50 protein-coding genes, 3 tRNA genes and 1 pseudogene (2 of these 54 only partly in view) are annotated in these 57671 nt (G+C 67.7%); 35 read left to right on the forward strand and 19 right to left on the reverse strand.

Features of this window, described 5'->3' with window-relative positions; genetic code table 11:
- On the reverse strand, positions 1 to 1122 hold the 5' portion of the coding sequence (locus A5781_RS05865) for an alkyl/aryl-sulfatase (RefSeq protein ID WP_369817684.1). Its footprint begins 753 nt before the window's first position; 1122 of the gene's 1875 nt are visible here — the first part of the coding sequence; its start codon is at positions 1120 to 1122; the stop codon falls past the left edge of the window.
- Positions 1123 to 1298: 176 nt separating this feature from the next.
- On the opposite strand from A5781_RS05865, the gene A5781_RS05870 reads away from it, so the two are divergent.
- Positions 1299 to 1775 carry a lipoprotein LpqH gene (locus A5781_RS05870; RefSeq protein WP_066954962.1) on the forward strand — a complete coding sequence of 159 codons (477 nt, stop codon included), beginning with the start codon at positions 1299 to 1301 and terminating at the stop codon, positions 1773 to 1775.
- Here the strand turns inward: A5781_RS05870 and A5781_RS05875 are convergent.
- The 6 genes from A5781_RS05875 to A5781_RS05895 all read right to left on the reverse strand — a co-directional run bounded on the left by A5781_RS05875 (position 1768) and on the right by A5781_RS05895 (position 6019).
- On the reverse strand, positions 1768 to 3285 hold the full coding sequence (locus tag A5781_RS05875; protein ID WP_067202723.1) for a cell wall metabolism sensor histidine kinase WalK: 1518 nt from the start codon (positions 3283 to 3285) through the stop codon (positions 1768 to 1770). The two genes, A5781_RS05870 and A5781_RS05875, sit on opposite strands and share 8 nt — an antisense overlap.
- Positions 3263 to 3967 carry a response regulator transcription factor gene (locus A5781_RS05880; RefSeq protein ID WP_066954966.1) on the reverse strand — a complete coding sequence of 235 codons (705 nt, stop codon included), beginning with the start codon at positions 3965 to 3967 and terminating at the stop codon, positions 3263 to 3265. Before A5781_RS05880 ends, A5781_RS05875 begins: the two co-directional genes overlap by 23 nt.
- Before the next feature lie 152 nt (positions 3968 to 4119).
- Positions 4120 to 4275 carry a DUF6131 family protein gene (locus tag A5781_RS25810; RefSeq protein WP_090419013.1) on the reverse strand — a complete coding sequence of 52 codons (156 nt, stop codon included), beginning with the start codon at positions 4273 to 4275 and terminating at the stop codon, positions 4120 to 4122.
- A gap of 10 nt (positions 4276 to 4285) precedes the next feature.
- Positions 4286 to 4534, reverse strand: coding sequence for a hypothetical protein (locus A5781_RS05885; protein WP_067202572.1), 249 nt, complete (start codon positions 4532 to 4534; stop codon positions 4286 to 4288).
- A 103-nt stretch (positions 4535 to 4637) separates the two neighbouring features.
- The gene (locus tag A5781_RS05890) at positions 4638 to 5048 is read right to left on the reverse strand and encodes an MmcQ/YjbR family DNA-binding protein (protein ID WP_067202574.1); all 411 of its coding nucleotides are present in this window, start codon (positions 5046 to 5048) and stop codon (positions 4638 to 4640) included.
- 29 nt (positions 5049 to 5077) lie between these two features.
- Complete coding sequence (locus tag A5781_RS05895; RefSeq protein WP_067202577.1) at positions 5078 to 6019, reverse strand: class I SAM-dependent methyltransferase; 942 nt, start codon at positions 6017 to 6019, stop codon at positions 5078 to 5080.
- Positions 6020 to 6227: 208 nt separating this feature from the next.
- Between A5781_RS05895 and A5781_RS05900 the strand changes: the two genes are divergently transcribed.
- Both A5781_RS05900 and A5781_RS05905 read left to right on the forward strand, forming a co-directional pair.
- On the forward strand, positions 6228 to 7226 hold the full coding sequence (locus A5781_RS05900) for a phosphotransferase family protein (protein WP_082939226.1): 999 nt from the start codon (positions 6228 to 6230) through the stop codon (positions 7224 to 7226).
- 19 nt (positions 7227 to 7245) lie between these two features.
- Positions 7246 to 7743 carry a hypothetical protein gene (locus tag A5781_RS05905; RefSeq protein WP_067202582.1) on the forward strand — a complete coding sequence of 166 codons (498 nt, stop codon included), beginning with the start codon at positions 7246 to 7248 and terminating at the stop codon, positions 7741 to 7743.
- A 13-nt stretch (positions 7744 to 7756) separates the two neighbouring features.
- On the opposite strand, the gene A5781_RS05910 is transcribed toward A5781_RS05905, so the two are convergent.
- Positions 7757 to 8407 (reverse strand): DUF1345 domain-containing protein, encoded by a 651-nt coding sequence (locus A5781_RS05910; RefSeq protein ID WP_067202586.1) that lies wholly within the window; start codon positions 8405 to 8407, stop codon positions 7757 to 7759.
- A 329-nt stretch (positions 8408 to 8736) separates the two neighbouring features.
- On the opposite strand from A5781_RS05910, the gene A5781_RS05915 reads away from it, so the two are divergent.
- Positions 8737 to 10056 (forward strand): serpin family protein, encoded by a 1320-nt coding sequence (locus tag A5781_RS05915; RefSeq protein WP_197503722.1) that lies wholly within the window; start codon positions 8737 to 8739, stop codon positions 10054 to 10056.
- A 59-nt stretch (positions 10057 to 10115) separates the two neighbouring features.
- Here A5781_RS05915 and A5781_RS05920 read toward each other — a convergent pair.
- Together A5781_RS05920 and A5781_RS05925 are read right to left on the reverse strand one after the other, a co-directional pair.
- Positions 10116 to 10188 (reverse strand) — tRNA-Arg (locus A5781_RS05920).
- A 43-nt stretch (positions 10189 to 10231) separates the two neighbouring features.
- Positions 10232 to 10320, reverse strand: a tRNA-Ser gene (locus A5781_RS05925).
- 84 nt (positions 10321 to 10404) lie between these two features.
- On the opposite strand from A5781_RS05925, the gene hisC reads away from it, so the two are divergent.
- Both hisC and A5781_RS05935 read left to right on the forward strand, forming a co-directional pair.
- Positions 10405 to 11472, forward strand: coding sequence for a histidinol-phosphate transaminase (gene hisC / locus A5781_RS05930; RefSeq protein WP_067202592.1), 1068 nt, complete (start codon positions 10405 to 10407; stop codon positions 11470 to 11472).
- 11 nt (positions 11473 to 11483) lie between these two features.
- Positions 11484 to 11945: a DUF4334 domain-containing protein gene (locus A5781_RS05935; protein WP_067202595.1), complete on the forward strand. Its 462-nt coding sequence runs from the start codon at positions 11484 to 11486 to the stop codon at positions 11943 to 11945.
- A gap of 56 nt (positions 11946 to 12001) precedes the next feature.
- On the opposite strand, the gene A5781_RS05940 is transcribed toward A5781_RS05935, so the two are convergent.
- Positions 12002 to 12586, reverse strand: coding sequence for a TIGR03086 family metal-binding protein (locus A5781_RS05940; RefSeq protein ID WP_197503723.1), 585 nt, complete (start codon positions 12584 to 12586; stop codon positions 12002 to 12004).
- A 23-nt stretch (positions 12587 to 12609) separates the two neighbouring features.
- On the opposite strand from A5781_RS05940, the gene A5781_RS05945 reads away from it, so the two are divergent.
- From A5781_RS05945 to A5781_RS05960, 4 genes and pseudogenes are all read left to right on the forward strand, one after another.
- Entirely contained in the window at positions 12610 to 13434 is an 825-nt protein-coding gene (locus A5781_RS05945; protein WP_067202601.1) for a crotonase/enoyl-CoA hydratase family protein, read from the forward strand.
- Between the two features lie 25 nt (positions 13435 to 13459).
- Positions 13460 to 14695, forward strand: a complete 1236-nt coding sequence (gene lipE, locus A5781_RS05950; RefSeq protein ID WP_067202605.1) for a lipase LipE — start codon at positions 13460 to 13462, stop codon at positions 14693 to 14695.
- A gap of 29 nt (positions 14696 to 14724) precedes the next feature.
- Positions 14725 to 14916, forward strand: coding sequence for a hypothetical protein (locus A5781_RS05955; RefSeq protein WP_067202608.1), 192 nt, complete (start codon positions 14725 to 14727; stop codon positions 14914 to 14916).
- Positions 14917 to 14972: 56 nt separating this feature from the next.
- Positions 14973 to 15095 (forward strand): annotated as a pseudogene (locus tag A5781_RS05960) (hypothetical protein); the annotation flags it as partial.
- Between the two features lie 6 nt (positions 15096 to 15101).
- Here A5781_RS05960 and A5781_RS05965 read toward each other — a convergent pair.
- Positions 15102 to 15188 (reverse strand) — tRNA-Ser (locus tag A5781_RS05965).
- A 37-nt stretch (positions 15189 to 15225) separates the two neighbouring features.
- Here A5781_RS05965 and A5781_RS05970 point away from each other — a divergent pair.
- On the forward strand, positions 15226 to 16194 hold the full coding sequence (locus tag A5781_RS05970; RefSeq protein WP_067202726.1) for an NAD(P)H-quinone oxidoreductase: 969 nt from the start codon (positions 15226 to 15228) through the stop codon (positions 16192 to 16194).
- A gap of 14 nt (positions 16195 to 16208) precedes the next feature.
- Here the strand turns inward: A5781_RS05970 and A5781_RS05975 are convergent, their stop codons facing one another.
- Positions 16209 to 17405, reverse strand: a complete 1197-nt coding sequence (locus A5781_RS05975; protein ID WP_067202614.1) for a cysteine desulfurase-like protein — start codon at positions 17403 to 17405, stop codon at positions 16209 to 16211.
- A gap of 126 nt (positions 17406 to 17531) precedes the next feature.
- Between A5781_RS05975 and A5781_RS05980 the strand changes: the two genes are divergently transcribed.
- Genes A5781_RS05980 through A5781_RS06000 form a run of 5 tightly spaced genes read left to right on the forward strand, consistent with a single transcriptional unit; the run spans position 17532 to position 22617 of the window.
- Positions 17532 to 19505 carry a DUF6541 family protein gene (locus tag A5781_RS05980; protein ID WP_067202617.1) on the forward strand — a complete coding sequence of 658 codons (1974 nt, stop codon included), beginning with the start codon at positions 17532 to 17534 and terminating at the stop codon, positions 19503 to 19505.
- A 21-nt stretch (positions 19506 to 19526) separates the two neighbouring features.
- Positions 19527 to 20033 (forward strand): bacterial proteasome activator family protein, encoded by a 507-nt coding sequence (locus A5781_RS05985; RefSeq protein WP_067202620.1) that lies wholly within the window; start codon positions 19527 to 19529, stop codon positions 20031 to 20033.
- Positions 20034 to 20043: 10 nt separating this feature from the next.
- Complete coding sequence (locus A5781_RS05990; protein WP_067202623.1) at positions 20044 to 20883, forward strand: ABC transporter ATP-binding protein; 840 nt, start codon at positions 20044 to 20046, stop codon at positions 20881 to 20883.
- Positions 20876 to 21790, forward strand: a complete 915-nt coding sequence (locus A5781_RS05995; protein ID WP_067202625.1) for a glycosyltransferase — start codon at positions 20876 to 20878, stop codon at positions 21788 to 21790. The genes A5781_RS05990 and A5781_RS05995 overlap by 8 nt, the downstream gene beginning before the upstream one ends.
- Positions 21787 to 22617, forward strand: coding sequence for an ABC transporter permease (locus tag A5781_RS06000; protein WP_067202629.1), 831 nt, complete (start codon positions 21787 to 21789; stop codon positions 22615 to 22617). Before A5781_RS05995 ends, A5781_RS06000 begins: the two co-directional genes overlap by 4 nt.
- Positions 22618 to 22679: 62 nt before the next feature.
- Here the strand turns inward: A5781_RS06000 and A5781_RS06005 are convergent, their stop codons facing one another.
- Entirely contained in the window at positions 22680 to 23045 is a 366-nt protein-coding gene (locus tag A5781_RS06005) for a DUF732 domain-containing protein (RefSeq protein WP_067202632.1), read from the reverse strand.
- Positions 23046 to 23134: 89 nt separating this feature from the next.
- On the opposite strand from A5781_RS06005, the gene A5781_RS06010 reads away from it, so the two are divergent.
- The 9 genes from A5781_RS06010 to A5781_RS06050 all read left to right on the forward strand — a co-directional run bounded on the left by A5781_RS06010 (position 23135) and on the right by A5781_RS06050 (position 33528).
- A complete protein-coding gene (locus tag A5781_RS06010) occupies positions 23135 to 23656 on the forward strand; it encodes a 6-carboxytetrahydropterin synthase (RefSeq protein WP_082939222.1) in 522 nt (173 codons plus the stop codon).
- A 43-nt stretch (positions 23657 to 23699) separates the two neighbouring features.
- Entirely contained in the window at positions 23700 to 23915 is a 216-nt protein-coding gene (locus tag A5781_RS06015) for a hypothetical protein (protein ID WP_082939227.1), read from the forward strand.
- A gap of 59 nt (positions 23916 to 23974) precedes the next feature.
- Positions 23975 to 25114 carry a flotillin family protein gene (locus tag A5781_RS06020; protein ID WP_067202638.1) on the forward strand — a complete coding sequence of 380 codons (1140 nt, stop codon included), beginning with the start codon at positions 23975 to 23977 and terminating at the stop codon, positions 25112 to 25114.
- A 96-nt stretch (positions 25115 to 25210) separates the two neighbouring features.
- Positions 25211 to 25690, forward strand: a complete 480-nt coding sequence (locus A5781_RS06025) for a GreA/GreB family elongation factor (RefSeq protein ID WP_066953603.1) — start codon at positions 25211 to 25213, stop codon at positions 25688 to 25690.
- A gap of 52 nt (positions 25691 to 25742) precedes the next feature.
- Entirely contained in the window at positions 25743 to 26171 is a 429-nt protein-coding gene (locus tag A5781_RS06030; protein ID WP_067202641.1) for a GtrA family protein, read from the forward strand.
- A gap of 32 nt (positions 26172 to 26203) precedes the next feature.
- On the forward strand, positions 26204 to 27595 hold the full coding sequence (locus A5781_RS06035; RefSeq protein ID WP_067202643.1) for an FAD-binding oxidoreductase: 1392 nt from the start codon (positions 26204 to 26206) through the stop codon (positions 27593 to 27595).
- Positions 27596 to 27605: 10 nt separating this feature from the next.
- The gene (locus A5781_RS06040; RefSeq protein WP_067202646.1) at positions 27606 to 28370 is read left to right on the forward strand and encodes a decaprenylphospho-beta-D-erythro-pentofuranosid-2-ulose 2-reductase; all 765 of its coding nucleotides are present in this window, start codon (positions 27606 to 27608) and stop codon (positions 28368 to 28370) included.
- A gap of 2 nt (positions 28371 to 28372) precedes the next feature.
- Complete coding sequence (locus A5781_RS06045) at positions 28373 to 30253, forward strand: galactan 5-O-arabinofuranosyltransferase (RefSeq protein ID WP_067202649.1); 1881 nt, start codon at positions 28373 to 28375, stop codon at positions 30251 to 30253.
- Positions 30250 to 33528, forward strand: coding sequence for an arabinosyltransferase domain-containing protein (locus A5781_RS06050; protein ID WP_067202651.1), 3279 nt, complete (start codon positions 30250 to 30252; stop codon positions 33526 to 33528). Before A5781_RS06045 ends, A5781_RS06050 begins: the two co-directional genes overlap by 4 nt.
- 2 nt (positions 33529 to 33530) lie before the next feature.
- Here the strand turns inward: A5781_RS06050 and A5781_RS06055 are convergent, their stop codons facing one another.
- The gene (locus A5781_RS06055; RefSeq protein ID WP_156624432.1) at positions 33531 to 34457 is read right to left on the reverse strand and encodes a hypothetical protein; all 927 of its coding nucleotides are present in this window, start codon (positions 34455 to 34457) and stop codon (positions 33531 to 33533) included.
- A gap of 212 nt (positions 34458 to 34669) precedes the next feature.
- On the reverse strand, positions 34670 to 35437 hold the full coding sequence (locus A5781_RS24845) for an SH3 domain-containing protein (RefSeq protein WP_082939223.1): 768 nt from the start codon (positions 35435 to 35437) through the stop codon (positions 34670 to 34672).
- Positions 35438 to 35810: 373 nt separating this feature from the next.
- Between A5781_RS24845 and A5781_RS06060 the strand changes: the two genes are divergently transcribed.
- From A5781_RS06060 to A5781_RS06105, 10 genes are all read left to right on the forward strand, one after another.
- Positions 35811 to 38414: a LuxR C-terminal-related transcriptional regulator gene (locus A5781_RS06060; protein ID WP_067202732.1), complete on the forward strand. Its 2604-nt coding sequence runs from the start codon at positions 35811 to 35813 to the stop codon at positions 38412 to 38414.
- 87 nt (positions 38415 to 38501) lie between these two features.
- Positions 38502 to 38828: a helix-turn-helix transcriptional regulator gene (locus tag A5781_RS06065; RefSeq protein WP_067202657.1), complete on the forward strand. Its 327-nt coding sequence runs from the start codon at positions 38502 to 38504 to the stop codon at positions 38826 to 38828.
- Entirely contained in the window at positions 38825 to 39310 is a 486-nt protein-coding gene (locus A5781_RS06070; protein WP_067202661.1) for an SRPBCC family protein, read from the forward strand. The genes A5781_RS06065 and A5781_RS06070 overlap by 4 nt, the downstream gene beginning before the upstream one ends.
- On the forward strand, positions 39307 to 39930 hold the full coding sequence (locus A5781_RS06075; protein ID WP_067202664.1) for a maleylpyruvate isomerase family mycothiol-dependent enzyme: 624 nt from the start codon (positions 39307 to 39309) through the stop codon (positions 39928 to 39930). Before A5781_RS06070 ends, A5781_RS06075 begins: the two co-directional genes overlap by 4 nt.
- A 67-nt stretch (positions 39931 to 39997) precedes the next feature.
- Positions 39998 to 43324, forward strand: coding sequence for an arabinosyltransferase domain-containing protein (locus A5781_RS06080; protein WP_067202667.1), 3327 nt, complete (start codon positions 39998 to 40000; stop codon positions 43322 to 43324).
- The gene (locus A5781_RS06085; protein ID WP_067202670.1) at positions 43321 to 46518 is read left to right on the forward strand and encodes an arabinosyltransferase domain-containing protein; all 3198 of its coding nucleotides are present in this window, start codon (positions 43321 to 43323) and stop codon (positions 46516 to 46518) included. Before A5781_RS06080 ends, A5781_RS06085 begins: the two co-directional genes overlap by 4 nt.
- Positions 46519 to 46675: 157 nt before the next feature.
- The gene (locus A5781_RS06090) at positions 46676 to 47182 is read left to right on the forward strand and encodes a hypothetical protein (RefSeq protein ID WP_067202673.1); all 507 of its coding nucleotides are present in this window, start codon (positions 46676 to 46678) and stop codon (positions 47180 to 47182) included.
- 108 nt (positions 47183 to 47290) lie between these two features.
- A complete protein-coding gene (locus A5781_RS06095; RefSeq protein WP_067202675.1) occupies positions 47291 to 47758 on the forward strand; it encodes a hypothetical protein in 468 nt (155 codons plus the stop codon).
- On the forward strand, positions 47755 to 48201 hold the full coding sequence (locus A5781_RS06100; RefSeq protein ID WP_067202679.1) for an FHA domain-containing protein: 447 nt from the start codon (positions 47755 to 47757) through the stop codon (positions 48199 to 48201). The genes A5781_RS06095 and A5781_RS06100 overlap by 4 nt, the downstream gene beginning before the upstream one ends.
- 10 nt (positions 48202 to 48211) lie before the next feature.
- Positions 48212 to 49984, forward strand: coding sequence for an acyl-CoA dehydrogenase family protein (locus tag A5781_RS06105; RefSeq protein WP_067202683.1), 1773 nt, complete (start codon positions 48212 to 48214; stop codon positions 49982 to 49984).
- 38 nt (positions 49985 to 50022) lie between these two features.
- Here the strand turns inward: A5781_RS06105 and A5781_RS06110 are convergent, their stop codons facing one another.
- The 3 genes in view from A5781_RS06110 to fadD32 are tightly spaced (at most 13 nt apart) and all read right to left on the reverse strand, a layout consistent with a single transcriptional unit that may run on beyond the window.
- The gene (locus tag A5781_RS06110) at positions 50023 to 51594 is read right to left on the reverse strand and encodes an acyl-CoA carboxylase subunit beta (RefSeq protein WP_067202686.1); all 1572 of its coding nucleotides are present in this window, start codon (positions 51592 to 51594) and stop codon (positions 50023 to 50025) included.
- Entirely contained in the window at positions 51594 to 56999 is a 5406-nt protein-coding gene (pks13, locus tag A5781_RS06115; RefSeq protein ID WP_067202690.1) for a polyketide synthase Pks13, read from the reverse strand. The genes A5781_RS06110 and pks13 overlap by 1 nt, the downstream gene beginning before the upstream one ends.
- Positions 57000 to 57012: 13 nt before the next feature.
- A protein-coding gene (gene fadD32 / locus A5781_RS06120; protein WP_067202694.1) for a long-chain-fatty-acid--AMP ligase FadD32 crosses the window boundary here: on the reverse strand, positions 57013 to 57671 show its end. 1240 nt of this gene lie beyond the right edge of the window; the window shows 659 of its 1899 coding nt (coding positions 1241-1899); its start codon lies off the right edge, out of view; the stop codon is at positions 57013 to 57015.

Genomic DNA, 57671 nt, shown 5'->3' on the forward strand with positions numbered 1-57671 from the left:
CTCGAGCGCCGGCGGCATCTGGAACATCTCCGCGATCTCGACCCCGGTGTAGCCCCGGTTGAGCAGTCGCAGCGTCTGGTCGTGCAAGTAGGCATACAAGTCGCGCTGCAGCGACAGGAATTCGACGATGCTCTCCCGTCCCCAGGTGGGCCAATGATGGGAGGCGAACACCACGTCGGCGCGGTCGGCGAACGCGTCGATCGCCTCGGTGAGGTAGCCGGACCAGGCGTGCGGGTCGCGCACCAGGGCACCACGCAGGGTCAGCAGGTTGTGCAGGTTGTGGGTGGCGTTCTCGGCCATGCACAGCGCGCGGTATCGCGGAAAGTAGAAATGCATTTCGGCGGGCGCCTCGGTGCCGGGCGCCATCTGGAACTCGATCTCCACGCCGTCGATGGTGTGCTTCTCGCCGGTCTCGCGGATAACGACGGTGGGGACGATGATCGCCACCTCACCGGTGGACGGCGCCTGACCCAGCCCGCAGCCCACCTGGTCCCGGGGCCCGCGGGGCAGCAGCGTGCCGTACATGTAGGTCGCCCGGCGCGTCATGGCCGGCCCGGCGTAGACGTTTTCCTGGACCGCATGCTCGACGAAGCCTTCCGGGGCGAGCACGGCCACCGCGCCGGAATCCACATCCGCCTGTGCGGTGACGCCCAGCACGCCGCCGAAGTGGTCGACATGGCTGTGGGTGTAGATGACCGCGACCACGGGACGGTCGCCGCCCCGGTGTGCGCGATACAGCGCCAGTGCCGCCGCCGCGACTTCCGTGGACACCAGCGGGTCGATGACGATGATGCCGGTGTCGGTCTCGACGAACGTGACGTTGGAAATGTCGAAGCCACGGACCTGGTAGATGCCCGGAACCACTTCGTAGAGGCCCTGTTTGGCGGCGAGAGTGGACTGCCGCCACAGGCTCGGGTGCACCGACGGCGGGGCGGGACCACCGAGGAAGGAGTAGGCGTCGTTGTCCCAGACCACGCGCCCGTCGGCCGCCTTGATCACGCACGGGGACAGGGCGGCGATGAATCCGCGATCGGCGTTGTGAAAGTCCGCGTCGTCATCGAATGGCAACGCGTCCGCGCGATGCGCCGCCTCGATGACCGCGGTGGGGGGTGTGCGCTCCACGCCAATACATTGCCACCACCGCACCATTCCGGGAGGCGTTGCGCGCATCTTGTCAGGTGGCCGACGAAGACGGAAACAATTAATCGGAACCCTAGGTGTTCGGCTCAGTTAACCCGCATACTGCCCCAGACGGCCCTCAATGCCGAGGGTCGCTACTTTCGGGCAAAGGAGAACATGTGAAGCGTGGACTGATGGTCGCGGTGGCCGGAGCGGCAGTTCTGGCCGCCGGTATTTCCGGCTGTTCCAGCAATAAGTCGAGTTCGGGCGGTTCGGGCACCAGCTCCGCGGTGAACACCTCGGCGGGCGCTGCCAGCGGAACCAAGGTCCTCATCGACGGCAAGGACCAGAACGTGAGCGGCTCCGTCGTGTGCACCACGGCCGGCGGCAACACCAACATCGCGATCGGTGGCGCAGCGACCGGGATCGCCGCCGTGCTCACCGACGCCAACCCGCCCCAGGTGAAGTCGGTCGGGCTGGGCAACGTCAACGGTGTGACGCTGGGCTACACCTCCGGGACCGGCCAGGGCAACGCCTCCGCCGAGAAGAACGGCAACAGCTACAAGATCACCGGGACGGCCACCGGGGTCGACATGGCCAACCCGATGCAACCGGTGAACAAGCCGTTCGAAATCGATGTCAATTGCTCTAGCTAGCTGAGGACGCGGGCGGTTGCCACCCGTTGAGTGGCAACCGCACCGTGAACTCGGTATGGCCGGGCGAGCTGTCCACGGTGATCGTTCCGTTGTGGGCCTTGACGACCGCGGAGACGATCGCCAGACCCAGCCCGGTGCTGCCGCCCTTGCGGGAGCGCGAGGTATCACCGCGGGCGAACCGCTCGAACACTTCCGACTGAAGCGCCGCCGGGATGCCGGGGCCGTTGTCGATGACCTGCAGCACGGTGTTCGCCGGCTCGGTGCTCAACCGGGTGGTCACGACCGTGCCCGCGCCGGTGTGCAGGCGGGCGTTGGCGAGCAGGTTGGCCAGCACCTGGTGTAGCCGGGCCGCATCACCGGTGATGATCACGGGTTCCTCGGGCAGGTCGAGCTCCCACTGATGGTCCGGCCCGGCGACATGCGCGTCGTTGACCGCGTCGACCGCCACCCGCGACAGATCGACCGGCTCGCGTTCCAGCGGCCGGCCGGAGTCCAGCCGGGCAAGCAGCAGCAGGTCCTCGACCAGGCGCGTCATTCGTTCGGTCTCGGAGGCCACGCGGCTCATCGCGTGCTCCACCGCCTCCCGGTCGTCACCCATGCGCTGGGTGAGCTCGGTGTATCCGCGGATCGCGGCCAGCGGCGTGCGCAGCTCGTGACTGGCGTCGGCGACGAACTGGCGGACGCGGGTCTCGCTGGCCTGCCGGGCCGACAGCGCGGCCGCGATGTGGTCGAGCATCCGGTTGAGGGCCGACCCGAGTTGGCCGACCTCGGTCGAGGGGTTGGCGTCGGATTCGCGCACCCGCAGCGGGAGCTCGACCTCACCGCGGTCCAGCGGCAGGTCGGCCACCCTGCTCGCGGTCTGCGCGACGCGGCGCAGCGGCGCGAGCGCCCGCCGGATGATGACGACCCCGGCTATCGTCGCGGCCGCCAGCGCAATCACGGTGACGATGCCGAAGATGATCAGCATCCGGATCAGGGTGGCGTCGACGTTGGCCATCGAGAGCCCGGTGACGATGGTGTCGTCCCCGTTTCGGCTCGGGGCGGCGACCACTCGATAGCGGCCGAGCCCATCCAGGTTCACCGTGACCGGCGCGCGGCTGTCGGCGATCCGCTCCAATTGGTCCTGGGCGGCCGGGGTCAGGGCGGCCCGGGTGCCGCTGCTGGTCAGGTAGCCGGCGCCGACCGTTTTGCCGTGGTTGATCACCGCGGCCACCATGCCCGCCGGCTGCCCCGGGGCGTCCAGGAATCGGGGGCCGGGGCCCGGCCGCGGGTAGTAGGAGTGCTCGCGCCGCCATCCCGGACGGTTCGGTTCGGGGTACATCAGCGCCGAACGGAACGACGTGCCGGCAAGTTGGCCGTCGAGCTGCTTCACCAGATGGTGGTTCAGCGCCAGCTCGGTCACCGCGGTGATGCCGACGCACACGATGGCCAGCACGACGATCTGCCCGACAAGCAACCGCAGCCGCAGGGACCAGGCCCGCCCCGGGTTAGCGAGCCGGCTTGAGGACATAACCCGCGCCACGCAGCGTGTGGATCATGGGGTCGCGGCCGTTGTCGATCTTCTTGCGCAGATAGGAGATGTAGAGCTCGACGATGTTGGACCTGCCGCCGAAGTCGTAGCTCCACACCCGGTCGAGGATCTGGGCCTTGCTCAGCACGCGCTTGGAGTTGCGCATCATGAATCGAAGCAACTCGAACTCGGTGGAGGTCAAGGCAATTGGCTCGCCCGCACGGGTGACCTCGTGACTGTCCTCGTCGAGCACCAGATCGCCGACCACCAGCTGCGCACCGCTGTCCACCGTCGTCACTCCGGTGCGTCGCAGCAGCGCCCGCAGCCGCAGCACCACCTCTTCGATGCTGAACGGTTTGGTGACGTAGTCGTCGCCGCCCGCGGTCAACCCGGCGATGCGGTCTTCCACGGCGTCCTTGGCCGTCAACAGGAGCACGGGCAGCTGCGGGGTCTCTTCGCGCAGCTTGTGCAAGACATCGAGCCCGCTCATATCGGGCAGCATCACATCGAGGACGACCACGTCGGGGCGTTGGGCGCGGGCGGCGGCGATGGCCGATGCCCCGTCGCTCGCGGTCGCGATGTTCCAGCCCTCGTACCGCAGCGCCATCGACACCATTTCGGCGAGCACCGACTCGTCGTCCACGACCAACACGTTGATCGGGTTCCCATCGGCGCGACACATGACGACCCGCTCGACGGAGGATCGGGGCTGGGTCACAAGGTCCAGTATGCGCACCGCGCTGAGCCGCCGCTATGGCCTACCTTTGCGCGCCCTGTGAATGGGATCGCGCGACTGCCAGGCAGTCGCGCGATTCCGTTTTCCCGGCGAAGTGGCTAATACCAGTAGCGCCGGCCGGCGACTGGGCGGCCGATCGAGCCCATAATCCACAGCACGGCGCCGATGACGAGCACGACGACGCCGATTTCCCACAGCAATGGGACGCTGAATACAAACCCGAGAATAAGTAGGACTACGCCTAGGACGATCATGACGACTCCTTTAGGTGAGGGGCACTAGGACATCAGGCATTGAACTGGGCTGCGGAACATGGCAGTCCTTGACTTTCGGGTTGACGCCCCCGTAATTCAAAGGCCCCGCGATGACGGTCAACGCGATGTTTCCCGCCGTGACACAACTGGTTGAGTCACCTTTGAAGTAATCGCGTTGCCATGCCGCAAACACCCCGATGAGCAGCCATACCAGGGCAATGGTGCCGATGATTCCGCTGCCACGCATGGTGACCTCCAATGTGGTCGAGAAAAATTTCTCGTGGACGATAGTTACCCATTCGACTTGTGTCTAAACATTGGCGATGGGTGAATTCGGCAGTGTGCCAGCGAAGCCCGGGGGGCTAAGCGCGGTCGGCGAGCCACGCCGTCGCCCGCCTCTTCGACGCCCGCGAAAGCCATGCGTCCTGGATCAGCTCGGTAAGTTCCGTCCTGCCGATTTCGGGCAGCCGGGCGGCCCGCACAAGTACCGATGGATGTCCGGCAAAGTGGTCGGTGGTGAAGAACGGCGAATCGGGATCCTGGGTCAGCGCCAGCTTGTCGCTCTCCGACTCCACCCAGAGCATGATCACGTCGGCATAGCGCTCGCCGGTGTCCGGATCGGTCGCGTCGGGCTGCGGCGTGCGAAAGAACACGAACGACTTACCGCCCACCTGATAGATGGCGTTGCCCTTCGGACCTTCGAGGCGCTGAACGTGCGGCATCGACGCGGCGATCTCGTGTACGTCGCTCACTCGCGCGGGTCGATCAGCCACACCGGCGAGGGTAGCGGCGGCCCGGCGCCCTAGCCGCGCCGCTGCGCGGACACGTACAGCGTGGGCGGCATCGTGTGTTCCGCGTCCTGCGGAACGTTGCGACCGTAACGAGCCATCAACTCCGAAAACGTCGCCGTGGCGACGTCCCATCCCCGGTCCCGCAGCCAACCGTCCACGGGGGTGCGCTCTTCGGGATACCAGAGGTCGTCGTAGTCGGTGATCTCGGAGTCGACCAGCTTGGCGGCCGCGGCTCGCATGCGCTGCATGTCCTCGCGCTGGCGCCGGACGAGCTCCGGATCGGTGAATCCCGCGCCCGGCACGTTGGAAGCCAGCCAGCTGCCGTCCGCGCTGAGCGAATGGATGCGCTCGAACAACAGGTCCTGGGCTTGCGCGGGCAGGTAACGGACCAGACCCTCGGCCGACCAGGCGGCGGGCTTGGTCGCGTCAAATCCTGCCTCCCGCAACGCCTTCGGCCAATCCTGCCGCAGATCGATCGGCACGTTCACCAGTCGTGCCTTCGGCTGGGCGCCGTGCTCGCGCAGCGTGTTGGATTTGAAGTCCAGCACCTTGGGCTGATCCAGCTCGTAGACGACCGTGCCGTCGGGCCATGGCAGCCGCCAGGTGCGCGCGTCCAACCCGGCGGCCAAAATCACCACTTGCCGGACGCCGGAGTCGGCCGCTTTTAGGAAGAACTCGTCGAAAAACGCTGTCCGCGTGGCCATGAAGTCGATCATCAGCTGGATGCGCGTGCTCACCTCGGGCTCCAGCTCCACCGCCTTGGCCAGCATTGCGGGATCGGCGTAGATGCTCCACATGCCTTCGCCGGCCGCGTCGACGAACACGCGCGCGAACGGGTCGTTGATGAGCGGGTCGGTGCTCTCGGTCTCGGCGGCCCGCGCCGCCGCGACACCCAGTGCGGTGGCACCCACGCTTTGGGTGATGTCCCAGGAATCGTTGTCGGTACGCGGCATCGCCAGTTCCCTTCACACGCGAGTCAGTTAGTTCCGCACACTATTGTTCCAGCCTCCGCCGCCCGGGGCCGCTTCCCGGCGGTGGCCTACGCTTTTTCCCAGACGGCCCACAGGGTTGCAGAGGAGCGCTGGCATGACGGAAGTGTTTGGCCCCGATCGGCAAGGGCCGCACGTGGATGCCGTGAACCTGGACGCCGTCGCGGCGTGGATGTCCGAGCAGGGACTCGGCGAAGGCCCACTGGAGGACGTCTCCCCCGTCACCGGCGGCACCCAGAACATCATGCTGCGGTTCAGCCGGACCGGCCGCCCTTATGTACTGCGGCGTGGGCCGCGGCACCTGCGTCCGCGGAGCAACAGCGTCATCCTGCGGGAGACGAAAGTCCTTGCCGCCCTGGCTGATTCCGACGTACCGCACCCGCACCTGATCGCGGCCTGCGAAGATCCCGCCGTCCTGGGCGACGCCGTCTTCTACCTGATGGACCCGATCGACGGGTTCAACGCCGGCGAGGGACTGCCGCCGCTGCATGCGGGCGATGCCGGCGTGCGGCACGGCATGGGCCTCTCGATGGCCGATGCGCTGGCCAAGCTGGGTGCGGTCGACCACGTCGCGGTGGGGCTCGCCGACTTCGGCAAGCCGGAAGGCTTCCTCGAACGCCAGGTGCCGCGCTGGCTGTCGGAGCTGGACTCCTACAGCGACTACGACGGCTACCCGGGACCGGACATCCCGGGCATCGAGGAAGTGTCGGCCTGGCTGGAACGCCATCGGCCCGCGACGTGGACGCCCGGCATCATGCACGGCGACTACCACGCCGCCAACGTGATGTTCTCCCGAACCGGGCCGGACGTGGTTGCCATCGTCGACTGGGAAATGTGCACGATCGGGGACCCGCTGCTGGACCTGGGCTGGCTGCTGGCCACTTGGCGCCAGCCCGACGGTTCCAGCGTGTTCAGCCACGCCCTGGGCGGTCAGGACGGTCTGGCCGGAACCGACGAACTCTTGAAACGCTACGCGGCCAACACCACCCGCGACTTGTCGCATATCACCTGGTACACGGTGCTGGCCTGCTTCAAGCTGGGCATCGTGATCGAGGGGACACTCGCCCGGGCCTGCGCCGGCAAGGCCGAAAAGGAGGTGGGCGACCAGCTGCACGCGGCCACGGTGCACCTGTTCGAGCGCGCGCTGGGCCTGATCGAGGACCAGCGCTGATCCACTAACATCTCCGTTCGTGCCGCCTTATCCCGAGGAACCCGACTACTACTCCGAGCCCACCCGGGCCGCGCGGTATGGCGGCGGGTATTACGACGAGCAGGCGCCCCAGCCCGAGCCGCCGACTCCGTGGTACCGCCGCCCGGCGGCGCTGGTCGCGGCCGGCGCGATCGGGGTGATCGTGCTTGCGCTCGTGGCCTACGCGGTGATCAAGCTGGTGGCCGGCTCCCCCGCGCACAGCCCGGCAGCGACGACTACGACCACCGCGCCGACCACAACCGTGACCACCACCACGACCACGGAGGCGCCCCGGCACCATGGTGGTGGCGGAGGCGGCGGCGTCCCGACCGAGACCGTCACCGAGACGGCCCCGCCACCGAGCTCCGACACCCCCACCACAACGGAACCGCCGAGCACCGTTACGGTCTCGCCGAGCACCGACACCAGCACCGTCACGCAAACCGTGACCGTGCCGCCCCGTCGCGGACCGTTCGGGGGCCCCTTCGGCGGACACTAGCGACCAGGGGCCGTCATAGTTTGGCGCTCAACCCGGCGACCATGTTGATGGTGACCGCCAGGATTACCGCGCCAAAAAGGTACGACAGCAGCGCATGGCGCAAAACGGTTGCGCGCAGCCGAGATGCGTTGATCTCCGTGTCGGAGACCTGAAAGGTCATACCGACGGTGAACGCCACATATGCGAAGTCCAGGTAGCGCGGCGGATGTGGGTCGTGGAAATCGATGCCTCCGACCTCGTCGGAGTAGTAGAGGCGTGCATAGTGCGCGGTGAAAAGCGTATGCACGGCAAACCATGACGCGACCACGGCCAGAATGCCGACACCCGCCGCAGCGACGGCTTCACCGCCCGAATGTGTGCCTGCCGCCACGACGTATCCGACCCCGCCGAGGCTGCCCACGCTCGCTGAGACGATGACCACGTCGGCGAGCAACCGGGTGGCGTCCTCGCGTGTCGCATGCCGGGCGGTGCGTTCTGCATCCATCGGGGCGATGATCAGCCAGCTCCACCCGACATACAGCGCCGCGGCGACAACCCAGCCGAGCAGAGCGAACCTCCAACCGAGTGCACCAGCGATGACGCCTGCCACCGCCGTTCCGGATATCAAGGCAACGAAAAGCCGCACCGCGACGGTGTCACGGAGAAAACGCACGTAGGAAGTCACAGGTCGACTTAAGCAGATCGCGCCGATCCGACCGCTCGGAAGAGGTCACGAGGAGTGCGCCCGAGGGGATTCGGCCCCCTACCCTTCTGTTGTAATCGCTTATTGCCCAACGCATTCACTGTCTATAGTCATCGGTTACATCACTTTCCGACCTGCACCAAAGCCGGTACCCGACCCGCGGTGTGTCTCCCGTCGTACGCGGCGATCTTCATGCCTTTTCGATGAAAAAGTGAATGGGTGAACGAATCACTCAAACGAGATGCGGATGGAGTCTTCATCCTGAACGATTTACCCGATATCCGCGTCTCGCGGCGTTCATACTGGCCGCCGTGAGGCACCTAACCCGTTCATTCCGCGTCGGATTCCACGGCGTAATTGCAGCTGCCGTTGTTTTCGCAACTGCTGTCGGCTGCGCAGGCGACCGCAATCGTGCCGGATCCACACCAGGACCGGCACCCGCGCCCGTCACACGGTCGAACCTTCCGTACGACAAAACGCCAGACGTTGCCCCGGCGCAGGAGCAGAATTTTGTCAACGCCACCAACGGGTTCGGGCTGGATCTGTTCCGGCGCATGTCGGCGGCCAGTGAAGCCAACCTGGTCTTCTCCCCGCTGAGCCTCAGTGTCGCGTTGTCGATGGCCTATGCCGGCGCGACCGGTGACACCGGGGCCGAAATGAAAGCCGTTTTGCGCGACCCGTTCGGCAATGACACCTACTACCGCGCCATGAATCGACTGCTGCTCGATCTGCGCTCACGCAGCCGCGCCGCCATCTCCGCCGACGATCCGAGGAGTATCGAGCTGGCGATGGCCGACGCGGTCTGGCTGCAGCGTGGCATGTCTGTTCGCGCGCCGTTCCTTGACATCCTCGCTACCCAATACGATGCGGGCGTGCGCCTGGCCGACTTCAAGGGCAACCCCGACGGCGAGCGAGTCACCCTCAACAACTTCGCCAGCGACGCAACCAAAGGGCAGATCAAAGACCTGATTCCGCCGGGCGTGATAGACGAGTCGACGCGTGCCGTGTTGCTGAACGCGGCCTATCTCAAGGCGAGCTGGGACAGGCCATTTCCGAAAGAACTCACGGCCGACGGCAGCTTCCGCGTCACTCCCCAATCAACGGTCACCGTGCCGATGATGCACAAGGCGAGTTCCCTGCGCCACGCGGCCGGGTCGAATTTTCAGGCTGTGGAACTCCCATACGTCGGCGGCGACCTAAAGATGCTGGTCGTTGTGCCGGCCGAGGGACAGCTCCGGGCGGTCCGCAACAGCATGGACGACGCTTGGTTCCGCAACTTGGCCTTTGTGCAGGGGCCAGTCAGCCTCAGTTTGCCCAAGTTTCGTATCAGTTGGGGACCCGAGGAATTCAAGGAGACCTTGGCAGCGATGGGGATGCCGCGAGCATTCGACCAGAATCGCGCGGACTTCTCCCACATCACCACTGACGAGATTTTGTACATCCCACACGTGTTGCAGAAGGCCTTCGTCGGGATCGACGAGTTCGGTACGGAAGCCGCAGCCGTTTCGACGGTGATCGGTGGGGGGTTTGGTGAAGTCGAGGAGGTGACGGTCGATCACCCGTTCCTTTTCGCCATTGTCGACAAGACCGGCGCCGTGGTTTTCGCGGGGCAGGTGTTGGATCCGCGTTGAAGGCTGGCGCTATGACGCGGTGGCCGTGCAAGAGGGTGTTTGCGCGAGGTTTTCAAAAGCGCGCCCGAAGGGATTCGAACCCCTAACCTTCTGATCCGTAGTCAGATGCTCTATCCGTTGAGCTACGGGCGCCCGTGTTCGGTTGTCTTGCGTCGTGTTCCTCGAAAAGACCTAGCGGAGGCGAGAGGATTTGAACCTCCGGTCCCCTTTGAGGGGGACAACTCATTAGCAGTGAGCCCCATTCGGCCGCTCTGGCACGCCTCCCTTGGACTGTTTGAGGGTACCCGACCCCTTTCCGGTCTCGCGGAACCGGCCATAGCGTACACATCCGCGACATAAACTGTCGAAGTGACCGCTCGCCTGCGTCCCGAACTGGCCGGACTGCCAGTCTATGTGCCCGGCAAGAACGTACCGGGCTCGATCAAGCTGGCCAGCAACGAGACCGTGTACGGCCCCCTGCCCAGCGTGCGGGCGGCGATCGAGCGCGCCGTTGCCGTCGTCAACCGCTATCCGGACAACGCCAGCGTGGACCTCAAGGCGGCGTTGGCCATGCACCTTGGCTCCAACGTTGCACCGGAGCACATCGCGGTCGGCAGCGGTTCGGTCACTTTGTGTCAGCAGCTGGTGCAGATCACCGCATCCGCCGGCGACGAGGTAGTGATGGGCTGGCGCAGCTTCGAGTGCTACCTGCCCATCGTCCAGGTTTCCGGCGCGACCGCGGTCAAAGTGCCGTTGACCGACTACACGCATGACCTCGGCGCCATGCTCGCCGCGATCACCGACCGCACCCGGCTGATCTTCGTCTGCAACCCGAACAATCCGACGTCCACGGTGGTCGATCCGGACGCCTTGGCCCGGTTCATCGAGGCCGTCCCGCCGCACATCCTGATCGCCATCGACGAGGCCTACGTCGAATACATCCGCGACGGCATGCTGCCCAACAGCTTGGAGCTCGCGCTATCCCGCAGCAACGTCGTTGTGCTGCGGACCTTTTCGAAGGCGTACGGCCTGGCGGGCTTGCGAGTCGGTTATGCGATCGGCCACCCCGACCTCATCACCGCGCTGGACAAGGTGGTCATGCCGTTCGCCGTGACGAACGTCGCGCAGGCGGCCGCCATCGCGTCGCTGGAGGCATCCCACGAACTGGCGGCCCGCACCGACGCTCTGGTGGCCGAGCGCACCCGGGTCGGCGTCGGGTTACGCGACGCCGGGTTCACCCTGCCGCCCTCACAGGCCAACTTCGTCTGGCTGCCGCTGGGTGCACACACCGCGGACTTCACCGAGCAGGCCGCCGACGCGCGGCTGATCGTGCGACCGTTCGCCGGCGAGGGGGTGCGAATCACCATCGGTGCGGTGGAGGAGAATGACGCTCTGTTGCACTTCGCTCGCGAGTGGATTTCCCGCACCGAAACGTAAGGAGTGGTCCGTTGGACTTGGCGCGCAAACTGTTCACCGAGTTCAAGGAACGCGGCGGCGACATTCCCGACAGCGAGCTCGACGACTTCTGGGCCAGCCTCGAACCGGCGACGATCGAGGGGATGCTCGGCGAGTGGAAGGGCGGCGAGTTCCGCACCGGCCACAGGATGAACGGCCAGCTGGAGAAGGCGGGCTGGTTCGGCAAGACCTTCTCCTCCGCCCGCGACGTGCAGCCGCTGGTCTGCCTCGACGCCGACGGCAACAAGTTCTCGAACAAGGAGATGGGCAAGGGCGAGGCCAGCCTCTGGCTTGAAGAGTTCCGCGGGGAGGTCACCGCGACGATGGTCTACGACGGCCAGCCCGTACACGACCATTTCAAGAAGATCGACGACGACGCCGTGATGGGCATCATGAACGGCAAGGGCGTCCGGGATAGCGGCCGGTACTACTACTTCTACCTCGAACGGGTCTAGCGCTCAGCGCTCGAGTGTTTGCGGCTTGACGCACACTCGGCCCGCAAAGCGAGCGGTCAGCGGGCCGGGTTGCGGCCGGTGAACGCGACCAATTGCTCGAGCGCGCCGGCATCCTCGGGCACGTCCACCGGATCGTCGAACCCGGCACCGCCCCGCAGCTCCGGCCTGATGACCTTGCGGGCCAGCCCCAACACGAACTCGGACAGCGGTTCGGGCGCGTTGGTCTCGTGTCCAACGGCGGCGGCGTAATCCCAAGCGTGGACCAGGAATTCGATCGACAGGACGGCGCACGCACTCTTGGCGGGCATCTCGCCCTTGCCGAACGGCACGGACCCGTCCAGGCCGTGGCGGTGCCAGGCGTCCAGCGCGGGCCGGGCGGCGGCGACCACCTGGCGTTCCACCGAATCGCCTTGGTCGCGCTCCGGGATCTCCGCGCCGACCATGCCGCCCAGCGCCGTGATCGAGTTCAGCAGGTGATCGGTCAGCTGCGCGACGTCGAACTCCGCACACGGGGTCTGCCGCGACAGATCGTCGGCCGCGATGGTGTGCAGCACCCGCTGCAACACCCCGAGCGTGTCCTCGGCACTGTGCAGTTCGTCGGTGGGCGGCGAATGAGGGCCGGGCCGCAAATCAGGAGCCATATTTGCCACGCTACGGTCTCGATATGGCGCAAGCATACGAATCCGTCACGGTGGAAACGAAAGATCACGTCGCCCAGGTGACGCTGATCGGGCCGGGCAAGGGCAACGCGATGGGCCCCGCGTTCTGGTCGGAGATGCCGGAGCTGTTCGCGGCGCTGGACGCCGACCCCGAGGTGCGGGCCATCGTCATCACCGGTTCGGGCAGGAACTTCAGCTACGGCCTGGACGTGCCCGCGATGGGTGGATCTTTCACCCCGCTGCTGTCCGGTGACGCGCTGGCCGGCCCCCGCGCGGTGTTCCACCGCGAGGTCAAACGCATGCAGGGCGCCATCACCGCCGTCGCGGATTGCCGGACCCCGACCATCGCCGCGGTGCACGGCTGGTGCATCGGCGGGGGCGTCGACCTCATCTCCGCGGTCGACATCCGCTACGCCAGCGCCGACGCCAAGTTCTCGGTGCGCGAGGTCAAGCTCGCCATCGTCGCCGACGTCGGCAGCCTGGCCCGCCTGCCATACATCCTGAACGACGGCCACCTGCGGGAACTGGCGCTGACCGGGAAAGACATCGACGCGGCCCGGGCCGAGAAGATCGGCCTGGTCAACGACGTGTACGACGACGCCGACGCCACACTGGCCGCCGCACACGCCACCGCGGCCGAGCTCGCCGCCAACCCGCCGCTGGCCGTGCACGGCATCAAGGACGTCCTCGACCAGCAGCGCATCGCCGCGGTCTCGGAGAGCCTGCGCTACGTCGCCGCCTGGAACGCCGCCTTCCTGCCCTCGAAGGACCTGACCGAGGGCATCGCGGCGACATTCGAGAAGCGCCCTCCGCGGTTCACCGGGGAGTGATCCGGCGCCACGTACCCTCGCTGAGGTGACACCAGACGGCAGAATCCGCGTCCCGGCCGACCTGCACGCCGTGACGACGATCGGCGACGAAGACCACTCGGAAATCGACAGCGCCGCCGTCGAGCGGATCTGGGGGGCCGCCCGGCACTGGTATCAGGGCGGCTTCCACCCCGCCATCCAGCTGTGCATCCGCCAGCACGGGCGCGTGGTGCTCAACCGCGCGATCGGCCACGGCTGGGGCAACGCGCCGAGCGACCCGCCCGACGCCGAGAAGATCCCCGTCACTCCGGACACGCCGTTCTGCGTCTACTCCGCGGCCAAGGGAATGGCGGCGACCGTGGTGCACATGCTCGTCGAGCGTGGCGTCTTCTCACTCGATGACCGCGTCTGCGACTACATCCCCACCTTCACCAGTCACGGCAAGCACCGGATCACCATCCGGCACGTCATGACCCACAGCGCCGGACTTCCGTTCCCGACCGGGCCCAAGCCGGACGTCAAACGCGCGGACGACCACGAGTACGCGCAGCAAAAGCTGGGCGAGCTGCGCCCCCTCTACCGGCCGGGGCTGGTGCACATCTACCACGCGCTGACCTGGGGCCCGCTCGTGCGCGAGATCGTTTATGCGGCCACCGGCAAGGAGATTCGCGAGATCCTCGCCACGGAGATCCTCGACCCGCTCGCCTTCCGGTGGACCAACTTCGGTGTCGCCAAGGAGGACCTGCCCCTGGTCGCGCCGAGCCACGCGACCGGCCGCCCGTTGCCGCCGGTCGTCGCGCAGATCTTCCGCAAGGCGATCGGCGGGACCGTGCACGAGATGATCCCGATCACCAACACCCCGATGTTTCTCAACACGATCATCCCGTCGTCCAACACGGTGTCGACCGCACACGAGATGTCGCGGTTCGCCGAAATCTGGCGTCGCGGTGGAAATCTCGACGGCGTGCGGGTGATGAGCCCGGAGACGATGTACGGCGCGATCAAGGAATGCCGGCGATTGCGACCGGATTTCGCGGTCGGGCTGCAACCTGCGCGGTGGGGCACCGGTTTCATCCTCGGAACGAACCGGTGGGGGCCGTTCGGGCTCAACTCGCCACACGCGTTCGGCAATCTCGGCCTGGTCAACATCGCGATCTGGGCCGACCCGGCGCGCGGCCTGGCCGCCGGCGTGGTCAGCAGCGGCAAGCCCGGGCGCGACCCGGAAGCCAAGCGCTACACCGCCCTGATGGACACGATCACCGCCGAGATCCCCACCGGTTGAGGGCGCCCGGCGCTGGGAACACTGCCGCCATGGCTACCTACCGAGTGCTCAACCCCAAGGGCGACGTCGTCGCGACGAAGGACATCGAAAGCGCCGATAAGGCGCACGCGTGGTTCGCCGATGAGGCGGTCGAAGGCAACGAATTGGGCTGGCGCATGGAAGTCGAAGCCGAGGGCGAATGGCGCTTCTTCGACGACAGCGAAGGCGATCGCAGCTACTAGTGTTTGCGGCCCGCGTCGTCGGGCAACCAAGGACCTCTGAACGCTTCCGCAAGCTGCTGCCGCTGTTCGCGATTGCGGTCGGGGCGTCGCTGGTGCGCACCGACGAGCGGATCGCCCCGGCCGACGGTGTGGGTGCGCTGCTTCGCTACGCGCCGACGCTGCACCAGCCCGCCGGCTGAGACCTGCGGTGGCGGAGGGATTTGAACCCCCGGACGGTGTTAGCCGTCTCTCGCTTTCAAGGCGAGTGCATTAGGCCGCTCTGCCACGCCACCACGAGTAAGGGTAACGGGGGTCGGTAGCGTGGCCACCATGCGCGCCATCGTCGCCGAATCCCCCGATCAGCTGTCCTGGCAAGACGTCCCGGACGTTTCACCCGGGACCGGCGAGGTGCTGATCAAGGTCACCGCGGCGGGCGTGAACCGCGCCGACCTGCTGCAGGCCGCCGGCAAATACCCACCGCCGCCCGGCGCCAGCGACATCATCGGCATGGAGGTGTCGGGCGTCGTCGCCGAAACCGGCGAGGGCGTCACGGATTGGCCAGTGGGACAAGAGGTTTGCGCGCTGCTGGCCGGCGGCGGATACGCCGAGTACGTTGCCGTTCCCGCCGGTCAGGTGATGCCGATTCCCTCTCGTGTCGGCCTCGTCGACGCGGCCGGACTGCCGGAAGTGGCCTGCACGGTGTGGTCCAACCTGGTGCTGACCGCCCACCTCGGCAAGGGGCAGCTGCTGCTGGTGCACGGGGGCGCCAGCGGGATCGGAAGCCACGCGATCCAGGTTGCGCGGGCGCTGGGCGCCCGGGTGGCCGTCACGGCCGGGTCGGCGGAGAAGCTGGAATTCTGCCGCGAGCTGGGCGCCGAGCTCACCATCAACTACCGCGACGAGGACTTCGTCGAGCGACTCCAGCAAAGCGGCGGCGCCGACGTGATCCTGGACATCATGGGCGCCGCCTACCTGGATCGCAATATCGACGCCCTGGCGACGGACGGACAGCTGGTCATCATCGGCATGCAGGGCGGCATCAAGGGCGAGCTCAACATCGCCAAGCTGCTCGGCAAGCGCGCGCGGGTCATCGGCACCACGCTGCGCGCCCGACCGGTGACCGGCCCGAACAGCAAGACGGAGATCGTGCAGGCGGTGATCGGCTCCGTATGGCCGATGATCGCCGAGGGCCGCGTCCGGCCTATCATCGGCGCCCGCATGCCCATCCAGCAGGCCGGGGAGGCACACCAACAGCTGACGTCGAGCAAGGTGACCGGGAAGATCGTGCTGACGATCTAGCGGCCCCGAAAAGCTCAGCCCAGGGACGCCAGCGCGCGGACCAACTGGTCCACCTCGGCCGTCGTCGAATAATGCGCCAGCCCGACGGTCACCGCGCCGCCGATGTCGTTGACGCCCAGCACGTCGAGCGCGCGGGAATTCTCGTTGGTGACGGCCAGGATCCCGTTGTCCGCCAGCCGCTGCACCACCCGCTCGGCGGGCACGCCGTTCAAGGCGAAGCTGACCACGGGGATCCGCACCTCCGGACGGCCGATCACCATGACCAACGGCAACGACCGCAACGACACCATCAGGTAATCGAAGATCCGGTTCAGGTAGAGGCTGGCCGATTGCATCGACACCGACAGGCGTTCGCGGCGGCTACCGCGGGCGGACTCGTCGAGTGCGGCCAGGTACTCGATGCTGGCGACCACCCCGGCGAGCAGACCGAACTGGTGCGCGCCGATTTCCAGGCGCGCCGCACCGGTCGCCTTGGGGTCCGTCGAGATGGAGCTGAACGAATTGAGCAGCGCCGGATCGCGGAACACCACCGCGCCGATCGGTGGACCGCCCCACGCCAGGGCGTTCACCGCCACCACGTCGGCGTCGCTCTCCTTCACGTCGAGCAACCGGTACGGCGCCGCCGCGGAATGGTCGACCACGACCAGCCCGCCCACGTCGTGCACCAGCTTGGTCATGGCTCGCAGGTCGGTGACCGTGCCCAGCGTCCCGGACGCGGACGCGACGGCCACCAGCCTGGTCGACTTCCCGATCAGACCCTCCCACTGCCAGGTCGGCAGCTCGCCGGTCTCGATGTCGATCTCGGCCCACTTCACCTTGGCGCCGTAGCGGTGCGCCGCCCGCAGCCAGGGGGCGATGTTGGCCTCGTCGTCGAGGCGGCTGACGACCACCTCGTAGCCCAGCCCGGCGCGCGACGAGGACGCCTCGGCCAGCGCCGACAACAGGATGGCGCGGTCGGCGCCGAGCACCACGCCCGCGGGGTCGACGTTGAACAGGTCGGCCACCGCCGCCCGCGCCGCCTCCAGGATGGCGGCGCTGCGCTGCGCGGACGGGTGAGCGCCCGCCGTGGTGGCGCTGGACCTTCGGAAGGCCGTCGAAACGGTGGTCGCGACGGAATCCGGGATGAGCATCCCGGCCGGCGCGTCGAAGTGCACCCACCCGTCACCCAGCGACGGATGCAGTCCGCGCACCCGGGCGACGTCGTAAGCCATGCCAGCCACCTTAGAGCTTGCGCATTTCCACGAAACTGTGACGTAGCGGGTGCCCGAACGCTCAAGCCGTTCCAGCCGGCCGGTGGCTTCGGAGAGGCGGGACACCCGGCCAGCCATAATAGTCCAGTGAGCCTCTGGTTCGGAACGCTGATCGCATTGTTTTTGCTGATAGCGCCCGGGGCGATCATCGCGCGAATCAGCCAGCTGAGTTGGCCTGTCGCTGTCGCGGTGGGCCCGGCGCTGACCTACGGTGCGATCGCGCTGGCGATCATCCCGTTCGGTGCGGTCGGAATCCCGTGGAACGGCTGGACCGCGCTGGCGACGCTGGTCGTGGTGTGTCTGGTGATGACGGTCCTGCAGCTGCTGGTCGGCCGCTACCGCGACACCGAGGCCGAAGCCCGCGGGATCGGCCGTTGGCCGGCGGTGACGGTGGCGGCCGGGGTGCTGCTCGGGTCGCTGCTCATCATGTGGGCGGCGTACCGCGGTTTGGCCGCCCATTGGCAGACCATCCCCAGCACCTGGGACGCGGTCTGGCACGCAAACGAGGTGCGGTTCATCCTCGACACCGGGCAGGCGTCGTCGACGCACATGGGCGAGCTGCGCAACGTCGAAACGCACCAGACGCTGTACTACCCGTCGGTGTTCCACGCGTGGGTGGCGGTGTTCTGCCAACTCACCGGGGCCGCGCCCACCACCGGCTACACGCTGAGCTCGGTGGCGGCCTCGGTGTGGCTGTTCCCGACCAGCGCGGCGATGCTGGCCTGGCGGCTGCTGCGCGGCACCTGGTGTGAGTGGCGCACCGCCGCCGCGGCCGCGACCACCGCCGCGCTGTCGGCGTCGTTCACCGCCCTCCCCTACGTCGAGTTCGGCGTCGCCGCGATGCCCAACCTGGCGGCCTACGGGGTCATCGTTCCGACGTTCGTGCTGATCGCCTCGACGCTGCGGCACCGCGACCGCATCCCGATGGCGGTGCTGGCCTTCGTGGGGGTGATGTCGGTCCACCTGACCGGAGGGTTCATCGTCGTGCTGTTCATGGTGGCCTGGTGGTTGCTGGACGTGCTGTGGCGTCCGGTGCGCGGCCGGGTCGCCGATGTCGTGACGCTCGCCGGCGTGACGACGGCCACCGGGCTGATCCTGTTGCCACAGTTCATCAGCGTGCGGCAGCAGGAAGACATCATCGCCGGGCACTCGTTCCTGACCCACCTCAGCAAGAAGCGGGGCCTGTTCGACGCCGTATTCCAGCACACGCGCCATCTCAACGACTTCCCGTACCAGTACGGGCTCATATCGCTGGCGATCCTCGGCGGGATCATCTTCGCCTACAAGAGGATCTGGTGGCCGCTGGCGGTCTGGCTGCTGTTGGCGGTGGTGGACGTCGACGCGGGAACACCGCTGGGCGGCCCGCTCGGCGCGGTAGCCGGTGCGTTCGGAGAGTTCTTCTACAAGGACCCGCGCCGGATCTCGGCGGCCATCACTCTGCTGCTGCAACCTATGGCCGGCGTCGCATTGTTCGTGATCGTCGCGGGAGTGGTCGCCGGGGCCAAGCGCGTCGCCGACCGGTCCAAGCCGTTACCCGCGCCGGTCTGGACCGCGGCCACGGCCGTCCTGCTGCTGGCGACGACGGTATTCACCGCCCGCCACTACTTCTATCGACACCTGGTCCTGTTCGGCGACAAGTACGACTCGGTGATGATCGACCAACGCGACCTGATGGCGATGGCCTACCTGGCCACGCTTCCGGGCGCGCACACCACCGTGATCGGCAACGCCAACACCGACGGCACCGCGTGGATGTACGCCGTCGCCGACCTGCACCCGCTGTGGACCCACTACGACTACCCCCAGCAAATGGGACCCGGACCCAACCGGTACATCTTCTGGGCCGGCGCCCGCAAGGGAGAGTCCGATCCGCGGGTGGTCGAGGCGATTAAAGCGCTCAATATCCGGTACATCTACACCAGCACGCCGACGGTCCGGGGCTTCGCCGTGCCCGACGGACTAGTGTCACTGGATAAATCGAAGTCGTGGGCGCTGATCTACGACAATGGTGGAGCCCGAATCTACGAATGGCGCGGAAACGGCGCGGCGCCGCACTCTTAGTCCGCAAAGGATGGTGATGGATTGACTACCCGCAACGACGACGATGGCATCGAGATCATCGGCGGCGGCGACCCGCGGATCACGGCGGTAACGGAGGACGACTCCGACGAGCGCTCCCTGACCGATCTGGTTGAGCAGCCCGCCAAGGTGATGCGCATCGGGACGATGATCAAGCAACTGCTCGAGGAGGTGCGCGCCGCCCCGCTCGACGAGGCCAGCCGCAACCGCCTGCGCGAAATCCACGCGACGAGCATCCGCGAACTGGAAGAGGGCCTGGCGCCGGAACTCCGCGAAGAGCTCGATCGCCTCACCCTGCCGTTCAACGAGGACGCGGCGCCCTCCGACGCGGAATTGCGCATCGCCCAGGCCCAGTTGGTCGGCTGGCTGGAGGGGCTGTTCCACGGCATCCAGACGGCACTGTTCGCCCAGCAGATGGCCGCCCGCGCGCAGCTGGAGAACATGCGCCAAGGCGCGCTGCCCCCCGGCGTCGGCAAGCCGGGCGCGTCCGGGCACGGCCAGTACCTGTAAGCGAAACACGGTGGCAGGTCCTCACATCGAGACGCACAACGCGTGGGTGGAATTCCCCATTTTCGACGCGAAGTCGCGCTCCCTGAAGAAAGCCTTCCTGGGCAAGGCGGGCGGCACGATCGGCCGCAACAGCTCCAACGTGGTGGTCGTCGAGGCGTTGCGCGACATCACCATGTCGCTCGAGTTGGGCGATCGAGTCGGCCTGGTCGGTCACAACGGGGCCGGGAAATCGACTCTGCTGCGCCTGCTTTCGGGTATCTACGAACCCACCAGGGGGTGGGCGAAGGTCACCGGCCGGGTCGCACCGGTCTTCGATCTGGGTGTCGGCATGGACCCGGAGATCTCCGGTTACGAGAACATCATCATCCGCGGGCTGTTCCTCGGGCAGACCCGCAAGCAGATGCTGGCCAAGGTGGACGAGATCGCCGAGTTCACCGAGCTCGGTGACTACCTGTCGATGCCGCTGCGCACCTACTCGACGGGCATGCGGGTACGGCTCGCGATGGGCGTCGTCACCAGCATCGACCCGGAGATACTGCTGCTCGACGAAGGCATCGGCGCGGTGGACGCCGACTTCCTGAAGAAGGCGCAGTCGCGGCTGCAGGGCCTCGTGGAGCGGTCCGGAATCCTGGTGTTCGCCAGCCATTCCAACGAATTCCTGGCCCGGTTGTGCAAGACCGCGATGTGGATCGACCACGGAGTCATTCGCCAGGCGGGCGACATCGAAGACGTGGTGCGCGCCTACGAGGGCGCGGACGCGGCCCGCCACGTGCGCGAAGTACTGGAGGAGACCCGCCTGCAGGGCCGTACCGACGAACCGCTGGCGCAGAGCGCATCCGGGGATGAGTGAATCCATCATCGCCGTCGTGGTCACGCACCGGCGCGCCGACGAACTCGCCAAATCGCTGGACGTGCTCAGCGCGCAGACCCGGCCGCCGGATCAGCTGATCGTCGTCGACAACGACGGCGGCACGGACGCCCGGATCCGCGAACTGGTTGACGCCCAACCGATCTCGACGACCTACCTGCCCTCCCGCCGAAATCTCGGCGGTGCGGGCGGTTTCGCGCTCGGCATGCTGCACGCGCTGGCGCAGGGCGCCGACTGGGTGTGGCTGGCCGACGACGACGGTCGCCCGCAGGACTCCCGGGTGCTGGCCACGCTCCTGGCCTGCGCCGAGAAGCACGGCCTGGCCGAAGTATCGCCGATGGTGTGCAACTCCGAAGACCCGGAACGGCTGGCGTTCCCGTTGCGCCGTGGCCTGGTATGGCGCAGGCGCACAAGCGAATTGCGCACCGAAACGGGACAGGACCTGTTGCCCGGGATCGCGTCGCTGTTCAACGGCGCGCTGTTCCGGGCGTCCACCCTGGATGCGGTCGGCGTCCCGGACATGCGGCTGTTCATCCGCGGCGACGAGGTGGAGTTGCACCGCAGGCTGGTTCGGTCCGGCCTGCCATTCGGCACCTGCCTGGACGCGATCTACTTGCATCCGTGCGGATCCGACGAGTTCCGCCCCATTCTGGGCGGCCGCATGCACACGCAGTATCCCGACAATCCGACGAAGCGGTTCTACACCTACCGCAACCGCGGCTACCTGCTGTCACAGCCGGGCCTGCGCAAGCTGCTGGTCCAGGAGTGGGTTCGGTTCGGCTGGTACTTCCTGATCACCCGCCGCGACCCCAAGGGGCTGGCCGAGTGGATTCGGTTGCGCCGCTTGGGGCGTCGGGAGCAGTTCGGCAAGCCGGGAGGCTCCACTTGACATTCATCGACGCCGCCGCCCAGTCGCGGACCTTCACCCGCGCCCGGGGCGATCTGGTCGCCGGCTTCCGTCGGCACGAGTTGTGGCTGCACCTGGGCTGGCAGGACATCAAGCAGCGCTACCGCCGCTCGGTGCTGGGGCCGTTCTGGATCACCATCGCGACCGGCACCACCGCCGTCGCCATGGGTGGCCTGTACTCCAAGCTGTTTCACCTCGAGCTCTCCGTGCACCTGCCGTACGTCACGCTCGGGCTGATCATCTGGAACCTCATCAACGCGGCCATCCTCGAGGGCGCCGACGTCTTCGTCGCCAACGAGGGGCTGATCAAGCAGTTGCCGACGCCCCTGTCGGTGCATGTTTATCGGCTGGTGTGGCGGCAGATGATCTTGTTCGCGCACAACATCGTCATCTACGCCGTCATCGCGGTCATCTATCCCAAGGCGTGGTCGTGGGCGGATCTGTCGGTGATCCCGGCGCTGGGTCTGATCGTCCTCAATTGCATATGGGTGTCACTGTGTTTCGGCATCCTGGCGACCCGCTACCGTGACATCGGCCCCCTGCTGTTCTCCGTCGTGCAGTTGCTGTTCTTCATGACGCCGATCATCTGGAACGACGACACGTTGCGGCAGCAGGGCGCGGGGCGCTGGTCGAAGATCGTCGAGCTCAATCCGCTGCTGCACTATCTCGACATCGTTCGCGCCCCGCTGCTGGGCGCCCATCAGGAGCTGCGGCACTGGGCCGTGGTCGGGGTGCTGACGGTCGCCGGCTGGGTTTTGGCGGCGTTCGCGATGCGGCAGTACCGCGCCCGGGTGCCGTACTGGGTGTAGGGGTCCAGCCCGGCGACGGTGCGCCGCGCAAGCGGCGTGAGGAGCCGGGCAATCGATGTAGCTCACATCAGCGGGGGCAGCGGATTCAGCCAGTCCAACGAACCATCGGTCTGCCCTTTGTATTGCGGGCAATAGGCGGACACGGAAGCGCCGACGAAGAACCCGGCTTGTCGCGCCGAGAGGTTGGCCTCTTTCATCACCTTCATCGCCAGGATGCTCGATCGTTGGTTCTTGTCGAGTCCGGCGCACACACTCCGGGCCATCGCGATCGCGTTGCCCGGGTCGTTCAGCACGATCCCGTTATCCGCAAGGGCCCCCAAGAAGGCGTCGCCGGATGGGTCCGCCGACGCCGCGGCCGCGGAGAACAGGGCGGCAACAAACAGCAGAGCCGCCATCGGTGGCGCCCACTGCCTACGACCGGCGTACATAGCTACCACGATAGGCACCGGCCGCGATCGGGGACGGCTCCAAGAATTCTTTGAGGATCCCGCAAGGCGTGCCCCGGAGGCTGGGGCCCATGCGCAACACCATCTTCGTCGACGGCGACCGCGTGGCCACCATGCACCGCGCCGACGCGCCACTGGGCCGCACGGCCAGGTTCCACCTGCGCAGGTTGTTCGACAACCTGCCCTGCTGCCATCGCTCGTGGGCCAATCACGGCAAACGCTTCTTCCTGCACGGCTACGAGCGGGCCTTCGACATCGAGTTCGCCTGTGCCGAAACCGAAGCCGGCACCGACGCGGTGATCGACGAGGGCACCCTCGACGAGGTCAGGGTGGCACTGCGCGACCAGTTCGACCACACCACGCTGATCGCGGTCGACGACCCGCAGCGCGATCTGTTCGAACTGCTGGCCGACCGCGGGGTCATCGACCTACGGATCATGGACGACACCGGGATGGCGGGCACGGCCGCCTGGACGTTCGAAACGGTCGAAGCCATCGTCGGGCTGGCGACCGGTGGCCGGGTCTGGGTGTCCCGGATAAAGGCCCGGGAGAGCCGTAACAACGTCGTCACCCTCACGGCGGGGCCCGTTTAGACGAAACACGACGCCCGCATTGCCGATGCGGGAGTATGCGTTCGTGAGCGACGCCGCGGCAATCGGCTGTGTTGGGACGTTGACCGTGGCAACCCGCGGGGACCGTGGCGCCGGCGAGGTGCTGGTCACCGTGCGGGGCGCCAAGGAGGCCTTCCTGGCGTGGTCCGACGAGCCCCTGCCGAAGGGCGCCGAGGTGCTGGTGGTCGAAGTCAGGGGCACCCGGACAGTGGTCGTCGAGCCCTGGCAGGGCCTCGCCTGATCCGAATTGACCGCCCGGATCGCCCGAGATACAACAGCGAAACCCGAAAAGGAGTCCCCATGCTCGGTTACAAGGTGCCCGCCCCCGACGAGGCGATGCTCATCTCCGGTGCCCGCACCAAAAGCAACGCCCCGTTCCGCGTCGTGACCGGCCACGGCGCCTTCATCCTGCCGGTCTTCCGCAAGGCCCGATTCCTGACGCTGGCCATGTGCGAGGCCGAGGTCGCCGAGAAGTGCGTGACCCAACAGGGCATCACCCTCAACGTCCGCGCGGTGATCGCCTTCAAGGTCGGCAACGACACCGAGAGCATCATCAGTGCGGCACAACGATTCCTGTCCGAGCAGGACCAGATGTCCGTGCTGACCGGCCGGATCTTCGCCGGACACCTGCGCTCGATCATCGGGTCGATGACCGTCGAGGAGATCATCCGGGAGCGCCAGAAACTGGCGACCGAGGTCCTCGACGGGTCCAAGGAAGAGATGGCCCGCATCGGGCTGACCGTCGACGCCCTGCAGATCCAGTCCATCGACGACGACGGGCTGGGCTACATCGACGCCATGTCGGCACCGCACAACGCCGCGATCCAGCAGCAGGCGCAGATCGCGCAGGCGCAGGCCAATCAGCTGGCCGCCGAAGCCGAGCAGGAGTCCCAGCGCAAGCAGGCCGAATTCGCCCGCCAAACCGCCATCGTCAAGGCGCAGTACAAGGCCGAGGTGGACAAGGCTCAGGCGGAGGCCGCACAGGCCGGGCCGCTCGCCGAGGCCGAGGCCCAGCGCGAGGTGCTGCAGATGCGCACCGAACTGGCCCAGCGCGCCGCCGAGCTGCGCCAGCAGGAACTGGTCGCCGAGGTGGTCAAACCCGCCGAGGCCGAGGCCGAACGCGTCCGGATCCTGGCGGTCGCCGACGCAGAGAAGATGAAGATCCAGGCGGAGGCGGCGGCGTCGCACAACCGCGTGGCGCTGGACAAGGCGCTCATCGACCAGCTGCCCGAGATCGTGGAGAAGGCGGCCCGGGGGCTCGCCAACGCCAACGTGACCGTGCTCAACGGCGCCGAAGGGCTGACCGAGGTGGCCAGCGGCCTGGTCGCGCAGGGCAGGGCCATCTTCGAGGCCCTGCGGGGCACCGTCGACTACTACGAGGACGAGGACGGCGCACCGCCGCTCACCACGAACTCCGACTCCGGCTCCACCAGCCGCTGAGTGGGACCCGCCGCTTACCCGATAATGGTGGCGGCCGCCTCGTCGTGGTGCGACACTGGAACGCCACTTGAGCAACTGGGCGAAAGGTCCACCGACGTGAGCAAAAAGGTCCAATCAGCGGCGGATGCGGCGCGGGCGAACCTGGCCGCTGAGCTGGAGCGGCTACGGCAGCGGCGGGACCGCCTGGAGGTCGAGGTCAGGAACGACCGCGGCATGGTGGGCGATCACGGCGACGCGGCCGAGGCGATTCAGCGCGCCGAGGAGCTGGTTGGGCTCAGCGATCGGATCAATGAGCTGGACCGGCGCATGCGGACCGGGCCGTCGCGGCCCGACGCATCGGAAACGCTGCCGGGTGGCACCGAGGTGACCCTGCGATTCTCCGACGGAGAAGTGGTCACCATGCACGTGATCTCCATCGTCGAAGAGACGCCGGTCGGCCGGGAAGGCGAAACGCTGACGGCGCGCAGCCCCCTGGCTCAGGCCCTGGCCGGACACAAGGCGGGCGACACGGTGACCTACTCGACCCCGCAGGGCGAGGATCAGGTCGAGCTGATATCGGTCAAACTGCCCCGTTAACCCCTCCCGCCGGGTCCCGGGAAGCCCCGGCGGCCCCGTTAAACTCCCCCCAATGGTTGCCCCGCTGCCCGACGCCGCGCCGCCGAGCCCGCAGTTGAGTCTGACGACACAGGTGACGCGGTTCGTCGTCACCGGCGGGCTGGCGGGGATCGTGGACTTCGGCCTGTACCTGGCGCTGTACAAGGCCGTCGGAATCCAGGTCGACCTGGCCAAGGCCAGCAGCTTCGTCGTCGGCACCATCACCGCCTATCTGATCAACCGCCGGTGGACGTTCCAGGCGGCCCCCAGCACCGCGCGGTTCGTCGCGGTCATGGTTCTGTACGGCATCACCTTCGCCGTGCAGGTCGGGCTCAACCATCTGTGCCTTGCGCTTATGCACTACCGCGGGTGGGCGATACCCCTCGCGTTCGTGATCGCGCAGGGCACCGCGACGGTGATCAACTTCGTCGTGCAGCGGGCGGTAATCTTCCGCATCCGCTGAGCCGACGTTCGCAAGCGGTACCCTCTTTGACGATGTTGAGCACCGATGTTCCGACCACCACCACCCGGCTGACCGGCTTTGGCCGCACCGCGCCGTCGGTGGCCGAGGTGCTTTCGACCCGCGACCCCGAGGTGATCGCCAAGGCCGTCGCCCGGGTAGCCGAATCGGGCGGCCCCAACGGCCGGGGCGTCATCGCGCGCGGGCTGGGCCGGTCCTACGGCGACAACGCCCAAAACGGCGGCGGCCTGGTGATCGACATGACGGGCCTCAACCGGATCCACTCGATCAGCGCCGACACCCGGCTGGTCGACGTCGACGCGGGCGTCAGCCTGGACCAGCTGATGAAGGCGGCGCTCCCGTTCGGGCTGTGGGTTCCGGTGCTGCCGGGCACCCGTCAGGTCACCGTCGGCGGCGCGATCGCCTGCGACATCCACGGCAAGAACCATCACAGCGCGGGCAGCTTCGGCAACCACGTGCGCTCGATGGACCTGCTCATGGCCGACGGCAGCGTGCGCACCCTCACCCCCGACGGTGACGACGCCGAGCTGTTCTGGGTCACTGTGGGCGGCAACGGCCTGACCGGGATCGTCCTGCGCGCGACCATCGAGATGACGCCCACCGAGACGGCCTATTTCGTCGCCGACGGGGTGGCCACCAAGGACCTCGACGAAACGGTCGCCGTGCACCTCGACGGCAGCGAGGCCAATTACACCTACTCCAGCGCCTGGTTCGACCTGATCAGTCCACCCCCCAAGCTCGGCCGGGCCGCCGTCAGCCGCGGCAGCCTGGCGAAGCTGGACCAACTGCCCGAGAAGCTTGCCAGGAACCCGCTGAAATTCGATGCGCCACAACTGTTGACGGTGCCGAACGTATTTCCCGTCAGCGCGATGAACAAGCTGTCCTTCATGGCGATCGGCGAGGTGTACTACCGGCTGGGCGGCAACTACACCGGCAAGATCATGAACCTGTCGCAGTTCTACCACATGCTCGACCTGGTCAGTGGTTGGAACAACGCTTACGGCCCAATGGGTTTCGCGCAACACCAGTTCCTCGTCCCACCGGACGCGATGGACGAGTTCAAGGCCATCATCCGCTGGATCCAGACCCGCGGCCACTACTCGGCACTGAACGTGTTCAAACTGTTCGGGCCGGGCAACCGCGCGCCGCTGAGTTTCCCGATGGCCGGCTGGAACGTCGCGATGGACTTCCCCAACAAGCCGGGTATCAACGAGTTCCTCAACGAACTCGATCGGCGCGTACTGGAATTCGGCGGCCGGGTTTACACCGCCAAGGATTCCCGCGCGAGCGCCGAGACCTTCCACGCCATGTACCCGCGCATCGACGAGTGGATCGCGGTGCGCCGCAAGGTGGATCCCGCCGGGGTGTTCGCCTCGGACATGGCCCGACGTTTGGAGTTGTTGTAATGGTGCGCCAATGGTTTTAGATGCCGTGGGAAATCCGCAGACCATCCTGCTGCTCGGCGGGACCTCCGAGATCGGGCTGGCCATCTGTGAGCGCTACCTGCAGAACGCGCATGCCCGCATCGTGCTGGCCGCCATGCCCGATGACCCGGGCCGCGACGCCGCCGTCGCCCAGATGAAGGCGGCGGGCGCGCGGTCGGTGGAGATGATCGACTTCGAAGCCACCGACCCCGACAGTCATCCGAAGACGATCGAGGCGGCCTTCGCCCACGGTGACGTCGACGTGGCGATCGTCGCCTTCGGCATACTCGGTGACGCCGAAGAGCTGTGGCAGGACCAGCGCAAGGCCGTCTTGGCCGCCGAAATCAATTACACCGCCGCCGTTTCAGTGGGTGTATTGCTCGGCGAGAAGATGCGCGCTCAGGGCTTCGGCCAGATCATCGCGATGAGCTCGGCCGCCGGGGAGCGGGTGCGGCGATCCAACTTCGTCTACGGCTCCACCAAGGCGGGGTTGGACGGCTTCTATCTGGGGCTCGGAGAAGCGTTGTGCGAGTATGGCGTTCGCGTCCTGGTTATCCGCCCGGGTCAGGTTCGTACCCGGATGAGCGCGCACGTCAAGGAAGCGCCGCTGACCGTGGACAAGGAGTATGTCGCCAACCTCGCCGTGACCGCCGCCGCAAAAGGTAAGGAATTGGTTTGGGCGCCAGCAGCATTCCGCTACGTGATGATGGTGTTGCGACACATCCCGCGGAGCGTCTTCCGCAAGCTGCCAATCTGATCATGCGCAACGCGCTGGCCAGCCTGGGCCAGATGGCGGTCGCGGTGGCGGTGGCCGTCGCGGTCGCGGTGGTCTCGCTGGCCGCCATCTCCCGCGTGCAGTGGCCGGCCTTCCCGTCGTCCAACCAGCTGCACGCGCTGACCACCGTGGGGCAGGTCGGCTGCCTGGCCGGTCTGGTCGCCGTGGGCTGGGCATGGGGGCGCTCCGGCAGGTTTCGGTGGCTCGCGCAGCTGGGCGGGCTGGTGTTCGTGTCCGCGTTCACCGTCGTGACGCTGGGCATGCCGCTGGGCGCGACCAAGCTGTACCTGTTCGGCATCTCCGTCGACCAGCAGTTCCGCACCGAATACCTGACCCGGCTCGCCGACAGCCCCACCCTGCGCGATATGACCTACATCGGGCTGCCGCCGTTCTACCCCCCGGGCTGGTTCTGGATCGGCGGGCGCGCCGCGGCGCTGAGCGGAACACCGGCCTGGGAGGTCTACAAGCCGTGGGCCGTCACCTCGATCACGATCGCGGTGGCCGTCGCCCTGGTGCTGTGGTGGCGGATGGTCCGCTTCGAGTACGCGCTGATCGTCACCACCGCGACGGCGGCGGCGACGCTCGCCTACGGCTCGCCCGAGCCCTACGCGGCCATGATCACCGTGCTGCTGCCGCCGGTGCTGGTGCTGACCTGGTCGGGTCTGCGCGGCGGCGAGCGCAACGGCGGCTGGGCCGCCGTGGTTGGTGCGGGCCTATTCCTCGGCTGGACGGCCACCTGGTACTCGCTGCTGCTGGCCTTCAGCGCGTTCACGGTGTTGCTCATGGCGCTACTGCTGGCCGGTGCGCGCTGGCGGCGCGGCGGCTTCGGGGCCGCGCTCGACCCGCTGCGCCGGCTGGCCCTCATCGCGGTCATCGCCGCGGCGATCGCGAGCACCACCTGGCTGCCGTTCCTGTTGCGGGCGGTCCGCAGCCCGGTCAGCAATTCCGGCAGCGCCTTTCACTACCTACCGGCCGACGGCGCCGTGCTGACCTTCCCCATGCTGCAGTTCTCCCTGCTCGGCGCGGTCTGCCTGCTGGGCGCGCTCTGGTTGGTGGTGCGGGCCGGTTCCTCGGTGCGGGCGGGGGCCCTGGCCATCGGGGTGCTGGCGGTCTATTTGTGGTCGCTGCTGTCGATGCTGACCACGCTGGCGCGCACCACGCTGCTGTCCTTCCGGCTGCAGCCGACGTTGACCGTGCTGTTGGTGGCCGCCGGGGCGTTCGGCTTCCTCGAGGCCGTCGGGGCGCTGTCCGCGCGCGGGCGGGCCGTCCTGCCCGTCGCCGGCGCCGTGGGCCTGGCCGCCGCGATCGCGTTCAGCCAGGACATCCCCGACGTGCTGCGCCCGGATCTCACCATCGCCTACACCGACACCGACGGCAACGGCCAGCGCGGCGACCGCCGGCCGCCGAGTTCGGAGAAGTTCTACCCCGACATCGACCACGCCATCGCGACCGTGACCGGCAGGCCCCGCGACCAGACCGTCGTGATGACCGCCGACTACAGCTTCCTGTCCTTCTATCCCTATTGGGGATTCCAGGGGTTGACGTCGCACTACGCCAACCCGCTCGCGCAGTTCGATCTGCGGGCCGCCCAGATCAACAAGTGGTCCAAGCTCAAGTCGGCCGACGACCTCATCCACGCGCTCGACACCTGCCCCTGGCCACCGCCCACGGTGTTTCTCATGCGCCGCGGCGCGAACGGCAACTACACGCTGCGGCTCGCCGAGGACGTGTATCCCAACCAGCCCAACGTCCGTCGCTACACCGTCGACCTGCGGGCGGCCCTCTTCGACAGCCCGCAGTTCGTCGTGCACAGCGCCGGCCCGTTCGTGGTGGCCATCCGCAAGCCCCCGACAAGCCGCTCATGAGCACCGACACCTCGCCACCCAGCGTCGAAGAACTAGCATCTACCACCGTGACCGACACGGGAGCGAACCACCGGATCACTCGGTTGGTTGCCACCGTCGCCGGGCTGCTCGGGGCCCTGCTGGCCATCGCCACCCCGCTGCTGCCGGTCAACCAGACCACCGCACAGCTCAACTGGCCGCAGAACGGCAACTTCGAGAGTGTCGACGCGCCGCTGATCGGCTATGTCGCCACCGACCTCAACGTGACCGTGCCGTGCCAGGCCGCCGCCGGGCTGGCCGGCCCGGCGAATACGGCGAAGACGGTGCTGTTGTCGACGGTGCCCAAGCAGGCCCCCAAGGCCGTCGACCGCGGGTTGCTCATCCAACGCGCCAACGACTACCTGGTGGTGGTGGTGCGCAACGTCGCGGTGGTGACCGCCCCGATGAACCAGGTGCTCAGCCCCGCCTGCCAGCGGTTGACCTTCACCGCGCACGCCGACCGCGTCACCGCCGAGTTCGTCGGGCTCACCCAGGGACTCAACACCGAGCATCCCGGCTCGCCGCTGCGCGGGGAGAAGAGCGGCTATGACTTCCGGCCCCAAATCGTCGGCGTCTTCACCGATCTGGCGGGGCCGGCACCGCCGGGCCTGAGCTTCTCGGCAACCGTAGACACCCGCTACAGCAGCAGCCCCACCCAGCTCAAGATGGCCGCGATGATCCTCGGGGTCGTCCTGACCGCCGCCGCCCTGGTCGCGCTGCACCGGCTCGACACCGCCTTCGAAACCGCTGGGGCCACCCGGCATCGCCGCTTCCTGCCGTCGCGGTGGTGGTCGGTCGGCGGCCTGGACGCCCTGGTGATCGCCGTGCTGGTGTGGTGGCAGTTCGTCGGGGCCAATACGTCCGACGACGGCTACATCCTGACCATGGCCCGGGTTTCCGAGCACGCCGGCTACATGGCCAACTACTACCGTTGGTTCGGCACGCCGGAGGCCCCCTTCGGCTGGTACTACGACCTGCTGGCGTTGTGGGCCCACGTCAGCACCGCCAGCATCTGGATGCGGTTGCCCACCTTGGCCATGGCGCTGACGTGCTGGTGGGTCATCAGCCGAGAAGTCATGCCGCGCCTGGGTCACGCCGTGAAGCTGAACCGCGGTGCGGCGTGGACGGCCGCCGGCATGTTCCTGGCGGTGTGGCTGCCGCTCAACAACGGCCTGCGGCCCGAGCCGATCATTGCGTTGGGCATCCTGCTGACCTGGTGCTCGGTGGAACGCGCGGTGGCCACCAGCCGCCTGCTGCCGGTGGCGGTCGCCTGCATCATCGGTGCGCTGACGCTGTTTTCCGGGCCGACGGGTATCGCCTCGATCGGTGCGCTGCTCGTCGCGATCGGGCCGCTGCGGACCATCCTGCATCGCCGGTCCAAGCGGTTCGGCGCGCTGCCGCTGGTGGCGCCCCTGTTCGCCGCGGTCACCGTCACCGCCATCCTGATCTTCCGCGACCAGACCCTGGCCGGCGAGGTTCAGGCCAGCATGCTCAAGCGCGCCGTCGGGCCCAGCCTGAGCTGGTTCGACGAACACATCCGCTACGAGCGGCTGTTCATGGCCAGTCCCGACGGGTCGGTCGCCCGCCGCTTCGCCGTGCTGGCGCTGGTTTTGGCGCTCGGGATCACGGTCGCCATGTCGTTGCGCAAGGGCCGGATTCCGGGCACCGCCGCGGGGCCGAGCCGCCGCATCCTCGGGATCACCATCATCTCGTTCATCGCGATGATGTTCACTCCCACCAAGTGGACGCACCACTTCGGGGTGTTCGCCGGGCTGGCCGGGCCGCTGGGCGCGCTGGCCGCGATCGCCGTGACCTCCGTGGCGATGCGGTCCCGGCGCAACCGCACCATGTTCGCCGCCGTCGTGCTGTTCCTGGTGGCCTTGTCCTTCGCCAGCGTCAACGGCTGGTGGTACGTGTCCAACTTCGGTGTGCCATGGTCGAATTCGTTCCCGGCGTGGCACTATGCCTTCGCCACCGCGCTGCTCGGGCTGACCGTCGTGGTGCTGCTGCTGGCGGCCTGGTTCCACTTCGTCTCGCTGAACGACGGGCCGCCCAAGACCCGGTACGGGGCGCGCATGGCCGGAATCGTCCAGTCCCCGTTGGCAATTGCGACGTGGGTGCTGGTGGTGTTCGAGGTTGCGTCGCTGACCCTGGCGATGACCGACCAATACCCCGCGTGGACGGTCGGCCGCTCCAACCTCGAGGCGCTGACCGGCAAATCCTGCGGACTGGCCGAGGACGTGCTGGTGGAACAGGATCCCAACGCCGGCACCCTGTCGCCGGTGAGCGCCACCGCGGGCGACGCCCTGGGCGCGGGACTCTCGGAAGCCTTCACGCCCAACGGGATTCCCGCGGACGTCCGCGCCGACCCGGTGATGGAGCGTCCGGGTGACCGCAGCTTCATCAACGACGACAAGCTGGTCACCGGCGCCGAGGCCGGCACCGAGGGCGGCACCACTCCGGCGCCGGGAATCAACGGTTCGGTTGCCCAGCTGCCCTACAACCTCGATCCGTCGCGCACCCCCGTCCTGGGCAGCTGGCGTCCCGGCATCCAGGTGCCGGCCCACCTCCGATCAGGCTGGTACCGACTGCCCGGCCGCGACCAGGCACGGCCGCTGTTGGTGGTCAGCGCGGCCGGGCGCTTCGACCCCCGCGAGGTCCAGGTCCAGTGGGCCACCGATGACGAAGCGGCGCACGGACACCCCGGTGGGTCGTTCCAGCTCGCCGATGTGGGGGCCTCCCCGGCCTGGCGCAACTTGCGGTTGCCGTTGTCGGCCATCCCCACCGGCGCCACCCAGATCCGGTTGGTCGCCGACGACGAAGACCTGGCGCCGCAGCACTGGATCGCGCTCACACCGCCGCGGATTCCCCAGCTGCGCACGCTGCAGGACGTGGTGGGGTCGCGGGACCCGGTGTTCCTGGACTGGCTGGTCGGGCTGGCGTTCCCCTGCCAGCGGCCGTTCGGCCATCAGAACGGCGTCGACGAGACGCCGAAATGGCGCATCCTGCCGGACCGTTTCGGCGCCGAGGCCAATTCGCCGGTGATGGACAACAACGGCGGCGGACCGCTCGGCGTCACCGAGCTGCTGGTAAAGGCGACCACCATGGCCACCTACCTGAAGGACGACTGGTCGCGCGACTGGGGCTCGCTGCAACGGCTGACGCCCTACTACCCCAACGCCCAGCCCGCCGAACTCCAGCTGGGAACGGCCACGCGCAGCGGCCTGTGGAACCCCGCGCCGCTGCGCAAGACCTGAAACTAGGTGATCGTGACGTTCAGTTGCTGGGACTTCTGGAGGAATTGGGCCGCGGGATCAGAAGAGTTGATGTTCGCGACTAGTTGACCCGCGCCGGGCGCAGATCCCTGCCCTTGCACCGTGATGTTCGCCGTCGCCTTTGCGCCGAATTGTCCGACGGTGCAATGCACTGATGAGGTGCCGCCGGCATAGTTGTTGACGGCGCAGTCAAACCCGCCGGACGCATTGACCGGGCCGGTCTGCCGCAGTTTGCCGTTGAAGCTGATGAACAACTCGACCGGCGCGCCAAGATCCCCCGGATTGCTGATGGTGACGGTGTAGGTTCCGCTCGCGCCGGTCTTCAAGGTTGTTGGGCCCGTGGGGTTGACAGCTAGGCGGGCGGTAGCGGCGGCCGCAGGCGGAGGCGGTGGCGCCGCCGGAGCGGCCGGGCCTGAAGAGCCCGCCGCGGGTGCCGCGGGGGTGGTGCACACGAGCGCAACCGTGGAGTCCCAGTGCGAGTGGTCGTTTGCCAACTCGTCATGGGTTTCCCCGTGCGCGAAGCCATCGGCGCCCACGGTGCCCTGATAGCGTCCCTTCGACATCAGCGGCGCATCATCGGGTGCTCCCCTGCCGCGCCACGGTATGGTGAAGTCGATTTGGTTACCGGTGATGCCGCCAGTGACGGGGCCGTGATACTCGCCGCTATTGGCTTCAGCCAGTGCTCCGTTGGCGCGTGGTCCGGTCGCGGTGAAGCTCACCGTCTGTCCGTAAATAGTCTGTTTGAGCGCAAAGTGTCCGGGAAAGCCCCACTGGCTGCACGCGGGCGGCCCCAGCGGAAACATCGGGCGGCCTTGCGCGGGTGGTGAGATCGTCAGAGACAACCCCACGGCGCTGACCGCGGTTGCCGCGGCGAGCCACTGGGATCTGTTCACCATGGTGACGTACGACATCGGAAGCCCTTCCACCTCAACATTATTCGGCAAGGAAGCGATTTGCTCGGTAGGTGGAGAGTTTCGGACCCGCCGACCTCCGACGTTAGAGCCGTGCGGGCCGGCAACCTAGAGTAATTGGATACTCTAATTCCGTTGGCGGCGAGGACAGCTCGAAGCGCACTGCCGCTCGGCATGACAATTCGGGTGGATTCGCTCTTGAATCGCTCTGCTCAAAACTGGAGAAATTGGTCCCAAACCCAGCCATTACCGGCTGGCAGTTCTGGAATCACGACATCACACCAGTCATTCGGTTTGCAGCTTCCCACCAGCTTGACCTGGCGGCCACTGCGCAGGATCCCGATCTTCTTTCCATTGCCACCGGGAGCATCGTAGACATCCACATCGCTGCGCACTGTTGCCATTGGCGCCCCCGGGGGGGCGAGGGGCGGGACCGAGCGTCGATTCGGGACCTCTGTCGCCGGCTCTGACAGACGAGGATTTGGTGGTGGCGCGGCAACCGGTGGGGGTGCCGCGGGCGTGACGCACACGAGCGGGACAGTGGAATCCCAGTGCCCGGAGGCGCCACCCGACTCGTCGTGGGTGTCGCCGTGCGCGAAGCCGTCGTTACCCACGAGGCCTGTATAGCGTCCCTGCGACGGCCATGACTGATTTGCGTAAATTATCCCCCACTCTATGAGGAAGTTGACTTTGTCACCCTGGATGCCGCCGGTAACGTTGCCGTCAAACGCACCGTTGACGCCGCCCGTGGCGTGCGCCGTTCCGCCTGCCACCGGCCCCGTGGAGTTGAAGCGCACCGTGTCCCCGGTGGATTGCTTGAGTGAAAAGGCGCCAGGAAAGCCCCACTGGCTGCAGGCCGGGGCAAGGGGGACCGTCGGACGCGAATGCGCGGGCGGTGAGAACGTGAACCACCCCAGCGCGGTTATCGCCGTTGCGGCGGCGAACAACTGGAATCTGTTCACCACGATGACGTGCGACATCGGAAACCCTTCCACCTCAACACCATTCGATATGGGATGCGCAATTCGGCAGGGGCAGAGAATCGGGCCCGCCGGCCTCTGACGTTAGAAGGCGTGCACGCGGGCGACCTAGAGTAATCGAACACTCTAATTTCGGTCGGCCCCAATTGACCGTCGCGCCGGAGGGTCAATACCGGCGCACGATGTGATCACCGGTCCGTTGCCGTACTCATTCTCTCTTGCGGCGAACGCCCCTGGTGGCGGGTCTCGTTTGATCACCACGCGGCTCCGGCCGGGGTAAAGTCAGGCCTCGCGGTAGCTAGCGGTCGGTTCCCGGTCCGGGAGAGGGGGACGACTGGTGTTGAATTGGCCATTCGTCGGCCGTGCCGAAGAGTTGCAGCGCGCATTGGACGTGCTTCAGACGCATTCTGAGTATCGCGGTGTTGTACTCATTGGTGGAGCGGGAGTGGGCAAGACAGCACTGGCCCATTTTCTGGCGGACGAGCTGAAATCCACTGGGCTGCATGAGCGATTCGTGCTCGGTACGAACACGGCGCGCGCTATCCCGTTGGCGGCTTTCGAGCGCTGGGTACCCGTGGCCGAAGCCCACGAGCCGGCGGTATTGCTGGCGGGCGCACACCGGGCGTTAGCGCGGGAGGAAGATCTGCTGATGGTCGTCGACGACGCCCATTTGCTTGATCGGTTGTCGGCGTTGCTGGTTCATCAAGTCGCCGCGAGTGGCATCGCAAAGATGGTTGTGACCATTCGATCCGGTCCCGAGATTCCCGACGCGGTGACAGCTCTGTGGAAAGAGCAGCACCTGATCCGCATCGACATCGAGCCGTTTACGCGCGCCCAGACTGGGGAGCTTGTCCGCACGGTGCTCGATGGAGTGATTTCAGACGCCGTGATCGACCAGCTGCATGAGCTCTCCGCCGGGATTGCGTTGGTACTGCGCGGTCTGCTGACCGCTGCGGTAGAAACTGGCAATCTGATTCAGCGTGGCGGGAAGTGGTACCTAAAGGGCCCGCTGCAGGTCGGAACGGACCTCAACGACCTCTTGGAGGCTCAGCTTCAAACCATGGCCGCTGACGAGTACGAGGTGGTCGAAGTCGTTGCCGCGGCCGAGGTGCTGGACTGGGGCATATTGCGGCAGTTGTGCGATACGGACGCAGTTGCTCGCGCGGAGCGCCGGGGAGCGATTCAGTTGGTCGCCGACGGATCGCACACGATTGCCCGACTCGCCCACCCGGTGTTGCGCGACGTGGTCATCAAACGCGGCGGCGTGGCGCGATCACGACATATCAACACCGCGCTGGTCGCGCACCTGTCGGAGGCTCTCCAGCGGGAGGGGTCACCGGGTGCGCGCGGTGCCCCAGTCGACGTCTGCGCCGAGATTCAGCTGGCGCGGTTGATGATTTGCAGCGATTTGACTCCCGACCTACATGTCATCACTCATGCCGCGGCGAGCGCGGTTACCATGTCGAATGTAATTCTGGGAGAACAGCTTGCGCTGTTTGCCTACGCGCACGGTGGGGGCCTGACCGCGGCGGTCGTTTTGGCGGAGGCGATGAGCTGGCAGGGCCGCGGTGACGAGGCAGAGTCGCTGCTCGCGACGTTCGATCCCGATGGCAGCGACGCGCTGGCAACGGTGCGTTGGGGTTGTACGAGAGCCGCCAACCTCTACTGGGCATGCGGGGACGTCGACGCGGCGCGGTCCGCGTTGAGCGTGGTTCGCGACCGCGTCGCGTCGCCGGCCATGCTCGGTTTGGTGACGGCGATGGAAGTATCTTTCGACTTCTTCGCCGGTCAGCTGACCCAGACGATCTCGGTGGGTTCGGCGGCGTGCGCGGCGCCGAACCAGGTCCCGTTGGCGATGGTATGGGTCGCGTCAGCCACCGCCGGCGCCTTGGCGCTGCGCGGCCGATTCAGGGAGGTGCCCGCCATCGCCCAGCGAGGTTTAGCCGCCGCGCAAAAATGTGAGTCCGGGCTACAGCGCTTCGCCATCGGCTTGGCAGAGGTGTTGGCGCTTACTGCCGCCGGAGACTTCGTTGCGGCCGACCAGGTTTGTGTCCGCTACCGCAAAATGACAGCCGGTGAAGCGCAAGCCAATTCGATCGTGGACGCCATGGCTGGGTGCGTCGATCTTGGCCGCGGCGCCTTGACCAAAGCGTGCGACCGACTGCACAGCGCGCTGTCGGTGATGGTCGAGTCGCTCCCGCGGGGTTGGGTCATGCTGGCCGCCGCCTGGCATGCCCAGGCCGAAGCAGCCCGCGGAAACACCGCCGCGGCGGCAGCGGCATTGGGCCAGGCCGAAGCCTCTGCCGGCCCCCAGGTGGCCGTGTTCTGGCCGGAACTTGAACTGGCGCGAGCATGGGAACGTGCCGCGGTTGGTGAAACCACCGTTGCCCGAACGCATGCGCAGCGGGCCGCGCAGTTGGCGCGCCGTGCCGAGATGCTGCCCGTCGAGGTGCGCGCGCTGCACACGGCGGTGCGATTCGGCGACCGTTCCGCATCCGCGCGACTTCGCGAACTCGCCGACCTGCTGGGCAATCCGATGGCTGAGATTGTCGCGACGCATGGCCGCGGTCTAGCCAACCACGACGGTGATCTCCTCGATGATGCCGCCGGGCGCTTCGAGAAGCTCGGAGCGATGGCGTTGGCCGCCGACGCCGCGGCCCACGCAGCTCGTGAACACGCTCGCGCCAACAGTCGGATCAAGGAATTAGAGTCCTCCACGCATGCCCATTGGTGCGCCAGCCAGTGCGGGCTGCACACGCCAGCCACCGCCGCCGTCGAACGGCCGCTTCCCATCACCGACCGAGAACGCGAGGTCGCCACACTGGTCGCCGCGGGCCTGTCCAGCCGCCAAATCGGCGAACGGCTCCACGTGTCCGCGCGCACCGTAGAGGGACACCTCTACCGCATCTTCACCAAACTCGGCATCGCGGATCGCGACGAACTCGCCCATCTGCTACGCACTCGTGCCACCAATTGATGCCGGAACTTCTGGCCATTTGCGAAACCTCGGTACGAAGCGCTCGCCATTGATCACCCGTCATCCGTAAGTCTATACTTACCGTTTGTGGCCACTTACCAACGCGGTGACGTGTGGCTGGCCCTGGCCGACGGGACGAGGCGGGCCATCGTGGAACGGCTGGCGCAGCACGGCCCCTCGGCTGTCGGCGAATTGGCTCGCGACCTGCCCGTCAGCAGGCCGGCGGTGTCACAACATCTCAAAGTGCTCAAGTCTGCGGGACTGGTGCGTGACCGCGCCGCCGGCACCCGTCGCGTCTACCAACTCGACCCGACGGGCCTGCAGGCATTGCGCGCCGATCTCGACCGGTTCTGGATGCAGGCGCTGGCCGGCTACGCCCAGAGGATCGACGAGAGTAAAGGAGAATCCCTGTGACGCAACGGGTTCCGAACGTTACGCAGCATGTCTTGGTCAACGCCCCCATCGAGCGGGCATTCGCCGTCTTCACCGAGCAATTCGGCGACTTCAAACCCCGGGAGCACAACCTGCTGGCGGTCCCGATCGCCGAGACGGTCTTCGAGCGCCGGGTGGGCGGGCACATCTACGACCGCGGTGTCGACGGCAGCGTGTGCCGCTGGGCGCGGGTCTTGGCCTACGAGCCACCCCGCCGCCTCGTGTTCACCTGGGATATCGGCCCCACCTGGCGACTGGAACCCGACCAGTCGAATACCAGTGAGGTCGAGGTGCGCTTCACCGCCGAGTCCGACGACCACACCCGGGTCGATCTCGAGCATCGCCACCTGGACCGCCACGGACCCGGATGGGAATCCGTCGCCGAGGGCGTCGACGGTGACGCGGGCTGGCCGCTGTACCTGGACCGCTATGCCCGCCTGCTGCTCGCGGGGGCCCCGCAATGACGGCCACCCTGATGAGCATGGCCCACGACGAGCGGGCCGACCTGGCGGATTTCCTGTCCACCCTGACGCCGCAGCAATGGGACGCCCCCAGCCTGTGCTCGAAGTGGACCGTGAAAGACGTTGTCGCGCATGTGGTCAGCTACGAAGAGCTCGGCCCGCTGGGGCTGCTGAAGCGCTTCGCCAAGGGCTGGGTCGTCCGGGCCAACCAGGTGGGTGTCGACGAATTCGCCGACCTGAGTGCCCGACAACTGCTCGACTTTCTGCGCGCTCATCTCCAACCACGCGGGCTGACAGCAGGTTTCGGCGGAATGATCGCGCTCGTCGACGGCACCATCCATCACCAAGACATCCGCCGCGCGCTGGGCCGGCCGCGCAGCGTTCCTGCCGATCGGCTCGAGCGGGTCCTCGGCCTGGTGCCGGGCAACCCCAGGCTCGGCGCCGGCCGCCGGATCAGGGGCCTGCGCCTGCGCGCCACCGACGTCGACTGGGAACACGGCCACGGGCCGGAAGTCGCCGGGCCCGGTGAGGCGCTGCTGATGGCGATGTCCGGCCGCCCCGCGGCGCTCGCCGACCTCGCCGGCCCGGGCCTGGACACACTGGCCACCCGACTCCCCCGCTGAGGTCGCGCGGCCCCGCGCGGCCCCGCGTCCTCAGCGGACAAAGCAGCTTCGCTTACGATCGAGCCTCGTGCCCCACGACGATGATCAGCGTTCGCAGCGGATCCCTCGCTTGGTGGCAGTCGTCGCGGGCCTCGTGGGTCTGCTGTTGTGCGTGCTGGTCCCGTTGCTCCCGGTGAAACAGACCACCGCGACGGTGCTGTGGCCGCAGGGCACCGAGGACGGCCACGTCACCCAGATCACCGCGCCCCTGGTGTCCGGGGCGCCGCGCGCGCTGGACATCTCCATCCCGTGCGCGGCGATCGCCACCCTGCCCGCCGGCGGCGGCCTGGTGGTCTCCACCCTCCCCGCCGGCGGGATGGACGCCGGCAAGAACGGGCTGTTCGTGCGCGCGGACAAGGACCTGGTGGTCGTGGCCTTCCGCGACACCGTGGCCGCGGCGGCGCCGCGCCCGGCGGTCGCCGGCGGGGCCTGCAGCGTGCTGCACGCCTGGGCCGACGCGGGCGCCGCGGGCGCGGAGTTCGTCGGCATGCCCGGCGCCTCCGGGATACTGCCCTCGGAAAAGAAGCCTCAGGTCGGCGGGATCTTCACGGACCTGAAGGTGCTCGCCCAGCCCGGGCTGTCGGCCCGCGTCGACATCGACACCCGGTTCATCACGGCCCCGACCGCCCTCAAACAGCTCGCCATGGGCGTGGGCGCGCTGGCCGTCCTGACGGCCGTCATCGCGCTGGCCGCGCTCGACCGCCGCAGTCGGGGCGGCGGCACGCTGGTCAACTGGCGGTCCCCGATCGCCTGGCTCTCCCGGTACCGTCCCCGTGCGCGCTGGAATTCCTGGCGGCGCGTCGGCATCGCCACCTGGATCGCCGACGCCGGAGTGATCGCGACGCTGCTGCTCTGGCACGTCATCGGGGCCACCTCGTCCGACGACGGCTACAACCTGACCATCGCCCGCGTCGCCCCGAAGGCCGGCTACATCGCCGACTACTACCGCTACTTCGGCACGACTGACGCACCGTTCGACTGGTACCTGGGCCTGCTGTCCAGGCTGGCGTCGGTGAGCACCGCCGGCGTGTGGATGCGGCTGCCGGCCACGCTGGCCGGCATGGCCTGCTGGCTGGTGATCAGCCACTTGATCCTGCGCAGGCTGGGGCCCGGCCGGGGCGGCCTGGCGGCCAACCGGGTGGCCGTCTTCACCGCGGGCGCGGTGTTTCTGGCCGCCTGGCTGCCGTTCAACAACGGTCTGCGGCCCGAGCCGCTGATCGCCCTCGGCGTGCTGATCACCTGGATCCTGGTCGAACGCGCGATTGCGCTGCAGCACCTGGCCCCGGCCGCCGTCGCCATCTTCGTCGCGCTGCTCACCGCGACGCTGGCGCCGCAGGGACTGATCGCCGTCGCGGCGCTGCTGACCGGGGCGCGGGCCGTCGCCCAGACGATACGGCGGCGCCGGGCGACCGACGGGCTGCTCGCTCCGCTGGCGGTGCTGGGGGCGTCGCTGTCGCTGATCACCGTCGTGGTGTTCCGCAGTCAGACGCTGGCGACCGTCGCCGAGTCTGCACGCATCAAATACAAGGTCGGGCCGACCATCGCCTGGTACCAGGACTGGCTTCGCTACTACTTCCTCACGGTGGAGTCCAACCCCGACGGCTCGATGGCGAGGCGATTCGCGGTCCTGGTGCTGTTGCTGTGCCTGTTCGGGATGCTGGTCATCCTGCTGCGCCGGGGCGGGGTGCCCGGGGTGGCCAGCGGCCCGGCCTGGCGGTTGATCGGCACCACGGCCGTCGGCCTGTTGCTGTTGACGTTCACCCCGACGAAGTGGGCGGTCCAGTTCGGCGCCTTCGCCGGACTGGCCGGGGCGCTGGGCGCGGTCACCGCGTTCGCCCTGGCACGGATCGGCCTGCACAACCGCCGCAACCTGACGCTGTACGTCACGGCCCTGCTGTTCGTGCTGGCGGTCGCGACCTCCGGCATCAACGGCTGGTTCTACGTCGGCAACTACGGGGTGCCGTGGTACGACATCCAGCCGGTCGTCGCCAGCCACCCCGTGACGTCGATGTTCTTGACGCTGTCCATCCTCACCGGCCTGCTGGCCGCCTGGCAGCACTTCCGCATGGACTACGCCGGGCACACCGAGGTCAAGGACAGCCGGCGCAACCGGGTGCTGGCGTCGACCCCGCTGCTGGTGGTCGCGACCATCATGGTGGTCGGCGAAGTCGCCTCGCTGACCAAGGGCGCGGTGTTTCGCTACCCCCTCTACACCACCGGCAAGGCCAACCTGGCCGCCATCAGTTCGGGGCTGTCGCCCGCCAGCTGCGCGATGGCCGACGCCGTGCTGACCGAGCCCGACCCCAACGCCGGCATGCTGCAGCCGGCGCCCGGGCAGACCTTCGGCCCGGACGGCCCGCTCGGCGGCGCCAACCCGGTCGGCTTCAAACCCGACGGCGTCGGCGATGACCTGAGGTCCTACCCGGTGGTCACCAAGCCGGGAGTGGTGAATTCCGACGCGTCACCGAACAAGCCGAACGCCGCCATGAGTGACTCCGCGGGCACCGCCGGCGGGAAGGGTCCCGCCGGTGTCAACGGCTCGCACGCGGCGCTGCCGTTCGGCCTCGACCCGGCCCGCACCCCGGTGATGGGCAGCTACGGCGAGAACTCGCTGGCCGCCACCGCGACCTCGGCCTGGTACCAGCTGCCTCCACGCACCCCGGACCGCCCGATCGTCGTGGTTTCGGCGTCGGGTGCCATCTGGTCGTACAAGGAAGACGGCACCTTCACCTACGGGCAGTCGCTGAAGTTGCAGTGGGGCGTCGCCCGCCCCGACGGCAGCACCCAGCCGCTCGCGGAGGTGCAGCCGATCGACATCGGGCCCGAGCCGGCGTGGCGCAATCTGCGGTTCCCGCTGACCTGGGCGCCGCCCGAGGCGAACGTGGCGCGCATCGTCGCCTACGACCCGAACCTGAGTTCGGATCAGTGGTTCGCGTTCACGCCGCCGCGGGTCCCGGTGCTGCGGACCCTGCAGCAATTGATGGGATCGCGGACACCGGTGCTGATGGACATCGCGACCGCCGCGAACTTCCCGTGCCAGCGGCCGTTCTCCGAACACCTCGGCGTTGCCGAACTCCCGCAGTACCGCATCCTGCCCGACCACAAACAAACGGCGTCGTCGTCGAACGGGTGGCAGGCCGGTGAGGCCGGCGGGCCGTTCCTGTTCCTGCAGACCATGCTGCGCACCTCGACGGTCGCGACGTATCTGCGGGGCGACTGGTACCGGGACTGGGGATCCGTGGAGCAGTACGTCCGGTTGGTGCCGGCTGATCAGGCGCCGGACGCCGTTATCGAACAGGGTGTGATGACAGTGCACGGCTGGAGCCGGCAGGGACCGATTCGGGCACTCCCATGACCGTCACGACCGTCAAGAACGTGCGGGTGACGCGCTGGGTGGCGACCATCGCCGGCCTGGTCGGCTTCGTGTTGTCGGTTGCCACCCCGCTGTTGCCCGTCGTGCAGACCACCGCGACCCTGAATTGGCCACAGAGCGGTCAACTGAATAGCGTTACCGCCCCGCTGATTTCGCTCACCCCGGTCGACGTGACGGCAACCGTGCCCTGTTCTGCCGTGCGTGCCCTGCCACCGGAGGGCGGAGTGGTGCTGAGTACGGCACCCAAAAAGGGCAAGGACGCCGCGCTGAACGCGTTGTTCGTTGTCGTCAACGGCAAGCGCGTGGACGTCACCGACCGCAATGTGGTGATCGCCAGCGCGCCCCGTGACCAGGTCGCGTCCCCGCAATGTCAGCGCATCGAGATCACCTCGACAAAAGCCGGCGCCTTCGCCACCTTCGTCGGACTGAATGACCCGGCGGGCAAACCCATCAGCGGCGGTTTCCCCGACCCGAACCTGCGGCCACAGATCGTGGGGGTGTTCACCGACCTGACCGGCCCCGCGCCACCGGATCTGAAGCTGTCGGCCACCATCGACACCCGGTTCTCCACCACCCCAACGACTTTGAAGCTGGTCGCGATGGTGGTGGCGATCGTGTCCACTATCGTTGCGCTGATCGCGCTATGGCGCCTCGACCAGCTGGACGGTCACCGGATGCGCCGGCTCATCCCCGCGAACTGGCGCACCTTCACCCTGGCTGACGTCACGGTGATCTCAGGTTTCGTGCTCTGGCACGTGATCGGGGCCAACTCGTCCGACGACGGCTACATCCTTGGGATGGCCCGGGTCGCGGACCATGCGGGCTACATGTCGAACTACTTCCGCTGGTTCGGCAGTCCGGAGGACCCCTTCGGCTGGTACTACAACCTGCTGGCGCTGATGACCCACGTCAGCGATGCCAGCCTGTGGATGCGGTTGCCGGATCTGATCGCGGGAATCGTGTGCTGGCTGCTGCTTTCGCGTGAGGTGCTGCCCCGGCTGGGGCCCGCGGTCGCCCGCAGCAAGGCGGCGAACTGGGCGGCGGGCATGGTCCTGCTGACCGCATGGATGCCGTTTGACAACGGTTTGCGACCCGAGCCGATCATCGCCGTCGGGTCGCTGATCACCTATGTGCTGATCGAGCGCTCCATGCGCTACAGCCGGCTGACGCCGGCGGCGTTGGCGGTCGTCACCGCGGCCTTCACGCTCGGCGTCCAGCCCACCGGCCTGATCGCGGTGGCCGCGCTGATCGCCGGTGGACGCCCGATCCTGCGCATTCTGGTCCGCCGCCATCGGCTGGTCGGCACCTGGCCGCTGGTGGCGCCCATGCTGGCCGCCGGCACGGTCATCCTGACCGTGGTGTTCGCCGACCAGACGCTGTCAACGGTGTTGGAAGCCACCAGGATTCGCACCGACATCGGGCCCAGCCAGGCCTGGTACACCGAGAACCTGCGCTACTACTACCTGATTCTGCCCACCGTCGACGGATCGCTCTCGCGCCGCTTCGGCTTCCTGATCACCGCGCTGTGCTTGTTCACGGCCGTGTTCATCATGTTGCGGCGCAAGCGAGTTCCCGGTGTGGCCCGCGGGCCGGCGTGGCGGCTGATGGGCGTCATCTTCGGCACCATGTTCTTCCTGATGTTCACGCCCACCAAGTGGGTGCACCACTTCGGGCTGTTCGCGGCGGTGGGCGCCGCGATGGCCGCGCTGACGACGGTGCTGGTGTCGCATGAGGTGCTGCGCTGGTCGCGCAACCGGATGGCCTTCCTGGCGGCGGTGCTTTTCATTTTGGCGCTGTGCTTTGCCACCACCAACGGCTGGTGGTACGTCTCCAGCTATGGCGTGCCGTTCAACAGCAGCATGCCGAAAATCGGCGGAATCACGATCAGCACAATCTTTTTCGCATTATTCGCAATCGCCGCCCTATGGGCGATGTACCTGCACTTCGCATCCAGGAGCCGCGGGGAGGGACGGTTGGCGCGGCTGGTGACGGCGGCGCCCATCCCCGTCGCAGCGGGATTCATGGCGGTGGTGTTCGTCGCGTCGATGACGGCCGGCATCGTGCGCCAGTACCCCACCTACTCCAACGCCTGGGACAACTTGCGGGAATTCAGCGGCGGTTGCGGGCTGGCCGACGACGTGCTCGTCGAGCCGGACAGCAACGCCGGCTTCATGGCTGCCCTGCCCGACAATTACGGCCCGCTGGGCCCGCTGGGTGGTGTCAACCCGACCGGGTTCACCCCCAACGGGGTACCGGATCGCACGCTCGCGGAGTCGGTCAAGGAGACGTCGGTGCCGCAGCCCGGAACCGACTACGACTGGGATGCGCCGACCAAGCTGAGCACGCCGGGCATCAACGGGTCGACGGTGCCGCTGCCGTACGGCCTCAACCCCGATCAGGTCCCGCTGGCGGGCAGCTACACCAGCGGCGCGCAACAGCAGAGCAAGCTGACCTCGGCGTGGTACCAGCTGCCGAAGCCCGACGCCGGACACCCGCTGGTGGTGGTGACCGCCGCCGGCACGATTGCCGGCAACAGCATCCTGCACCACCACACCAACGGGCAGACCGTGGAATTGGAATTCGGCAAGCCCGGTCCCGGCGGCGCCGTGCTTCCGGCCGGGCGCCTGGTGCCTTACGACCTGTACGGCGAGCAACCCAAGGTATGGCGGAACCTGCGCTTCGCGCGCTCCCAGATGCCCGCCGACGCCGTCGCGGTGCGGGTGGTTGCCGAGGACCTGTCCCTCACGCCGGACGACTGGATCGCCCTGACCCCGCCGCGCGTGCCGGAGCTGCGCTCGTTGCAGGAGTACATCGGCTCGACGCAGCCGGTGCTGATGGACTGGGCGGTCGGACTGGCCTTCCCTTGCCAGCAGCCGATGCTGCACGTCAACGGCGTCACCGAGATCCCCAAGTTCCGGATCACTCCGGACTACAACGCCAAGAAGCAGGACACCGACACCTGGCAGGACGGGGTCAACGGCGGTCTGCTGGGGATCACCGATCTGCTACTGCGTGCTCATGTGATGTCGACCTACCTGTCCCACGACTGGGGCCGCGACTGGGGATCGCTGCGCAAACTCGACACCATCGCCGATGCCCAACCTGCACGGCTCGATCTCGGCACCGCGACCCGCAGCGGGTGGTGGTCCCCCGGGCCGATCCGCATTAAGCCTTAACCGCTTTATAAAGGCTTCGCCTTTAATTGGTCAGCCGCCAAATAGCTGCCCAAATTAACGGTCGAGTAATTGTCCGCAATGGGTTTAATTTCGCCGATTTCGGGTCAATACTTATTCCGCTGTGATCCACTTCACGCGGACAAAATAGGTGGCCCCCATGCACGCGCTGACACGACTCGGAACATGTGCGGCGGTGATCACCGTGGTGATCACCCCGGCGGCGGCGTTCGAAATCACCAAGGCGGCTGCCGAGGGCGGCACCACGGTAGCCCTGGACAACTACTACCGGCGCTGCGATTTCAGCCGCGTCGGCGTCGCCCCCAAGGTGCCCCGCCCCGGGCTGGCCACCGGTTCGGCCCTGATCCATACCTCCGGGTCAAAAGCGGTCGCCGAGGTGCACCTGTACGACGAGCCCGAGCCGGGCACCCACTTCGACGTCGGACTCATCCAGATGCCGCGGCCGTCATCGAGTCCCTGCGGGCCGGGTGATCCGGGCACCGCCTTCTCCGGCATGGACATCGACCCGGCGGGCAACGGAACAGCGAGCGTGCAAGACACCATTCGGCCCGGCACCACGGGCGTGTGGGTGATTATCGAGCGAGCCAACCCGAACTCGCAGAATCCGGCGGAGTTTTACACGTCGGAGTTCGTGGCACCGGTATAAGCCTCCGTCCCTGCGAGGGAGTGCCATAAGTCCCTATCTCGACGCCGCGGTCAAGTGCTCCGATAAAGGGGATCGCCGAATGACCGGCGCCACATGAGAGGTACGGCAATGAACGCTCCACAACAGCCGCAGACCACGACACGCTTCTTCGCCCGCGTGCTCGGTCCCTTCCTCGTCATTGTCGATGTGACGGCGGTGGCGCGCGCGTCCGACATGCAATCGCTGCTGTCGCAGTTCGAGGCGAACTCGATGTGGACCTTCGTCACCGGCGCCTTCGTCTTGTTGCTCGGCCTGACCATTGTCGCCGCTCACCAGAGCTGGCGCGGCGCCGCGGCGGCCATCGTTTCCCTGCTCGGCTGGCTGATCGTGCTGCGCGGCCTGTTGCTGCTGGCCTTCCCCAAGTTCTTCGCCTCGCTGGCCAACGACATGATCGGCGCGCAAGCCTGGTGGATAGCGGCGTGCGTCGTCTTCGCCCTCGTCGGTGTGTACCTGACCTACGTCGGCTGGGCACCGGCACCGACGCGGCCGAAGTCGCAGGCCGCCGCGGCCAGCCCGGATCTGCCGCGAGCCGCGTGAGCGACACCGGGTCTACGCCGAACCGGCCGACGCAGCGCGAAGGCTCGGAGGAACTCACCGGCGACATCGGCACCGCGATACCGGCCGAGTTCGACGCGCCGGCAACCGCCGCCGCCGCGGCGCTCGAGGACACACCGACACTGAGCCCGGGCTCCGCGCTGCTCGTCGTCACGCGCGGGCCCAATGCCGGCTCGCGGTTCACCTTGACCCAACCCGTCATGTCGGCGGGCCGACATCCGGAAAGCGACATCTACCTCGACGACATCACCGTCAGCCGTCGGCACGCCGAATTGCGTAGCGAGGGTGGCCAATTCCGCATCGTCGACGTGGGCAGCATGAACCGCACCTATCTCAACCGGGAGCCCGTCGACTCGGCGGTGCTGGCGAACGGTGACGAAATCCAGATCGGCAGGGTACGTCTGGTTTTCGTCACGGGCGCGTAGCGTCACTCCCATGAGCGACTACGCCGTAGAGGCGGTGGACAGGCTGCCCTTCTCCACCGAAGAGAAATCGCGGCGCTACCAAACCGAAAACTACCGCGGGGCCGTGGGTCTCAACTGGTATCGCACCGATCCCACCCTGCAGTTCACCATGGCCTACTACCTGCAGCCGGACGAACTGGCGGTCGTAGAGCCGCATCTGGTGCGCATGGGCGAGCTGATGGGCGGCCCGGTCGCGCGATGGGCGGAGGAGACCGACCACAACCCGCCCCGGCTGGAGCGGTACGACCGCTGGGGACACGACGTCAGCCAGGTCGTCATGCCGGCCTCCTTCACCCAGTCCAAGCGCGCGGTCCTGGATGCCCAGCAGGCCCTGCGCGACGACGCGCGCGCCGCCAAGGTGAGCTCGGGCCTGGGCCTGTTCGCGTCCAACTATCTGCTCAACCAGGCCGATATCGGGATGGGCTGCGCGCTGGGTACCGGCGGCGGCATGGTCCAGTCGCTGGTGTCCGCCTACGCGCCGGCCGACGTGCGTGAGCACGTGCTGGCCAAGTTCGCCTCGGGCGAGTGGGCGGGCGAGACGGCGCAACTGCTGACCGAACGCACCGGCGGCTCTGACCTGGGCGCGCTCGAGACGACGGCGACCCGCGCTGGGGACGCGTGGATTCTCAACGGCTTCAAGTGGTTTGCGTCCAACTGCGGTGGCGAGGCGTTCGTCGTGATGGCCAAGCCGGAGGGCGCGCCCGACTCATCGCGGGGCATCGCCAACTTCCTGGTGCTGCGCACCCGCCGCGACGGGTCGCGCAACGGGGTGCGGGTGCGCCGCCTGAAGGACAAGCTCGGCACCCGATCGGTGGCCTCCGGTGAGGTGGAATTCGTTGACGCCGAGGCGTTTCTGCTGTCCGGGGAGCCCACCGGCGAGGCGGGACCGTCGGACGGCAAGGGGCTGGGCCGCATGATGGAGCTGACCAACGCCGCGCGCCTCGGCATCGCCCTGTTCGGGCTCGGCAACGCGCGCCGCGCCCTGGTCGAGTCGCTGTGTTACGCCCGGCGGCGGCAGGCGTTCGGCGGCGGGCTCATCGACAAGCCGCTGATGCGGCGCAAGCTCGCCGAGCTGGTCGTCGACGTCGAAGCCGCGCAGGCGATGGTTTTCGACGGCACCGGCGCCACCAACCATCGCCAGCCCCGCAGCATGCGGCAGCGCATCGCCGTGCCGGTCACCAAGCTCAAGGTCTGCCGGCTCGGGATCACCGCCGCATCCGACGCGATCGAAATCCACGGCGGCAACGGCTATATCGAGACCTGGCCGGTGGCGCGGCTGCTGCGCGACGCGCAGGTGAACACCATCTGGGAGGGGCCCGACAACATCCTCTGCCTGGATGTGCGGCGCGGCATCGAGCAGACCCGGGCCCATGAGCCGTTGTTGGCGCGGCTGCGCGACGCGGTGTCGGTTTCCGATGACGACGACACCACCCGGCTGGTCGCGGGGCGCATCGAGGACCTGGACGCGGCGATCACGGCATGGTCCAAACTGGACCGCGACATTGCCGAGGCGCGGCTGTTCCCGCTAACCCAATTCATGGGCGACGTGTACGCCGCGGCGCTGCTCACCGAGCAGGCCGCCTGGGAGCGCGCCACCCGAGGCGGGGAGCGCAAGGCGCTGGTCGCCCAGCTCTACGCGCAGCGGTATCTCGCCGACCGCGGGGCGTTGCGCGGCATCGACGCCGACTGCGACGAGGCGTTGGAGCGGTTCGACGAACTGATCGACGGCGCGCTCACGGGCTAACAACCGCGCGAGCAGTCGAAAAATCGCTCGCGGTGAAACTAGACCGGGATCAGCCCGTGCTTACGCGCCGTGCGGAACCACAACTGCTTGTCCCGCAACAGCTTCAGCGACTTGCGCAGCAGCAGCCGCGTCTGGTGCGGGTCGATGACCGCGTCGATGAAGCCGCGTTCGGCGGCGGTCCACGGGATCGCCATGTTGAGGTTGTAGCCCTCGATGAAGTCCTTCTTGATCTGCTGCGCCTCGGGCGTCGTCGGGTCGGGGAAACGCTTCATCAGCAGCTGCGCGGCGCCCTCGGCGCCGATCACCGCGATGCGCGCGGTGGGCCAGGCGAAATTGAAGTCGGACGTCAGCTGCCGGGATCCCATCACGGCGTAGGCGCCACCGTATGACTTGCGCACGGTGATCGTCACCTTCGGCACGTCCGCCTCGACCACCGAGTAGAGGAACCGGCCGCCGCGCTTGATGATGCCCCTCTTCTCCTCCTCGGCGCCCGGCAGGAAGCCCGGGGTGTCCACCACGAACACCAGCGGGATGTTGAACGCGTCGCAGAACCGGATGAACCGCGCGGCCTTGTCGGAGGCCTCGTTGTCGATCGACCCGGCCAGGTACATGGGCTGGTTGGCGATGACGCCGACCGGGCGCCCGTCGACCCGCGCGTACCCGGTGATGATGGCCGGACCGTGCTGCGCGGCGACCTCGAGGAAGTCCCCGTCGTCGAAGATGCGCAGCAGGATCTCGTGCATGTCGTAGGCCGCATTGTCGGAGTCCGGCACGATCCCGTCGAGCTCCAGGTCGGTCGGCGTGACCTCCGGCTCCAGCCCGGGGTTGACGATCGGCGGATTGTCGAAGCAATTGGACGGCAGGAAGGACAGGAAGTCACGCACATACTGGAACGCTTCGGCCTCGGAATCCACCACCTGGTGGATGTTGCCGTAGCGGGCCTGCGCATCGGAGCCGCCCAGCTCGTCGAGGGTGACGTCCTCGCCGGTGACCTCCCTGATGACGTCGGGACCGGTGACGAAGAAGTAACCCTGGTCGCGCACCGAGACGAGCAGATCGTCTTGGATCGGCGAATACACCGCTCCCCCAGCGCATTTACCGAAGATGAGGGAGATCTGCGGCACCAGACCGGACAGCGCCTCGTGGCGGCGGCCCAGCTCGGCGTACCACGCCAGCGAGGTGACCGCGTCCTGAATCCGGGCGCCACCCGAGTCCTGGATGCCGACGATCGGGCATCCGACCATCGCGCACCACTCCATCAGCCGCGCGACCTTGCGGCCGAACATCTCGCCCACCGTGCCCTGAAACACCGTCTGGTCGTGGGAGAACACCCCGACCGGCCGGCCGTCGATCATGGCGTGCCCAGTGACGCAGCCGTCACCGTAGAGCGCGTTCGGGTCGTTCGGCGTCTTGGCCAGCGCCCCGACCTCGAGGAAGGTACCCGGATCGACCAGCGCGTGAATGCGGGCGCGGGCACTGGGAATGCCCTTCTTGTCGCGCTTGGCGACCGCCTTCTCACCGCCCGGCTCCTTGGCCAATTCCAGACGAACGTGCAGCTCGGCCAGTTTTTCGGCTGTCGTGTGAGCGCGAGAAGGCTCCGCACCGGTCACTACTTGCCCACCTCACTCGTCCGGCGGCGCCCCGCCTCGATGTTCTGCTCGATCTCGTTCAAGGCCTCGGTCATGTGTGCGCCCACCTTGGCGATGATCGGCTCGTCGATGGCCTGGATGTGCTCGCCACCGATCGGCACGACCTCGAGGTCGGCCACGTACTCGCCCCAGCCGCCGTCCGGCTGACGAACGGCATAGCGCGGCTCGAACATGATCGCGTCGTCATGGTAGCGATCGGCCATGTAGAGGGTGACATGCCCGTCGTACGGCTGGATCTGGGCGGTGTCGATGGCCCGGTTGTCCAGGTACGACGTGCGCTGGTGCTCGATGATCCCGGCCGGGATCTGCACACCGCTCTGGCTGACCGCCTCGAGCACGAACCGGATCTGGCCCTCGTCATCGAGCTCCTCGAGCTGCTCGTACGGGATCTCCGGGACGGTGACGTTGAACGTCTTCTCGGCGAACCGGGCGTAGCGGTCCCAGCGCTTGCGGATCTCCTCCTTGGTCTGCGGGACCTCTTCGCCCGCGCGGACCGCGTCGATCAGCCCGACCCACCGGACGTCCTTGCCGAGCCGCTTGAGCCCGATCGCGCACGCATAGGCGAGGACTCCGCCCAGCGACCAGCCGGCCAGGATGTACGGCCCGTCGCCCTGCAGCTCGATCAGCTTCGGAACGTATTGCGCCGCACGCTCTTCGATCGACCCCTCGACCCGCTCGAAGCCGTACATCGGGGTGTCGGACGGCAACCGGTTCAGGAGCGGCTCGTAGACGACCGTCGAGCCGCCGGCCGGGTGGAACACGAACACCGGCGGCTTGGTGCCGCCCTCGGGCCGCGGCCGCAGCGTGCGGACGAACCCGTCGATCACGCCGGCCTCCAGGTACTCCCGCACCTTCTCGGCCAGCGCCTCGATGTTCTCCGACGTCACCACGTCCTCGACGCTGATCGGACCCTCGGCGCGCTCGGACAGGCGCTGCGCCATCTTGGCGGCCTGCTCGTCGTCCAGCTTGGGCAGCGGAGTGAAGATGCCGCCCGGGGACTTGCCGGTGACGATCGCCCACGTGGCGAACGTGACCCGCTCGGCCGCATCGCGCGGCGGCACGTCGGAGTTGAGCGCCGCGGCGACCGCCTGCTGGTTCAGCGCTCCCCCGCCAGCGGGAGGTGCCCCCACGCCGGCCCCGGCCAGGTTCGGTTTGGGCTGCGCGGCCCCATTGACCTCGGCGCCCTTGGGCCCCGACGGGTCCGTGGGCGGGGGCGGGAGGGGAACGTCCGACCCCGGCGGCGGCGCTTGTTGGGTCTCCGGCTCCGCCTGCGGGTCGGGCGCCGGCGCCGTCACCGTGGCCGGCGTCGCGCCGCTCACCATCTCCGCCTGCATCCGGGCGATCTCCTCGGCCGACTGCGTCTGCTGGTACTCGTGCAGCTGCTCGACCTCGTCGCGGTGCTCGACCGCGTACTCGATCAGCTTCTCCACGTTGTAGAGGTTGGCGTCGCGCACCGCGGCCAACTGGATCGGCGGCAGGTCGAAGTCGTATTCGACGCGGTTCTTGATGCGCACCGCCATCAGCGAGTCCAGGCCCAGCTCGATCAGCGGCACCTCCCACGGCAGGTCCTCGGGCTCGTAACCCATGGCCGAGCCGACGATCAGGCCCAGGCGCTCGGCGATGGTCTCGCCCGAGTCCGGCGACCACTTGCCCATGCTGGCCGAGAAGTACCGGTTGGTCAGGCTGTCCGTCAGGGTCTCGGCATCCGCCTCCTCGGCGGGCGCCTCCGGCACGGCCGCTGCCCCGTTGGACCCGGCCGTGATCGCCGCTCCGGCGCCGACCGCGACCGGCAACGCGACGCCGGCTTCCCCGGCCCGGGTCACCAGGGCGTCGTAGACCAACGTGAAGGACTCCTCGATGCGGGCGTGCACCTGCACCGCGGCACCGCCGGGGTGCCGGGTCAGCGTCGTCACCAGGCGGGCGCCCTCGCCGGGAACCGCACGCTGCTCGGCGGCCGCGAGCTGCGTGTCCGGAAGCACCTCGGCCGCAGCAGTTTTCACCAAGGCGGCGAGATCCGTCGCACCGCGGGGGTGGAACTCCCAGACGTGGCGGCCGTCGGGCAGCGCGACATGGTTACCCGGCATGAGCGCCGAGCTGCCGCCGTGCGCGAAGTGCACGTCCAGCCAGTGCTCCTTGCGCTTGAACCGGGTCGGCGGGATGTTCGCGTAGTCCGCCGGCCCGCCGGCGCGGGTGAACAGCGTCCAGATGTTGAGGTCGTGGCCGTAGACGTAGAGCTGCGCCATGGTCGAGATCATCGACTCGACCTCGTCCTGCTTGCGGGCCAGCGTCGGGATCAGCTGGGCGTCGTGCAGCCCCGCCGCAGCCGTCGTCAGGCCCACCTGCATCAGCGCCACCGGGTTGGGTGCCAGCTCCACGAAGGTGGTGTGGCCACTGTCGACGGCATTGCGGACGCCGTGCGTGAAGTAGACGCTGTGGCGCAGGCCCTTCTTCCAGTAGTCGACGTCGTGGATCGGCTCGCCGCCGGGCTTGATGTAGCTGCCCTCGTGCACCGTCGAGTAGATCCCGACCGTCGGGCTCGTCGCCTTGATGCCTTGCAGCTCCGCGGCGAGCTCGCCGAGCAGCGGGTCCATCTGCTGGGTGTGGCTGGCGCCCTTGGTCTGGAACTTGCGGGCGAACTTGCCCTCGGATTCCGCGCGGGCGATGATCGCGTCCACCTGCTCGGGCGGACCGCCGATGACGGTCTGGGTGGGGGCGGCGTAGACGCACACCTCCAGGTCCGGGAAGTCGGAGAACACCGTCTTGATCTCGTCGGCGGAGTACTCCACCAGCGCCATCAGCCGGATGTATTCGCCGAACAGCATCGCCTCGCCCTCACCCATCAGGTGCGAGCGGGAGCAGATGGTCCGGGTGGCGTCGCGCAGCGACAAGCCGCCGGCGAAGTACGCCGAGGCGGCCTCGCCCAGCGACTGGCCAACCACCGCGGCGGGTTTGGCGCCGTGGTGCTTGAGCAGCTCGCCCAGCGCGATCTGGATCGCGAAGATGGTGACCTGGGTGGTCTCGATGCCGTAGTCCTGCGAGTCGTCGAGGATCAGCTCGAGCACCGAGTAGCCCAGCTCATCCTGGATCAGCGCGTCGACCTTCTCGATCCACTCGGCGAAGACCTCGTTGCGCAGGTACAGGCTCTTGCCCATCTTGCGGTGCTGCGCGCCGAACCCGGCCAGCACCCACACCGGGCCGTTCGTCACCGGTCCGTCGACGCTGAACACGCCCGGCCGCTGCTTGCCCTCGGCCACCGCGCGCAGGCCCTTGACGGCCTCCTCGTGGTCGTGCGCCAGCACCACCGCGCGGGAACGGCCGTGGTTGCGCCGCGACAGCGCCCGCCCGATCGATTCCAGCGACGACGCCTGACCCTCCGGGCTTTCCATCCAATCCGCCAGCTCGGCGGCCGCCGCCTTCTTGCGCGAGGTCAAGAACGCGGACACGACGAGCGGGATCAGGGGCTTGGTCGGCTCCGCGGCCTCCTGCGCCGCAAGCTCTTCCAGCGCGATCTCCTTGAGCCGCAACGCCTCCTCGGTGACGCCCGGCAGCTCGTACTCTTCGTCCTCGGCCGCCTCGACATCCGGGATGATGTTGCCGAAGTCGTCGAACCGCAGCGCGTGGCCCTCCATAGTGGGGGCCTCAGCGGTCTCGGCGACAGCCTGCGGTTCGGGTTCGGGTTCGGGCTCACGCTCGATGACGTCACGCGGCAAGACCTCGCGCACCACCAGGTGCGCGTTGGCCCCGCCGAAGCCGAAGCTGGACACGCCGGCCAGCGCGTAGCCGCCGTAACGCGGCCAGTCGGTCGCCTGGTCGATCACCTTCAGGTGCATCGCGTCGAAATCGATGTAGGGGCTGGGCCCGGCGAAGTTGATCGACGGCGGCAGCTTGTCGTGCTGCAGGGCCAGCACCACTTTGGCCATGCTGGCCGCGCCGGCCGCCGACTCCAGGTGGCCCACATTGGTTTTCACCGCGCCCAGCAGCGCAGGGCGGTCGGCGGGACGGCCCCGGCCGACGACGCGGCCCAGCGCCTCGGCCTCGATCGGGTCGCCGAGCACGGTCCCGGTGCCGTGCGCCTCGATGTAGTCGACGTTGCGCGGGTCGATGCCGGCGTCCTTGTAGGCCCGGCGCAGCACGTCGGCCTGCGCGTCCTGATTGGGCGCGATCAGGCCGTTGGACCGGCCGTCGTGGTTGACCGCGCTGCCCGCGATCACGGCGAGGATCTGGTCACCGTCGCGGCGGGCGTCGTCGACCCGCTTGAGCACCAGCATCCCGCCACCCTCGGAGCGGGTGTAACCGTCGGCGTCCGAGGAGAACGACTTGATCCGGCCGTCGGGGGACAAGACCTGGCCGATCTCGTCGAAACCGAGCGTCACCACGGGCGTGATCAGCGCGTTGACGCCACCGGCGACCGCGACGTCGGCCTCGCCGTTGCGCAGGCCCTGCACTGCCTGGTGGATGGCCACCAGCGAGCTCGAGCACGCGGTGTCGACGGCGACCGACGGGCCGCGGAAGTCATAGAAATAGGAGACCCGGTTGGCGATGATCGACGTCGCGGTGCCGGTGATGGCGTAGGGGTGCGCGACGGTCGGGTCGGATACCGCCAGGAAGCTGTAGTCGTTGTTGGAGACGCCGACGTAAACGCCGACGGACCGTCCGCGCAGGCTCGATGCCGGGATGTGCGCCTGCTCGAGCGCCTCCCAGGTCAGCTCCAGCGCCATCCGCTGCTGCGGGTCGATGTTGTCGGCTTCGGTCTTGGCCACCGCGAAGAACTCGGAGTCGAAACCCTTGATGTCCTTCAGGTAGCCGCCGCGGGTGCGGGCCTTCGCCATCCGCTCGGCCAGCCGCGGCTCCTCCAGGAACTCCTCCCAGCGGCCCTCCGGCAGGTCGGTGATGGCGTCGCGGCCCTCCATCAGCGCTTGCCACGTCTCGTCGGGGGTGTTCATGTCGCCGGGCAACCGGGTCGACAGGCCCACGATCGCGATGTCGACACGTTCGGCCGGGCCGTTGCGCGTCCAGTCCGAAACGTCGTCGCCCGATGTGTCGATCTCGGGCTCGCCCTCGATGATCCGGGTGGCGAGCGACTCGATGGTCGGATGCTGGAACGCCACCGCGACCGACAGGGTGACACCGGTCATGTCCTCGATGTCGGCGGCCATCGCCACGGCGTCACGCGACGACAGGCCCAGCTCGACCATCGGCACCGACTCGTCGATGTCGTCCGGTGACTTCCCGACGGCCCTGCCCACCCAGTTGCGCAGCCATTCGCGCAACTCGGGGACCGTCATGTCGGTCTTCCGGGCGGGAACTACCCCCTCGGGGGACGGGTTGGTGTTCTCGGCGTTCTCGGAATGATCAGTCTCAGCCATGGTTTTCGTGAATTCAGTCTGATGTGTTGGCGAAGGCGGTCGGCGAACCGACGCCGCTGCGCAGGCTGCCGTCGAGGTAGGCGGCACGGCACGCGCGGCGCCCGATCTTGCCGCTGGAGGTGCGCGGGATCGTCCCGGCCTGCACCAGCAGCAAGTCGCGGACGGTCACGCCGTGGCGCACGGCGATCGCGGCCCGGATGTCGTCGGCGATCGGCTGGTACTCCAGCTTGTGGCTGCCGGCGGCCCGCTCGGCGACGATCACCAGCTGCTCGGAGGAGTCCTCCGCGTCGTGCTTGAGGCCGGTGTGCGGGTTGTCGAACACCACCTGTGGCAGCTCGTTGGCCGGGACCGAGAACGCGGCCACGTAGCCGGTGCGCAGGGCCCGGCTGGCTTCCTGCGCCGAGTACTCGAGGTCCTGCGGGTAGTGGTTGCGGCCGTCGATGATGACCAGGTCCTTGATGCGGCCCGCGATATAGAGGTGCCCGTTGTGGTAGGTGCCGTAGTCGCCGGTGCGAACCCACAGCCCGTCGTCCTCGGCTCCCTCGGCGTGCGACTTGCTGATGCGCGATTTGAGGATGTTGCGGAAGGTCTCCTGGGTCTCCGCCTCCTTGCCCCAGTAGCCGAGGCCCAGGTTCTTGCCGTGCAGCCAGATCTCGCCGATCTGCCCGTCGG

Origin of the sequence: Mycobacterium sp. 852002-30065_SCH5024008, from assembly GCF_001665645.1 — a bacterium.
Classification (GTDB): Bacteria; Actinomycetota; Actinomycetes; order Mycobacteriales; family Mycobacteriaceae; genus Mycobacterium; species Mycobacterium paraffinicum.

Excerpts from the sequence above, each read along its gene's own strand:
- A5781_RS05875 (WP_067202723.1), bottom strand. The coding sequence starts at position 3,285 with ATGTCCTCAAGCCGGCTCGCTAACCCGGGGCGGGCCTGGTCCCTGCGG.
- A5781_RS05880 (WP_066954966.1), bottom strand. The coding sequence starts at position 3,967 with ATGTGTCGCGCCGATGGGAACCCGATCAACGTGTTGGTCGTGGACGAC.
- A5781_RS25810 (WP_090419013.1), bottom strand. The coding sequence starts at position 4,275 with ATGATCGTCCTAGGCGTAGTCCTACTTATTCTCGGGTTTGTATTCAGC.
- A5781_RS05895 (WP_067202577.1), bottom strand. The coding sequence starts at position 6,019 with ATGCCGCGTACCGACAACGATTCCTGGGACATCACCCAAAGCGTGGGT.
- A5781_RS05900 (WP_082939226.1), top strand. The coding sequence starts at position 6,228 with ATGTCCGAGCAGGGACTCGGCGAAGGCCCACTGGAGGACGTCTCCCCC.
- A5781_RS05940 (WP_197503723.1), bottom strand. The coding sequence starts at position 12,586 with ATGGCTCCTGATTTGCGGCCCGGCCCTCATTCGCCGCCCACCGACGAA.
- A5781_RS05945 (WP_067202601.1), top strand. The coding sequence starts at position 12,610 with ATGGCGCAAGCATACGAATCCGTCACGGTGGAAACGAAAGATCACGTC.
- A5781_RS05955 (WP_067202608.1), top strand. The coding sequence starts at position 14,725 with ATGGCTACCTACCGAGTGCTCAACCCCAAGGGCGACGTCGTCGCGACG.
- A5781_RS05970 (WP_067202726.1), top strand. The coding sequence starts at position 15,226 with ATGCGCGCCATCGTCGCCGAATCCCCCGATCAGCTGTCCTGGCAAGAC.
- A5781_RS05975 (WP_067202614.1), bottom strand. The coding sequence starts at position 17,405 with ATGGCTTACGACGTCGCCCGGGTGCGCGGACTGCATCCGTCGCTGGGT.
- A5781_RS05995 (WP_067202625.1), top strand. The coding sequence starts at position 20,876 with ATGAGTGAATCCATCATCGCCGTCGTGGTCACGCACCGGCGCGCCGAC.
- A5781_RS06005 (WP_067202632.1), bottom strand. The coding sequence starts at position 23,045 with ATGTACGCCGGTCGTAGGCAGTGGGCGCCACCGATGGCGGCTCTGCTG.
- A5781_RS06010 (WP_082939222.1), top strand. The coding sequence starts at position 23,135 with ATGCGCAACACCATCTTCGTCGACGGCGACCGCGTGGCCACCATGCAC.
- A5781_RS06020 (WP_067202638.1), top strand. The coding sequence starts at position 23,975 with ATGCTCGGTTACAAGGTGCCCGCCCCCGACGAGGCGATGCTCATCTCC.
- A5781_RS06030 (WP_067202641.1), top strand. The coding sequence starts at position 25,743 with ATGGTTGCCCCGCTGCCCGACGCCGCGCCGCCGAGCCCGCAGTTGAGT.
- A5781_RS06035 (WP_067202643.1), top strand. The coding sequence starts at position 26,204 with ATGTTGAGCACCGATGTTCCGACCACCACCACCCGGCTGACCGGCTTT.
- A5781_RS06040 (WP_067202646.1), top strand. The coding sequence starts at position 27,606 with ATGGTTTTAGATGCCGTGGGAAATCCGCAGACCATCCTGCTGCTCGGC.
- A5781_RS06045 (WP_067202649.1), top strand. The coding sequence starts at position 28,373 with ATGCGCAACGCGCTGGCCAGCCTGGGCCAGATGGCGGTCGCGGTGGCG.
- A5781_RS06050 (WP_067202651.1), top strand. The coding sequence starts at position 30,250 with ATGAGCACCGACACCTCGCCACCCAGCGTCGAAGAACTAGCATCTACC.
- A5781_RS06055 (WP_156624432.1), bottom strand. The coding sequence starts at position 34,457 with ATGTCGTACGTCACCATGGTGAACAGATCCCAGTGGCTCGCCGCGGCA.
- A5781_RS24845 (WP_082939223.1), bottom strand. The coding sequence starts at position 35,437 with ATGTCGCACGTCATCGTGGTGAACAGATTCCAGTTGTTCGCCGCCGCA.
- A5781_RS06075 (WP_067202664.1), top strand. The coding sequence starts at position 39,307 with ATGACGGCCACCCTGATGAGCATGGCCCACGACGAGCGGGCCGACCTG.
- A5781_RS06085 (WP_067202670.1), top strand. The coding sequence starts at position 43,321 with ATGACCGTCACGACCGTCAAGAACGTGCGGGTGACGCGCTGGGTGGCG.
- A5781_RS06090 (WP_067202673.1), top strand. The coding sequence starts at position 46,676 with ATGCACGCGCTGACACGACTCGGAACATGTGCGGCGGTGATCACCGTG.
- A5781_RS06095 (WP_067202675.1), top strand. The coding sequence starts at position 47,291 with ATGAACGCTCCACAACAGCCGCAGACCACGACACGCTTCTTCGCCCGC.
- A5781_RS06105 (WP_067202683.1), top strand. The coding sequence starts at position 48,212 with ATGAGCGACTACGCCGTAGAGGCGGTGGACAGGCTGCCCTTCTCCACC.
- pks13 (WP_067202690.1), bottom strand. The coding sequence starts at position 56,999 with ATGGCTGAGACTGATCATTCCGAGAACGCCGAGAACACCAACCCGTCC.